This window comes from Streptomyces sp. NPDC042102 (assembly GCF_055582305.1).
On record NZ_JBVJDL010000021.1, the window covers coordinates 1 to 48950 of the forward strand.

At 69.2% G+C, this 48950-nt stretch carries 44 protein-coding genes and 3 pseudogenes; 27 read left to right on the forward strand and 20 right to left on the reverse strand.

The window, feature by feature from the left end; translation table 11 throughout:
- The 6 genes from ACZ6KO_RS34215 to ACZ6KO_RS34240 form a co-directional block, all read right to left on the reverse strand.
- The coding region (locus ACZ6KO_RS34215) for a tyrosine-type recombinase/integrase (RefSeq protein WP_469307878.1) at positions 1 to 1800 on the reverse strand (1800 nt) is incomplete at its 3' end.
- Complete coding sequence (locus ACZ6KO_RS34220) at positions 1797 to 2930, reverse strand: tyrosine-type recombinase/integrase (RefSeq protein WP_469307879.1); 1134 nt, start codon at positions 2928 to 2930, stop codon at positions 1797 to 1799. The genes ACZ6KO_RS34220 and ACZ6KO_RS34215, both read right to left, overlap by 4 nt.
- A 632-nt stretch (positions 2931 to 3562) precedes the next feature.
- Positions 3563 to 4087: a hypothetical protein gene (locus ACZ6KO_RS34225; protein ID WP_469307880.1), complete on the reverse strand. Its 525-nt coding sequence runs from the start codon at positions 4085 to 4087 to the stop codon at positions 3563 to 3565.
- A 96-nt stretch (positions 4088 to 4183) separates the two neighbouring features.
- The gene (locus ACZ6KO_RS34230; protein WP_469307881.1) at positions 4184 to 4351 is read right to left on the reverse strand and encodes a hypothetical protein; all 168 of its coding nucleotides are present in this window, start codon (positions 4349 to 4351) and stop codon (positions 4184 to 4186) included.
- Positions 4352 to 4784: 433 nt separating this feature from the next.
- Complete coding sequence (locus ACZ6KO_RS34235) at positions 4785 to 9506, reverse strand: SGNH/GDSL hydrolase family protein (RefSeq protein ID WP_469307882.1); 4722 nt, start codon at positions 9504 to 9506, stop codon at positions 4785 to 4787.
- Between the two features lie 85 nt (positions 9507 to 9591).
- Positions 9592 to 10488 (reverse strand): RICIN domain-containing protein, encoded by an 897-nt coding sequence (locus tag ACZ6KO_RS34240; RefSeq protein ID WP_469307883.1) that lies wholly within the window; start codon positions 10486 to 10488, stop codon positions 9592 to 9594.
- 231 nt (positions 10489 to 10719) lie between these two features.
- On the opposite strand from ACZ6KO_RS34240, the gene ACZ6KO_RS34245 reads away from it, so the two are divergent.
- The 5 genes from ACZ6KO_RS34245 (at position 10720) to ACZ6KO_RS34265 (ending at position 16008) form a co-directional block, all read left to right on the forward strand.
- Positions 10720 to 11403: a response regulator transcription factor gene (locus ACZ6KO_RS34245; RefSeq protein ID WP_469307884.1), complete on the forward strand. Its 684-nt coding sequence runs from the start codon at positions 10720 to 10722 to the stop codon at positions 11401 to 11403.
- Positions 11400 to 12797, forward strand: a complete 1398-nt coding sequence (locus ACZ6KO_RS34250; protein ID WP_469307885.1) for a sensor histidine kinase — start codon at positions 11400 to 11402, stop codon at positions 12795 to 12797. The genes ACZ6KO_RS34245 and ACZ6KO_RS34250 overlap by 4 nt, the downstream gene beginning before the upstream one ends.
- An 860-nt stretch (positions 12798 to 13657) precedes the next feature.
- Entirely contained in the window at positions 13658 to 14260 is a 603-nt protein-coding gene (locus tag ACZ6KO_RS34255) for a hypothetical protein (RefSeq protein WP_469307886.1), read from the forward strand.
- An 817-nt stretch (positions 14261 to 15077) separates the two neighbouring features.
- The gene (locus ACZ6KO_RS34260) at positions 15078 to 15488 is read left to right on the forward strand and encodes a PadR family transcriptional regulator (RefSeq protein ID WP_469307887.1); all 411 of its coding nucleotides are present in this window, start codon (positions 15078 to 15080) and stop codon (positions 15486 to 15488) included.
- A complete protein-coding gene (locus ACZ6KO_RS34265; RefSeq protein ID WP_469307888.1) occupies positions 15451 to 16008 on the forward strand; it encodes a hypothetical protein in 558 nt (185 codons plus the stop codon). The genes ACZ6KO_RS34260 and ACZ6KO_RS34265 overlap by 38 nt, the downstream gene beginning before the upstream one ends.
- Before the next feature lie 264 nt (positions 16009 to 16272).
- On the opposite strand, the gene ACZ6KO_RS34270 is transcribed toward ACZ6KO_RS34265, so the two are convergent.
- Entirely contained in the window at positions 16273 to 16656 is a 384-nt protein-coding gene (locus ACZ6KO_RS34270; RefSeq protein WP_469307889.1) for a hypothetical protein, read from the reverse strand.
- A 287-nt stretch (positions 16657 to 16943) separates the two neighbouring features.
- Here ACZ6KO_RS34270 and ACZ6KO_RS34275 point away from each other — a divergent pair, with 287 nt between their 5' ends.
- Complete coding sequence (locus ACZ6KO_RS34275; protein WP_469307890.1) at positions 16944 to 17357, forward strand: hypothetical protein; 414 nt, start codon at positions 16944 to 16946, stop codon at positions 17355 to 17357.
- 261 nt (positions 17358 to 17618) lie between these two features.
- Positions 17619 to 19598 carry an FG-GAP repeat domain-containing protein gene (locus ACZ6KO_RS34280; RefSeq protein ID WP_469307891.1) on the forward strand — a complete coding sequence of 660 codons (1980 nt, stop codon included), beginning with the start codon at positions 17619 to 17621 and terminating at the stop codon, positions 19596 to 19598.
- Positions 19599 to 19782: 184 nt separating this feature from the next.
- Here ACZ6KO_RS34280 and ACZ6KO_RS34285 read toward each other — a convergent pair whose 3' ends face one another.
- A complete protein-coding gene (locus ACZ6KO_RS34285; RefSeq protein WP_469307892.1) occupies positions 19783 to 20070 on the reverse strand; it encodes an antibiotic biosynthesis monooxygenase family protein in 288 nt (95 codons plus the stop codon).
- A gap of 793 nt (positions 20071 to 20863) precedes the next feature.
- Between ACZ6KO_RS34285 and ACZ6KO_RS34290 the strand changes: the two genes are divergently transcribed.
- The 3 genes from ACZ6KO_RS34290 to ACZ6KO_RS34300 all read left to right on the forward strand — a co-directional run bounded on the left by ACZ6KO_RS34290 (position 20864) and on the right by ACZ6KO_RS34300 (position 24651).
- Positions 20864 to 21496 (forward strand): hypothetical protein, encoded by a 633-nt coding sequence (locus ACZ6KO_RS34290; protein WP_469307893.1) that lies wholly within the window; start codon positions 20864 to 20866, stop codon positions 21494 to 21496.
- Between the two features lie 765 nt (positions 21497 to 22261).
- The gene (locus tag ACZ6KO_RS34295; RefSeq protein ID WP_469307919.1) at positions 22262 to 22945 is read left to right on the forward strand and encodes an HNH endonuclease family protein; all 684 of its coding nucleotides are present in this window, start codon (positions 22262 to 22264) and stop codon (positions 22943 to 22945) included.
- A 1262-nt stretch (positions 22946 to 24207) separates the two neighbouring features.
- Entirely contained in the window at positions 24208 to 24651 is a 444-nt protein-coding gene (locus tag ACZ6KO_RS34300) for a hypothetical protein (RefSeq protein ID WP_469307894.1), read from the forward strand.
- Here the strand turns inward: ACZ6KO_RS34300 and ACZ6KO_RS34305 are convergent, their stop codons facing one another.
- Positions 24652 to 25626 carry a hypothetical protein gene (locus ACZ6KO_RS34305; protein ID WP_469307895.1) on the reverse strand — a complete coding sequence of 325 codons (975 nt, stop codon included), beginning with the start codon at positions 25624 to 25626 and terminating at the stop codon, positions 24652 to 24654.
- Between the two features lie 62 nt (positions 25627 to 25688).
- Here ACZ6KO_RS34305 and ACZ6KO_RS34310 point away from each other — a divergent pair, with 62 nt between their 5' ends.
- The 3 genes and pseudogenes from ACZ6KO_RS34310 to ACZ6KO_RS34320 all read left to right on the forward strand — a co-directional run.
- Entirely contained in the window at positions 25689 to 26360 is a 672-nt protein-coding gene (locus ACZ6KO_RS34310) for a TetR/AcrR family transcriptional regulator (protein ID WP_469307896.1), read from the forward strand.
- A 54-nt stretch (positions 26361 to 26414) separates the two neighbouring features.
- Positions 26415 to 26960 carry a hypothetical protein gene (locus tag ACZ6KO_RS34315; protein ID WP_469307897.1) on the forward strand — a complete coding sequence of 182 codons (546 nt, stop codon included), beginning with the start codon at positions 26415 to 26417 and terminating at the stop codon, positions 26958 to 26960.
- A gap of 8 nt (positions 26961 to 26968) precedes the next feature.
- A pseudogene (locus tag ACZ6KO_RS34320) lies at positions 26969 to 27094 on the forward strand (hypothetical protein); the annotation flags it as partial.
- Between the two features lie 11 nt (positions 27095 to 27105).
- On the opposite strand, the gene ACZ6KO_RS34325 reads toward ACZ6KO_RS34320, so the two are convergent.
- Both ACZ6KO_RS34325 and ACZ6KO_RS34330 read right to left on the reverse strand, forming a co-directional pair.
- Complete coding sequence (locus tag ACZ6KO_RS34325) at positions 27106 to 27399, reverse strand: hypothetical protein (RefSeq protein WP_469307921.1); 294 nt, start codon at positions 27397 to 27399, stop codon at positions 27106 to 27108.
- Positions 27400 to 27634: 235 nt separating this feature from the next.
- Entirely contained in the window at positions 27635 to 28783 is a 1149-nt protein-coding gene (locus tag ACZ6KO_RS34330) for a M23 family metallopeptidase (protein ID WP_469307898.1), read from the reverse strand.
- A 761-nt stretch (positions 28784 to 29544) separates the two neighbouring features.
- Between ACZ6KO_RS34330 and ACZ6KO_RS34335 the strand changes: the two genes are divergently transcribed.
- Positions 29545 to 30374 (forward strand): IS5 family transposase gene (locus ACZ6KO_RS34335; RefSeq protein WP_469307899.1). Its coding sequence is split into 2 segments (ribosomal slippage): positions 29545 to 29866 and positions 29866 to 30374, totalling 831 coding nucleotides; the frame shifts between segments, so codons are not numbered across the junction.
- A 12-nt stretch (positions 30375 to 30386) separates the two neighbouring features.
- On the opposite strand, the gene ACZ6KO_RS34340 is transcribed toward ACZ6KO_RS34335, so the two are convergent.
- Positions 30387 to 30932 (reverse strand): AAA family ATPase, encoded by a 546-nt coding sequence (locus tag ACZ6KO_RS34340; RefSeq protein ID WP_469307900.1) that lies wholly within the window; start codon positions 30930 to 30932, stop codon positions 30387 to 30389.
- An 81-nt stretch (positions 30933 to 31013) separates the two neighbouring features.
- Here ACZ6KO_RS34340 and ACZ6KO_RS34345 point away from each other — a divergent pair, with 81 nt between their 5' ends.
- The gene (locus tag ACZ6KO_RS34345; protein WP_469307901.1) at positions 31014 to 31469 is read left to right on the forward strand and encodes a hypothetical protein; all 456 of its coding nucleotides are present in this window, start codon (positions 31014 to 31016) and stop codon (positions 31467 to 31469) included.
- Between the two features lie 138 nt (positions 31470 to 31607).
- On the opposite strand, the gene ACZ6KO_RS34350 is transcribed toward ACZ6KO_RS34345, so the two are convergent.
- Positions 31608 to 32069 (reverse strand): hypothetical protein, encoded by a 462-nt coding sequence (locus tag ACZ6KO_RS34350; RefSeq protein WP_469307902.1) that lies wholly within the window; start codon positions 32067 to 32069, stop codon positions 31608 to 31610.
- Between the two features lie 210 nt (positions 32070 to 32279).
- Between ACZ6KO_RS34350 and ACZ6KO_RS34355 the strand changes: the two genes are divergently transcribed.
- Both ACZ6KO_RS34355 and ACZ6KO_RS34360 read left to right on the forward strand, forming a co-directional pair.
- A complete protein-coding gene (locus ACZ6KO_RS34355; protein ID WP_469307903.1) occupies positions 32280 to 33485 on the forward strand; it encodes an IS110 family RNA-guided transposase in 1206 nt (401 codons plus the stop codon).
- 384 nt (positions 33486 to 33869) lie between these two features.
- A complete protein-coding gene (locus ACZ6KO_RS34360; protein ID WP_469307904.1) occupies positions 33870 to 34400 on the forward strand; it encodes a hypothetical protein in 531 nt (176 codons plus the stop codon).
- A gap of 116 nt (positions 34401 to 34516) precedes the next feature.
- Here ACZ6KO_RS34360 and ACZ6KO_RS34365 read toward each other — a convergent pair whose 3' ends face one another.
- A complete protein-coding gene (locus tag ACZ6KO_RS34365) occupies positions 34517 to 34855 on the reverse strand; it encodes a hypothetical protein (RefSeq protein ID WP_469307905.1) in 339 nt (112 codons plus the stop codon).
- On the reverse strand, positions 34852 to 35205 hold the full coding sequence (locus tag ACZ6KO_RS34370; RefSeq protein ID WP_469307906.1) for a hypothetical protein: 354 nt from the start codon (positions 35203 to 35205) through the stop codon (positions 34852 to 34854). Before ACZ6KO_RS34370 ends, ACZ6KO_RS34365 begins: the two co-directional genes overlap by 4 nt.
- Before the next feature lie 566 nt (positions 35206 to 35771).
- On the opposite strand from ACZ6KO_RS34370, the gene ACZ6KO_RS34375 reads away from it, so the two are divergent.
- The 6 genes and pseudogenes from ACZ6KO_RS34375 (at position 35772) to ACZ6KO_RS34400 (ending at position 40013) form a co-directional block, all read left to right on the forward strand.
- Positions 35772 to 36242, forward strand: a complete 471-nt coding sequence (locus ACZ6KO_RS34375; RefSeq protein ID WP_469307907.1) for a hypothetical protein — start codon at positions 35772 to 35774, stop codon at positions 36240 to 36242.
- 411 nt (positions 36243 to 36653) lie between these two features.
- Positions 36654 to 37354 (forward strand): annotated as a pseudogene (locus ACZ6KO_RS34380) (replication-relaxation family protein).
- 161 nt (positions 37355 to 37515) lie between these two features.
- Positions 37516 to 38877: an IS21/IS408/IS1162 family transposase gene (locus tag ACZ6KO_RS34385; protein WP_469307908.1), complete on the forward strand. Its 1362-nt coding sequence runs from the start codon at positions 37516 to 37518 to the stop codon at positions 38875 to 38877.
- Entirely contained in the window at positions 38870 to 39106 is a 237-nt protein-coding gene (locus tag ACZ6KO_RS34390; RefSeq protein ID WP_469307909.1) for a hypothetical protein, read from the forward strand. The genes ACZ6KO_RS34385 and ACZ6KO_RS34390 overlap by 8 nt, the downstream gene beginning before the upstream one ends.
- A gap of 12 nt (positions 39107 to 39118) precedes the next feature.
- Positions 39119 to 39676 (forward strand): annotated as a pseudogene (istB, locus tag ACZ6KO_RS34395) (IS21-like element helper ATPase IstB); the annotation flags it as partial.
- Positions 39666 to 40013, forward strand: coding sequence for a hypothetical protein (locus tag ACZ6KO_RS34400; RefSeq protein WP_469307910.1), 348 nt, complete (start codon positions 39666 to 39668; stop codon positions 40011 to 40013). The pseudogene istB and the gene ACZ6KO_RS34400, both read left to right, overlap by 11 nt.
- 27 nt (positions 40014 to 40040) lie before the next feature.
- On the opposite strand, the gene ACZ6KO_RS34405 is transcribed toward ACZ6KO_RS34400, so the two are convergent.
- The 4 genes from ACZ6KO_RS34405 to ACZ6KO_RS34420 form a co-directional block, all read right to left on the reverse strand.
- Entirely contained in the window at positions 40041 to 40382 is a 342-nt protein-coding gene (locus ACZ6KO_RS34405; RefSeq protein ID WP_469307911.1) for a hypothetical protein, read from the reverse strand.
- A gap of 748 nt (positions 40383 to 41130) precedes the next feature.
- A complete protein-coding gene (locus tag ACZ6KO_RS34410; protein WP_469307912.1) occupies positions 41131 to 41409 on the reverse strand; it encodes a hypothetical protein in 279 nt (92 codons plus the stop codon).
- A gap of 146 nt (positions 41410 to 41555) precedes the next feature.
- Entirely contained in the window at positions 41556 to 41771 is a 216-nt protein-coding gene (locus ACZ6KO_RS34415) for a DUF6207 family protein (protein WP_469307913.1), read from the reverse strand.
- Between the two features lie 276 nt (positions 41772 to 42047).
- Complete coding sequence (locus ACZ6KO_RS34420) at positions 42048 to 42914, reverse strand: AraC family transcriptional regulator (RefSeq protein WP_469307920.1); 867 nt, start codon at positions 42912 to 42914, stop codon at positions 42048 to 42050.
- A 119-nt stretch (positions 42915 to 43033) separates the two neighbouring features.
- Here ACZ6KO_RS34420 and ACZ6KO_RS34425 point away from each other — a divergent pair, with 119 nt between their 5' ends.
- Together ACZ6KO_RS34425 and ACZ6KO_RS34430 are read left to right on the forward strand one after the other, a co-directional pair.
- Positions 43034 to 43864, forward strand: coding sequence for a phytanoyl-CoA dioxygenase family protein (locus ACZ6KO_RS34425; RefSeq protein WP_469307914.1), 831 nt, complete (start codon positions 43034 to 43036; stop codon positions 43862 to 43864).
- Positions 43865 to 44148: 284 nt separating this feature from the next.
- Positions 44149 to 44439, forward strand: coding sequence for a hypothetical protein (locus tag ACZ6KO_RS34430; protein WP_469307915.1), 291 nt, complete (start codon positions 44149 to 44151; stop codon positions 44437 to 44439).
- Positions 44440 to 45292: 853 nt separating this feature from the next.
- Here the strand turns inward: ACZ6KO_RS34430 and ACZ6KO_RS34435 are convergent.
- Complete coding sequence (locus tag ACZ6KO_RS34435) at positions 45293 to 46618, reverse strand: Vps62-related protein (protein WP_469307916.1); 1326 nt, start codon at positions 46616 to 46618, stop codon at positions 45293 to 45295.
- A gap of 249 nt (positions 46619 to 46867) precedes the next feature.
- On the opposite strand from ACZ6KO_RS34435, the gene ACZ6KO_RS34440 reads away from it, so the two are divergent.
- Both ACZ6KO_RS34440 and ACZ6KO_RS34445 read left to right on the forward strand, forming a co-directional pair.
- On the forward strand, positions 46868 to 47704 hold the full coding sequence (locus ACZ6KO_RS34440) for a hypothetical protein (protein ID WP_469307917.1): 837 nt from the start codon (positions 46868 to 46870) through the stop codon (positions 47702 to 47704).
- A gap of 148 nt (positions 47705 to 47852) precedes the next feature.
- On the forward strand, positions 47853 to 48056 hold the full coding sequence (locus ACZ6KO_RS34445; RefSeq protein ID WP_469307918.1) for a cold-shock protein: 204 nt from the start codon (positions 47853 to 47855) through the stop codon (positions 48054 to 48056).
- Positions 48057 to 48950 lie beyond the last annotated feature (894 nt).

Genomic DNA, 48950 nt, shown 5'->3' on the forward strand with positions numbered 1-48950 from the left:
CAGCCAGTCCAGTGCGTCCTGATCGAGCTGGTCGGCGCGCAGGGTTTCGGCGAGCGGTCCGGCGATGACGGCGCCGGGTTGAAGGACGGACTGGTAGTCGGCCAGGACGCTGGGGTCCGAGATGTGGGTGTAGGTCATCGACATGCCCGGGCTTTTATGCCCGAGGACCTTCATGATGGTCTGCATGCGGGCGCCCTTCTCGGCGAGTTGGGTGCCCAGGGTGTGCCGGAAGCGGTGCGCGTGGATAGCGGGTTTGCCTTCGCCGTTGAGGATCCCCAGTTCTGTGCAGATCTGGCCCAGGGGGTCGGCGAACAGATAGTCGGGGTGGGCGAGGCAGCCGTTGCGCAGGAACAGGTAGCGCACTGGCTGCCCGAGGTCGGGATCGTAGATGCCCCGGTCGTGCTGGTTGTGCCGCAGCTGGGCAAGGGTGCGGATGGCATCTGCCGCCTCCTCGTGGACGGGGACGGTGCGTTCCTTGAGGGCCTTGCCGGCCGCGAGCCGCAGCCGGGGGGTGCCGTCGGGGTAGGCGTCCAGACAGTCCAGATGGAGCTTGCGGATCTCGGTCCGGCGGGCGCCGCTCCAGCGGGCCACCAGCAGCGCGCATCGCTGCAGCGGGCAGGTCAGGGCTCGGATGCGTTCCATGACCGGTTCGAGTTGGTGCTCGGGAATGAAGCGGGGAACCTTCTCGATGCGGCGGGGCATGTCCGCGGCCGTGATCAGCGGTCGGGTCGGGACGTCGTCCCATTCGCCAAGTGCGGCATGGCGGAAGAAGACCGCGAGGGTGGAGATGATGCCGGCCCGGTAGGCCGGGCTCAGCGGCTCGGCCGGGTGCTTCATCTTCCGCAGCCGGTTGACCTTCTCCATGAAGGCGACCGCGTCGGCCCGGTTCAGCTGGTCGAGACGGTCGATGTGCGGTCGCTCGGTGTCCAGCCACAGCCCGAAGCGCCGCAGGCCGCCGCGGGCGCTGCTCATACTCTCCGGCAGCAGCACCAGGGCTCGTTCTGCCAGGAAGCGTTCCATCACGGCGTTGATACGCGGCTTGCAACTCAGCAGCAGGCGCGGAGCGGCGGGCATCCGTGGGGGCGGATGCCCGATGACGCCTGTGTGGAACAGCGCCAGCCCGGCTCGGTAGGCGTTGGTGCCCCATGCCGACTGCACGGTGGGCAACCGGTGGGGATCGATGACCTGGTCCATGCCCGGGACGCGCTGAAGGTGCCGGACGGCCTGGCGCATCTCCTCGATGTCGTCGGCGTTGATCGCCGAGATGTCCGGATCACCGCGGTGCAGGACCAGCCGGATCAGGGCCCAGGGCAGGCGCCAGTCTTCTCGGGAGTGGGCGTGCCCCAGAGCGATCAACTGTTCCTGCAGATCGTTGACGTGTTCCCGGAAAGGCAGTCCCAGCTGATCGGCGACCTGGAACGGCTTGAGCACGCCGATGCCCAGCAGCCATCCCCAGTCCAGCCGCAGGCGGCCGGTCAAGCCCAGGTAGATCACGTAGTGGCGGGCGTGGAAGTTGATCCATCCGGTGGTCGCATCGAAGTCGGCGTCAGGGCGGGTGCGGCGGTTTTGGTCCTCACCGTTGCGCCAGCCCAGACGCTGCCGCAGCGGCTGGGCGAACCAGGTGGTCAGGTCAGGAAAGGTGTGCATGAACCGCTGGTGGGAGGAGGCGTGCCGACGCCTTCGGGGTTCGCTGACGTCGAGTTCGGCGATGAACGCGGCGTACTCCCGCATCGGGCAGTGACGCGGCGTGCGCGGATCGGGGGCCGGCGATGAGGCCGGCAGCGGGACGATCGAGCTCACGGCGTCACCTCTCCGATCACCTGGCGGTAGTCCTTGATGACCTCGGGGTCGCTGACCCGGGTGTAGATCTTCATGGAGTCCGGCGTCGCATGGCCCAGCCGAGTCATCAGCGTCAGCTCGCGCATCCCGCCCTCGAACATCCGGGTGGCATGGGTGTGGCGCAGGCTGTGCGGCGTCAGCCAGGCATCGCGGACATCGGCCCGCGTCGCGGCCCGGGCGAACATCCGCACCAGCCCGTCATAACTGAGCGCCTCGTCACGGCGCTTGCCCCGCCCTCCCACCAGGAAGACCCACGGGGTGTCGACATCGACGGGACGTTCGTGCATCACGTACGCGTTCAACGCCGGCAGCGCACGCCCTTCCAGCAGGTCCACGACCCGGTCCCGTCGGGACTTCTGCTGCACTCCCCGCGGGTGATCGGAACGCTTGCGCACCGTGACTCGGCGCCGGCCGTAGGAGATGTCCTCCAGCTGCAGCCCCAGCACCTCACCGGGACGAAGACCCCCTTCCCACATCACCTCCAGCAAGGCCCGGTCCCGGCTGGTACGCAGCTCAGCCAGCAGCGCGGCATAGACCTCCGCCGACATGGGCCGCGGCATCGCCTCGACGGTCTTGACCCGCAGCACCCGACGTACCGGTTGCTGCCGAGCGGCGTTGTCCAGCGCAGGCCGATGCCGTCCCGGCACTCGGGCAGCCGCCTGATCGACGACCTTGACGATCGGATTGTCCCGACCGGAGTAGCACTCGCTGGCGATCAGGAACTCGTAGAACGAGGACACAGCCGCCATGACCCGGTTGCACGTCTTCGCCGACAGCACCCGGCCCTCGTCGGTGGCGACGCCCAACTCCAGGCGCTGAGCCCGCCGCGCGGAGGAGACCAGCCGCAGCCACTGCAGGAAGTCCATCGCACGGGACGGCGTGAACTCCTGTGCACTCAGCCCCACTTCACTCAAGAACAGGAACAGCTTCTGCAGGTCATAGGCGTAGGCCCGCACTGTGTGCGGCGAGTACGCACGAACAGCCAGCAGTCGCAGGAACTCATCAACCTCGCGTACCGGCTCGCCGGACGCGTCGACCAGACGTACCTGCGGCTTGCCAGGCTCCGAATCCATCACCTTCACGACACGCACGGCCGGAACCATATGCCCAACTACCCATCCGCACAGTCACCGAGAAGAGGGAATCGTCCAGATAACACCGTCAGGCTCAGACTGAGGCCGACTCTGGTCTGTCTGGCCGGGTTGATTCTGTCCTGCCTAGTGCTGATTGGCTTCACCGGAGAGGCACGGGCGGCGCTGTGGGGCAAGTCCGGGACCGTGTCTGAAAGTAGATGCCGGACGTACAACAACCCCAGCACCTCACCGGGAAGCTCGTCGTACTGCTCGGCCTCCTTCACGCCGGACGGCAGCGGATCGTCGTTCGAGGTCGACGTCGAGGAGGAGGATGTCAGCGTCTATCCGTTACGTGCGCGGATGGCGGGCGGCACCGCGTACGTCTCACCGTCGGTGTGGACGGGGGTGATCTCGGTGGGTTTCGCCCTCCTCTTGGCCGGTGGACTCCCAGTAACGATGATGGTGGGGTACGTGAGCAAGGTCCGCGCACAGCGTGCCGGAAGACGCCGTCAAGAGACCCCACCCGGAGCAGGACTGAGGCGACGGTGACGAGCCCTCCTCGTGACGCCTGGAGCGGATCCCAGACCACTTGAGTCGCCCTCGTCCACGAACCGGACAGCAGCAGAGTGCCGTGCACCGCCCTCATAACCTTAGGAACTGGGCACATTCACCTGTACGTGGCTGAGCCCTTTCACCCGTACCCCGACAGCGGGGGAGCACTCGTCGATCACATGACTCGGGAGCACGAGTGGCGGTTCACCCCCGCGTCGGCGGGGAGCACCGGTGTACGGCGGAGGCGACGCCGACCACAGACACGCCGCGTCCCAGCCGACCGGCGCCTGTCCCCAGCTCTCCCAGTCCAGCAAGGTCAGCGGCGTACCGGTCAGGTTCGCCCACCCGACATCGCCATGGGCGCACGCCCACTGCGTGATCGTCGTGTCGACCTCGGCGCCGTACACCCCGCTGATCCTGCCGGACAGGTGCCCCTGGTCGAGAGCCACCCGGTTCGTGTCGTGCCCGGACAGGTTCCGGAGCGCGATGCGCAGGTCCGCCCACCAGGCGTCGGTGAGGCCCGGATCGCGGTCGAGGGTGCCGATAGGGGAGACCGCGGCGGCGGGCGCGTGCCCCATCTCGTCCGCGCGCCAGACGACCTCGCGGCCGCGGTCGTGCCACATCGCCCCCGCGATCCCCTCCGGCCGGGGCACCGCCTGGATCGCGACGGACGCTTCCAGCCCCGTCCACCCCTGGGCCGACAACGAGCCGGGCCGCGTTCACGCCAGACGCAGCCATGTGCCTGCGGACGTCGGGAACCCGGCGGTGCCGTTGTAGCGGAAGTAGTGGCCGCGGTCGCGGTCGAGAATGAGGCCGGTGCGCTTCTCGGCTTCAGCGAGGACGTCCTGGTGCTCGACGGTCGACAGGTCATCCATTGTGGGCTGCACGCGCAGGTTCCTTCCCGCGTCCGGCCCGCGCCGCCAGCAGGGCCCGGTAGGCACGGATCGTGTCCTTGCTGGCCTTTATGCTGGTGGCGGAGGCGAGCTCGGTGAGGTGGTCCGGGCTGGACGTGCCCACCGCGATCCGTGTGACGGCAGGGACAGCGAACGCTACGGCGAGTCTGGCCGCAACGCTCGACACGACAGGCTGGTCCTGTTCATGACGAGGACGTGCTGGATCCCGAACAGCAGGATCCGGCCGAGGGGTCGGGATTCGTCGACGGGGTGGGGTGTCGCGGGTGCGGTGGTCGGCTGCTCGGCAGCGGGGTGGGTCTGGCGGGAACTCGACACGTTCTGGCTCCATTCGAGCGCGCGATCCGGCCCTGGGCGGAGAGCCACAAGGAGAGGGGGGCCGATGGCCGGCCCCGGTCCCGTGAACGGTTCAGCAGACGTAGAAGGTCTGCGGCTCGGTCTGGTGGCCGTGCGTGTTGACGGGGACGGTCAGATAGGCGGAGCCGAGCGTCGCGGTGTCCCAGTAACCCGTGGTACCGACCTGTGCGTAGGTGCCGGAGGTCATCGAGCAGACCGAGGTCATGTTCCGGAGCACGGTGCCCTCGCGCCTGTTCTCGGTAGCGGGGATCATCTTCAACTGGCTCGAGCTCTCCGACGGATGGGTCGTTGCTCCCCGTACGACTTCGTAGTGGTCGATCCTGTCCCAGACCGCTCCGAGTTCGCTCGTGTAGAAGGGGAACTCATCACATTGGTGGCCGGCCGGGACCCGTGGTCTCACACATACGGCCTGCTGGTAGGCGGCGTTGTCCATCCACCGCCGGGTGGGGACGATCAGGCGCTTGTTGGCGCTCTTCACGTAGTTCTGCTGGACCCACAGGGGGTTCTTCGCCAGGGCCTCCGCGTCGTTGACGGCCGCGCCGGCAGCGTCGTGCACGCTGACGAACAGGATCCGGGTGGTCATGCAGGGATCGCCGACGACGCCGCCCCGGCGGGTGAGGTCCAGGCAGAACCGGGCGGCCGCGGCTGCCTGGTCCGCGGTCACGGTCCAGCGTTCGATGCCGGCCGGACGGCTGGCCACGTAGGCGAGGATCCGCTGCTGGACGGCCTCGGGGCTGCTCCGGCCCCGCAGCTGCGTGTTGACCAGGTCCGCGAGTTGGCTCTGCCCCAGGGCGGTGGGGTGGAAGCTGGCCGGGTCCACGGCGGTGCCGTCGAGCATGCCCGGGTTCGACCACCGGTAGGCCTGGGTCCAACTGGTGCAGGGCCACTTGCCGACTCCTTCCCGCCACCGCTGGGTGGAGTTGATGAAGGTGATGTCGATCCCCTGCCCGTGGAGCTCGTCCACGGCCTTGGCGATGGTGATGTTGAGCAGTTCGGCGAGGACGTTCAGGAAGTGCTGTTCGTCGAAGGTGGTTCCGACGCACGTCCCGGTCGGATCGCCGGGGCGGTCGGGGAAGAGCTGCGGGTAGCCGAGGACGATGATCCGGGCGTTGGGCGCCTTGTCGTGGACGGCTTGGTAGGTCGCCTTCAGGTGGGCCGGGAGGCGTTCGCGGATCAGCCACTTCTCGTACCAGCGCAGCAGCTCGGGGTCGACGACCCCGTTGTCCCGGGTCAGTTTGTGGTCGTCGCCGAAGCAGTGGTCGAGGGAGACGAGGCAGGTCCGCATGACCTCCGAGAACCGCACGTCGTTACCGCCCGCTGTCAGGGTCACCAGAGAGGTGTCCTCGTCCAGGTAGCCCTGGTCGACCTGGGGCAGCTCGCCGTAGAAGGACTTGGAGGAGTCGAGCCCGAGGTCCTCCCAGTCGGTGTGGCCGGCCGTGTCCCGGGGCGGCAGGTCGTAGGAGGTGATGGTCATGTTGGTCGTCTGCGCGCCCGAGCAGGCGATGAAGGCGAAGCTCGCGGTGCCTTCGGCGGCTTCCTGCGCGATCGTCTTCGTGTGCCCGGGCAGTGTCACCTGGGTGGGGTAGGCGCCGGTCCGGGATCGGTGGCACCGGTTCTCCTGGCCGTTGGAGCGCTCGTAGTCGCTCTCCGGCTGGTAGGGGGCCAGGCCCTCCCCCGAGGAGTACGAATCGCCCATCGCCACGTAGAAGGCGGAGGGTTTCGATGTGGGGATGAACAGGGCCGCGTCGAAGACGATGCTGTGGTCGCCGCGGCCGTCGGGGGTGTCGGTGCGCAGCGTCAGGGCGGCCGGGCCGGACAGCGGGAACACGCCGAGGTCCACCCAGCCGTTGCCCTGCTTGGCCTGGTTGACGACCCGGTGGCGGCTGCGACCGTTGCCCAGGTCGATGAGGTAGGTGGCCTGTCGCGTCCACGCGCCCGTCTCCGGGATGAAGACCTTGATCCGTGTCCAGCCGTGCATCGGCTGGGCGGGCTTCCAGACCGCGGTGACCTTGAGGCGTTCCTCGTAGCCCTCGGGCATGTAGTCGGGACCGCGGGTGTGGGCGGACCAGAAGTGGCCGCCGAACCCGGATCCGAACTGGTGGAAGTCGACCTTCGACGGGCGGAGCCCCGCCGGATCGCTGCCGAAGTCCAGTGTGAACGTTCCTCCGTTCGACCAGGTGCGGGGGCAGTCGGGTCTGATCGACGGCACGGTGTCGGCGACGTTGTCGATCAGGACGGCGTTCGGGGGAATGCCGGTGGTGGTGCAGTACGGCGGGTAGGAGGCGCCGTCGGTCTGATAGGCGTAGCCGGGATCGAACCGCAGGAGTTCACGGCCGCAGGTGGTGGGGCAGTCGGTCTTCCAGGTCTTGGGAGCGTGGTACCAGCAGCGCAGGTCGTACCGGCCCTGCGCGTTCTTGTGCGCGCAGGGACCGGCCGGCTCGCCGGCTACGTCCCCGGCATCGGGGGGATACGAGCCTCCGGGAACACAGTCGTTGCTCGCGTCGCAGAACGTGGTCGGCGGCGGCTGCACCCGGCTCCGGTTGACGGCGCTCGACGTCGCGTCGCCCGGCCACCAGGCGGGCCGGAAGGCGGCCACGTAGGTGTTGGGCGCCTCGGGGAGCTCCAAGGGGTGTCCGGCGAAGCCGAGCACCTTCTCCTGGTAGGGCCAGTCCTGGGGATGCGCGGCGTCGCCCATCGAAGTGTCCAGGAACGCGGAGCGGTTGGCCGGGTAGTGCGGATTGGCCGGATTGTTGAGCCAGCCGACGCCCCACGGGGAGCCGTCGCCCTTGTCGGGGTGGAAGCCCGAGTTGTAGGCCCATAGGGCGAAGTACCAGTTCTCCAGGTACTGCGGCTGCCCCTGGTTGATCACCAGGCCGGCCTGCCGCGTCTCGTTCCACTTCCGCTGGAGGATCTGCAGGCCGGCTGCGACGTTCGCGGCGAAGTCCAGGGCCACGGCGCGCTGGGTCTGGTACGGCAGCGCGACCTCGTCCGGCCGTTCCCGGCCGGCCAGCCGCATCCGGTCCGTGACCTGCATGATGCCGTAGCCGCAGTCCGCCTTGTCCCAGCGGATGTCCCAGTCGTCGACCTCGTTGAAGTTGTAGACGTCCCGGCCGTGGAAGTTGCCGATCAGCGGATTGCCGGTGACTCCGGGCATGGCCCGCCCGGTGGCCTGCCACAGGTTGGACTCCTGGCTGGCGATGCCGAGCAGGATCTGGGCCGGCACGAAGCCGCCGCCCGCCAGCTCCACGGGCGGGAAGAGGCCCTGGGGGGTGTAGGCGGGCATGCCGAGGCCCTTCCAGTTGTCCGGCCGCTGCACGGTGAGCACCTTGCGCACGGCCTGGTCGACGGCCCACTCCACCTGGCGCGGTTTCGGCTGGACGGCCTGGTTGCGGGGGTCGTTGCGGGGGACGGAGCAGGTCCGCTCCTCCTCGACGGGGTCGGTCGGCGATCCGGCCGCTTGCACCGGCCGGGGTGCGGCGCCCGGGGGCGCGAGGCGCGGGTGGGGTGCCTGCCCGGGCCGTGGTCCGCCGCCGGGCCCTTGTCCGGGCCGCAGCGTGAAGGCCTGCTTCTTCCCGGTGCCGGTCACGATGAGTTCTCCCGTGACCGGCTGCGCCCCGCCGGCATCGGGCTGCGGTGAACGCGGTCCCGCAGCTCCGGCGGGGTGGGTCAGTACGGCCACGTCGCCGTTGAGCGAGGGGGTGGATCCCTTGGGCGCCGCGAGCACCCGCACGGGTGCGGCGGACTTCGCCGGGTTCGCGGTGCCCGTGACGAACACCGCGCCGCGGGCACCCCGTACGAGGTCCAGTCCGGCGATCGGGCCCTCGGCGACGTCAACGGGCTCGGCCGCGGTGGCGCCGCGGCGCACTGCTTCGGCGGGGAGGTGCTTCACGCGGCCCGTGCCGCCGTCCCGCTCGATGAAGGCGACGCCGCCGTCGGCTGTCACCGCGAGTCGGAAGGGCACGGAGCCGGCGGCGGCCAGCGGTGAGCGGCGGCCGGTGTCGCCGATCCGGACGAGGCGGTTGACGTCGGCGGCCACGATGCCGCCGTCGGCGACCGGAACCGCCGAGGTGATCTGTCCTTCGAGGGTGACGGGGGGCCGGGCGGTGCCCGTGGCGCCGTCCACCCGGATGAGCCGGGTCCGGGAGGCGTCCGCGTCGTGGGACTGGGTGATGACGGCGGACTCCCCCGCTCCGCACCCGGGGCTGTAGTACGCCAGGGAGGACATGACCGGCAGCTTCCTGACCGTGCCGGTGTCCAGGTCGACGGCGGCCGTGAAGGCGCCGCGGGCGAACAGCGCCTCCCGGTTGGTGAACCCGCGGGGTGCGTACGCCACGATCAGCCGGCGGCCGGACTCGGTGAGGCAGGCGTTCCCGATCCACCGGTCGGTGTCGAAGCCCTCCTCGGACAGGGTGGCGACCGTGCGCCAGCCGTATCCGCTGCGGGCGTCGGCGGCCAGGACGTGCAGCCCGGAGGCGTCCCCTGCTGTGGTCCAGGCCCGGTCTGCGGAGGTCCGCCAGCCCCGGCCCAGCAGTTGGTCGCGTTCACGGTCGCGGATCTGCTCGGCCTCGCCGAATGTGCCGGTACCTGGGGCCTCCGGCGGGGCGGGGGCCGCGGTGGCCCGGTCCGGCGGGCCGAGTCCGGTGAGGAGCCCGGCCAGCAGGACGGCGATGACCGGCAGCGGGCGGCTGCCGCGGCGGCGGAGACGGCTGCGGGGACCGCTGCGGACACGGCTGTGGACACGGTTCGGGGCCGTCGTTCGGCTGGTGCGGTTCACGGGAGCCCCCGGCGGTGGGTGGTATCGCGGTCAGGGCCGTCGGGGCGGTTGCGCCCCGACGGCCCTGTTCCTGACTGCGTGGCGCTCAGAAGACCGTGGTGCACAGACGGTGGTCGGGGACCCCGTCCCGGTCGAGGCAGCCCTGGAAGGACCGGTCGCCGACCGACGTTCCGAACATGGCCGTGCTCACGAACCGGCCCGGCCGGGCCGTCCGGGTGATGATGTGCTCGTAGCCGGGGGTGAAGCGATGGAGGTCGACCGAGCCGGAGATCGAGGCCGCCGATGTCCGCTTGCCCGTGGCCCAGATGGCCTCACACCCCTGGGACCAGGTCAGATAGACCCGCTCATCGCCCTGGGAGATGTCCCTGACGATGCGGCTGCCCGCGGTGAGGCAGTCCTGTTCCGAGGCGCTCTGGCTTTCGCAGCCGTCGCCGTGGCAGCGGGCCACCGGCCAGATCTGCGCCCAGGAGCTGTTGCAGCCCCACATCTGCAGCTTCTGCCTCATCGCGAAGTTGCTGTTGGGCACGTCGACGCAGAAGCCGTTGTTGTCCCACGCCACGAGCATCTGGTACTGGCCGCCGTAGCGGACGACGCTCCACCGCTGCAGGGCCCCGCCGTTGCAGTTCTGGACCTCGACCGCGGCACCCCAGTCGGTGGCGGTGCGGCCGAGGCACAGCCACCGGTCGTACCCCGGGTGCAGGTACGCCTCGGCGCCGCCCTCCATGAACCACACCTGGTTGGAGTTGCCCGTCCGGCTGTACAGCTGCGCGGGACTGCCCTGGCCGCCGGACCGGTAGGCGTCGAACACCAAGTCGTAGTTTCCGCCCGCGTGGAAGGTCCACTGCGGCCAGTTGCCGTTCCTCGGGTCGATCGGAGGCGCGTCGGCGGCCTGTGCCGCCGCCGTGCCCGCCGGGTCGGCCCGGGCCGGTGCCGCCGTCAGGCCGGCCAGCAGGACCGCGGCCGCCATGGCCATGGCCAGCACCGCAAGGATTCTTCTCCAACGTCCCATACGACCCCCAACCCATCGGCGCCTGGGCCCGCGCGCTGCTGCGCGGCCGGGCTGTTGGCTGCGCTGTTGTACGGCTGCGCTGTCGTTCGTACGCGGTTGCTCGGTTGCGCGGTGACGAGGCTCGCACGGGGCGGCTGAGCGAATGCTGAAGGCTCCTGAGGGGACTTCAGGTTGCTCTCAGCCGCGCTGCGGAATGCTGGAGCCATGCGGATTCTGGTGGCGGAGGACGACCGGCGGCTGGCGGAGCTGCTCAGGCGGGGGCTGACCGGGGAGGGCTTCGCGGTGGACGTGGCTCACGACGGCTCCCGCGGTCTGGAGCTGGCCCTGGAGAACGAGTACGACGTGGTCGTCCTGGATGTGATGCTGCCCGGGATGAACGGATTCCGGGTCTGTGCGCGGCTGCGCGAGGCCGGGGTGTGGGTGCCGGTCCTGATGCTCACGGCGAAGGACGGCGAGCTGGACGAGGCGGAGGGGCTGGACACCGGTGCCGACGACTACGTCACCAAGCCCTTCTCCTACGTCGCGCTGGTCGCCCGGCTCCGCGCGCTGGTCCGCCGGGGCCAGCGGGAGCGGCCGGCCGTCATGGAGCTGGGGGACTTACAGGTGGACCCGGCGACCCGGAGCTGCTACCGCGGGGGCTCCCTGGTGCCGTTGACCGCCCGGGAGTTCTCGGTGCTCGAGTACCTGGTGCGGCGGCGCGGCGAGGTCGTCGCCAAGACCGAGGTGCTGGAGCACGTGTGGGACCGCAGCTTCGACGGGGACGTGAACGTCGTCGAGGTCTACGTCAGCGCACTGCGCCGCAAGATCGACGCGCCGTTCGGGCGGCGCACGATCCACACGGTGCGCGGTGCCGGCTACCGGGTGGACGACGAGCGGATCCGTGGATGACCCTGCAGGCTCTGCGGCGCCGGCCGCAGTCGCTGACCATCCGGGCCCGGGTGACGCTGTTCGCGGCCGTTCTGGTGGCCCTGCCCATGGGCGCGGGGGCCGCAGTGGCGGCCGTGTCGCTGCGGGACTCGCTGCTGCGCGAGGCGCGCGAGGCCACCGAGGCCGCCGCTGACCGGTCCGCCAACCAGGCGAAGGAACTCTCCACCTGCGAGGCGCGCGCCATGGAACCCGGTCCGCCGGAGGCGGCCCGGCAGGCCCTCCGGCAGTGGTGCGAGCCGTCCTCGGTACAGGGGTGGACGGAGTGGCTGGGGGCTGCGCGCGGCGGATCGCTCTCTCTGCGGCCGTGGACGGACCCCGCGCAGGGGCCGCAGCCGTTCCGCATGGCCACGATCGGCGACCCCCGGGTCCGGACCGTGGTGTTCACCGTCAGGCCGCTGGGGCCGGAGCAGGAGGAGCTGAACTCCTTCCTGTGGAGGCTCGGCGCGGGCGTGGCGGGGGTCACCACGCTCGTGGCGGCCAGCGCCTGGTTCGCGGTCGGGCGGGTGCTGCGGCCGATGGAGGCGATCAGGACGAGGTTCGCGGAGCTTAGTGCGCACCAGCTCGACCGACGGGTGCCCGTACCGCGCGGCGACAACGAGATCGCCCGGCTGGCCCAGACCATGAACGATACGTTGGACCGTCTCCAGGGGGCAGTGGAACAGCAGCGCCGTTTCACCGCGGACGCCTCCCACGAGCTCCGCACTCCACTCGCAGCGCTGCGCGCCGAGCTGGAGATCGCCCTCGCCCGGCCCGAGAACGCCGACTGGCCGCTCGTCGCCCGCGGAGCGCTGGGCGACACCATGCGGCTGCAGCACCTCACCACCGATCTGCTGCTGCTCGCGCGCCTCGACGGCGACGACACGCTCCGGCGCCCCGGCCTGCCGGTCGATCTCGCCCAGCTGGTCCGCGAGGAGACCGCCCGCCGCCATCCGCCCGCACCGCTCCGCCTGACCACGGCCGCGGGGCCCGGGGCCCTGCTGGTGGACGGCCACCCGGCGCTCCTCGCCCGGGTCCTCGCCAACCTCCTCGACAACGCCGTACGCCATGCCACGCGGAGCATCACCGTCAGCCTCGGCCACGACCCGGAGCGCCGCCAGGCCGTGCTCGAGGTGCTCGACGACGGCCCCGGCATCGCGCCGGAACACCGCACCCGCATCTTCGAACGCTTCACCCGTCTCGACGACTCCCGTACCGAGCAGACCGGCGGCACCGGCCTCGGGCTGGCCATCGCCCATCACATCACCGCCCTCCACCAGGGCACCCTGTCCGTCACCGACAGCCCCCGGGGCGCCCGCCTGACGGTCCGTCTGCCCGTGTCCGGCCGTCCTTGCACCCCGCCCTCCTCAGTGAGGTGACCTGCCGAACGGGCGGCGAACCGGAACATTCCCGCGGAGTGCCTCGTTGACCCCAGGTCCAGTGATCCACACCGCGAACCGAGGAGTGTCTCGCCGTCCACCCGGACCGCGTTCCCGCCGCCGCCCTCGCACCGCGTTTCAGGAGCTCTCCGCCGATGGTTCAGCGACTGGCGTCCAGGTACGTCTGCCGCGCGATGACCAGGCCGCGCCACCGGTCGCGGGTGCGCTGTTCGCTGTCGAGCCACCGGGCCCCGGAAGCCTGAACGAGGGGCATGTCGGCCATGAACTGGGCGATGTCGACGTAGTAGGCGTAGTCGCCGCCGCGGGTGAGGTCGCACAGCCGGGAGACCGCCGCGGTGACCTTCTCGGGGCCATCTTGGACGGCGTGGTGGAAGCACAGGGCCAGTTCCAGCGCGGCCTGTGCGGCGGTAGGCCGGCTTCGGTGATGTCGGCGCGGAGGAGGCGTACGGGGTCGAGGCTGCTGATGGCCCCGGCGTCCCGGACGACGGCGGGTGCTCGTGCTGGCGGCGGGCGAGGGTGGCCAGGAGCTCGACGAGCGCGTCGGCCACCGTCGCCATACCGCCGGCGCCGTCGTTCCGGGCGGGCGGGGCGATGGCTCCCACACCGAGTCGCTGACGTACGCCCAGGCGGCGTCGGCCAGCCAGTCCAGGTCAAGACGGAAGTCAGCGGCGATGCCTGGGACCGTGCGTCGCCGGGTGTGCTGCTGTGGGGAAGGAAGGGTGTGCGGCACCGGGTCGGGTCAGGTCTGCGGATTGTGGGGCGGGACCGCCGGTCGGTGAGGCAGGGTTGGTCGCGGAGTCCGCCGCTCCGGGTGGGCTGGAGGGATCGGGAGGTGTGCTGTGGCTGATGACGAGCTATGGCAGACGCAGGAGTTCGGCCGGTCTCACGAGGGTCGGGTGGGCGTGCTTCTGGAGGACGGGAGTGTTCCGCCGGCCGTGTACTTCGATGGGGCATCGGCGTATGGCCGGGACGTCGCGCACTGGAGTGTCTACGACGGCGGAGACTGGCCGGTGCGGCCCAGGGCATGGGCGCTGCGCGCGGCGTGCTCATGCGGCTGGACGGGCCAGGAGCGCCGCTTGGACTGGGAGGCGATGGGCGGGGAACGTTTCGGTGAGGCCGGCCTGCGGGATGCGGACCGGTGTCGGGAGGAATGGCGCGGGCATACTGTGCGGGTCGAGGAGACCACCGTGTCTCTGCCTGTCGGGCTTCAGGCCCTTCTGGAGCAGGTCGAAGCGGCCGTTGAGCAGTTGGTGGACTACGTGCCGGTGGTCGCGCCCAAGGCAGCCCGTGCCCTGGAAGTCCTGGCTGCCCGCCTTGGCCAGGAAGCGGCTGTCCGGGCCCAGGGTGTCGATCCCGGCGAAGTCGCTGCCGGGCTTGGGCTGGACCCAGGCGCGGCCCGCTCGCTCCTGGCCCGTCTCGGGGGCTGGCACTCCTACCACTGATCTCGATCTTGTCCGTCGGCTGGCGTCGTTCTGGCTGTCAGCTCGGGAAGGGGCTTGGCTGAACACCAGCGGATGCCTTCGGCATCACTCCCATACCTATTCCAATGCCAGCACCGACCAGTGAAAGGACGAGGGCTGCGGTCAGTCCTCTAGATGTACGCATCAAGCGCCGGGAACAGTCACCTGGTTGAGTGATTATGAGCCTTCCGGCTAATCGAATCCACGCGCGTAGCGCAGGCGCGTGAGGGCGGAGGCCGGCGAGGCTCGAGAGGTCGGCGCAGAGCCTCGATATGGGTCCATGGAGCACCGCGTGGTCGTCTGAGATCGCAGCCGGCGGCACCAGGCGGGAACGGTGAGGAGGACTGGGCCATGTCTCGGCAGCGACGTCCCTCGGGGAGGGGCGGTTCACCGGGCTGCCGCGTGGATACACCGGCGGCCGCCCCGATCACCTGGTACCGCCAGGGCGTTTCGGCCTGGTACTCCGGAAGCTGCGGCCAGGTGCCAATTGGCACCTGGCCGCAGCTGTCGACGGGCACAAGGTGACCCGTGGGCTTCACCTGGCGGATCCGCACTGTCAGTCAGCAGAGATGAGCGCCGCAGTAGGCGAGCGCACCTGGTCCCCAAGGCCGAAAGTCACACTTCCCGGGAGTCGCGCCCTTTCCCCTTCCAATCCCAGGCTCATGTGGCCAGAGCCTGTTCCGAGGAGAAGCGGAACATGGGCTACCGCTAATGGCTGCGGATCTGGTCCCCACTGCCCGGACCAGGCGCCCCTCTGGTCTCTTGCCGTGCAAGGTACTTGTTGATTATCTTGTACCGCATGACAAAGGAACTGTCCGCAGCCGGTGACCAGCGGCGCAGTCAGCTCCTGCGCGGCGTGCTCGACCTGTGCCTGCTCTCGCTGATCGCCGAACGGCCCAGGTACGGCTTCGAGTTCGCCGAGGCGCTCACCGCCGGCGGGCTGGAGCTGGTCAGTGACGGCAGCATCTACCCGCTGCTCGCACGGATGGAGCGGGCAGGGCTCATCTCCTCCTACCGCGCTCCGTCACCGAGCGGCGGTGCCCCGCGCAAGTACTACCGCCTGACCGAGGCAGGGCACGCCGAACTGAGTCGCGGCCGGGCCGAATGGCTCGCCTTCGCCGGGCAGGTGGGCCGCATCCTGACCGCCACGGAACCCACGGGGGAACCACACCATGACGAACGCGCAGATCCTCGCCGCCTGCCGCAGTAACTGGGAGTACCGGGGGATCGACGACGCGTCTGTGAGGGACATGCTCGACGAGCTCTCCGCGCACCTGGAGGACGCGCAGGCAGCCGGCCGTACGGCGCAGGACGTCATCGGGGGCGACGTCCGTACCTTCGCCGCCGCATGGGCGCGGGCAAGCGCCCCGCTCCCGCGCCGGGTGCTGCGCACCGCGTCCCTGGGGTGCTTCGTCACCGGCTGCGTCCTGCTGATCTCGTACGTGACCCGGTGGACCACCAGCCTGGACGTGACCCCCGGCTACCTCGCCTTCTGGGCGGTACTCGGCACTGCCACCGTCGTCTGGGAGTTGCGGCGCGGCAGCCTCGGCATACGCCGGAGCTGGGCCGTCGCCTTCGCCGCCGCCCTGCCCGCGGCGCTCCTCACCGACCGGCTGACCGGCGGCGGGGTGCTGTTCGAGCTGCCGCTGTGGGTGGCACTGACCCTGCTGCTGCCCGGGTTGCCGTTCGCCGCCGCCGACGTGCGGGCCAGGAAGAACGGCCGAGCCTGAGGGCCACGGTCGGCCAGGACCACATCGAAGATCTCCCGTGACAGAACCACCCACCAAACCGGCAACTGATTGGCAGGTTCGACCGGTCGAGGATGTGTCGGCTCCTGACATGCATCAACGCCTACCTGATGCGTTGGGTCCGTTCGAAGTACAAGCGGCTGCGGGCAAGGAAGAAGGCACAGCAGGCGTGGTTGAGGGTCACCAAGCAGTACCCGAGGCTGTTCGCGCACTGGAAGTGGATCACCACCATCGGGCGGGGAAGGGTCAGGTCGACAGGGAGCCGGAGAGGGCCGCGCCGCAGATGGCGAAGAGGCAGCCGGCGCGGACGGACCACGCGGGGGTGAGGCCGGTGAGCAGGTAGCAGAGTGCCGAGCCGCACATGGCGGCGGACAGGGCGCTGAAGGCGGTGGACCCGGCGCTCAGATGGCCCAGCGGCCAAGCCACGGCGAGGTGGCCGAGGGCCGCGAGGCCTGCTGCTTCCGGGAAGGGCTTGTGGAAGGGGCGCCAGCCCACGGGCGGGGCTTGGCGCCGCTCGGTCGCCCGGTTTCGGCGTGCGGATACGGTGATGGCGGCCACGACGCAGGACAGGCCGGTCAGGGTCCATACCAGCAGCAGGCCGCCGGGGCGGTACCGGCCTTGGGGGGCCACTGTCCGAGCGGTCGCTCCTGCAGGTGCGTGTGCCGGGCGTGCCAGTACATCCAGTGAGCCGAAGCACGATAGTTGTCACACAGGCAGGCTTGTTGACACAGGCGTAGTGGCGTACGGGCGGTTTGGCGGCAGGCCTGCACCCTTCCGGCGGTGTGTCGGTGTCGCGCGCGTGTGCTTGACGGTCCGGAAAGGCTGGCTCTGTCCCGTGTCGCACCATGCCGCAGGCTCTCTATCAGCGTGCAGGGCAGCTGATGTGTACTGGAGGCCTGCTGCATCGAGGGGGAAGCATGCCGAACACACCGGATCCGGGAACACCGGAGTCAGCGCACGAGGAGGAGCCCTGGCTCAGCAGTGACGAGGTCGCGAAGCTGTGGCCGGTGCGCAAGAACTGGCTGCCGGGTGTCGCCTATCGTGCGGATGTCCGCGTCCGCAGGGTCGGCGGGGAAAGCCGGGGCACATGGGGAGCGGAGCCGACCTTCCATTACTTCCACCCAGGGGACGTGCGCAGGGCCGCGCTGGCCATCGCCGAGGGAAGCGTCGACATCCCGTCGGACTGGCGCACCGACACTCCCGACGGTCGGCGGACAGAGTTCTGGGGCGTGTGGACTGCTCGTGTCGCAGTCACGCTCTTACTTGTGGCCGTAGCGTTCGGGCTCTTCCTCTGCTTGGCCACAGTGATCTTCTTGCTGACAGTGGAATGATCAACGGCGCCGTAGCCCGACGAGCAGCCCTTCTTGTGAACGGAGCCAGTCGCGTGCTGGTGGCAGAAATGCTGTCGAATGAGCACGTGTGACAAGCCGCGTGCCTCACTGGTGACAACCGCGCTGCTTCGTTCGGTCTCGTTCACCACGTCAGCCGGCTCTGCCGGGGACAACTACTGAGCTTCGGCTCAATTCGGCGGGCCGCCGAACACGCTCTGGCGGCGGCCCGCTCCCTGATACCGGGCCACGATTGCGAGGCCGATGATGACCACGCCCTGGCCGACCCGGCGCACTGCCCGCCGCCCGCTCCCCACGGCTGTCGCCGCGCCCCGCGAGCCGGTCGACCCGGCCCGCATCGGCCGCCGTGTCGTACGGCGCCGGGCGAAGGGCATGGACGCCGGCGCAGTCACGGCGGCCCTCGAGGACGCGCGGTTCGACACGCGGCAGGCGTCCCGGTACGAGGACCTGGCCGCCGGGGTCCGCGGCCCGGCGGAGCTCGCGGAGTGGGAGCGCATCGCCGCGCTGCTCGCCGCCGCCGGTCCGGGCACCGTCTACGACCCGGACGTCGACGACGTCGTCCCGCGGCCCGCGCCAACCAACGCCCCGGTGCTGGAGATCGTCTACAACAAGCCGCCCAACGTCCCGCGCGCGGCCGACATGAGCACCTCGCCGGGCGGCGCCTGCGTGACCAGTGGATCGGGCACCGGCATCGGCAAGACGGACCTCGAATTCCGCATCAAGGGCAGCGACCCCGACGGCACCGACCCCAACGGCCCCTCCTATCTCAAGCACATCCAGCTGGAGATCTGGGACGCCGCCAGTGGCCAGAAGGTCGTCACCGAGCTTCTTACCCCGACCACCGACGGCGTGGCGACCGAGAAACTCACCTGGGACAAGTTCACCTCCGGCCGCAAGTACTACTGGCTTGCCCGCACCATCGACACCGACGGCTGGTGGTCCAACGGCAGCGGACCGCTCGACTCCGGCAGCAGCGGCTGGTGCACCTTCACCGTCGAGCACACCATCCCCGCCAGCCCGGACGTCCGCTCCACGCACTTCCCCGAACCCGGCCCCGACGGCGAGCACTGGAGCCTGAACCCCGCCGGCACACCGGACCAGTGGATCGAGATCCTCGGCAACGGCGCCAAGGCCGAGGACATCGAAGAGTTCCAGTGGAGCCTGAACCGGCCCATGTTCGACCAGAAGACCAAGGTCTGGGACACCGCCAACGCGCTGGGATCGATCAATCTGAAGGTGGACACCGCCGGCCCCAACGTCCTCTACGTCCAAACCAGGAGCAAGGCCGGCAACCTCTCCCTCCCCAGCACCTACCTGTTCTACGTACGACCGCGCGAGGGCCTGGACAAACCCGGCGACGTCACCGGCGACGGCCTCCCCGACATCCTCGCCATAGACTCCGCCGGCGACCTGCGCACCTACGCAGGCGACTCCCTCGGCGACACCGACGCCTGGATGCCCGGCGCCATCAACGGCGACAAGCCGGTCGCGAAGGGCTACTGGAAGGACACCTCCGGCAAGTCCGCCCTGATCAGCCACTCCACGGACTGGTTCCCGGGCGACGGCCTGACCGACCTCATCGCCCGCATGCCCAACGGCAAACTGTACGTCTACCCAGGTGACGGAGCCGGACGCTTCGGCACCAGCCGACGCATGGAGATCCTGCTCCCCGACGGCGCCCCGGACCCCGCGACCCTTGATCAGATCATCACCACCGAGGACGTCACAGGTGACGGCCTGCCCGACGCCTTCGCCCGCATCGGCGACGCCTTCTGGGCCTTCACCGGCTACAGCGGCGGCACCTCCGCCGAGGCCCGCCGCCTGTCCGCGACCGGCTGGAACAAGCGCGACATCGTGGGCGTCCGCGACGTCTCCGGCGACGGCGTACCGGACCTGCTCTTCCGCGACGACGCCGACCCCAACCGCGGCCTGGCCCTGCGAAAGGGCAAGCCCGGCACAGGCGGCGGAGTCGACCTGACCTCGATCGGCACCGCTGGCGCCGCCCTCGACGCGAAGGACCACACCTACGCCACAACCGGCTGGGGCAAGGCCGCCCTCCCGAAGGTGATCGGGACCCCCGATGCCACGGGCGACGGGATCCCCGACATCTGGGCCGTCGGCACCGACGGTGTCCAGCGCCTCTACGCAGGCGAGCGGGACAGCGTCCGCTGGACCCCGGCCTCCGACGAGGATGGCTGGACCTCGTTCCTCACGATCGGCTGACACCCCCCTTGGCAACCCCGCTCTTTGCCGGAGCACCAGCACCTCCCCGACCCGGGGTGCGCTCGCGCTACGGAGTTGCTGGTGGCGCCTGTGAGGGGGGTGTGGTCGCAGCGGCTGGTGTGGACGGGATGCGGCAGCGCCGGGTGGCTGCGGCGAAGCCGAGTGCTGATCGGTCGCGGCGTTTCTACCGCGACACAAGGAAGTGGACCTCGCGGGGCCTGACCTCCAGGTCGCTCAGGCCGTCGGGCGTCGCGCCCATCTCGCGGGCGAGGCCGGCCGTCGCCCGGAAGGCCTCCTCGGACTCGAATGCGCCGGTGGTGACGACGGCGTCGCCGTCCGGGGTGGACCAGACCCCGACGGACAGGAAGCCGGGCTGCTGCCGCATCACCTCGGCGACCTGGTGGCACTCGGCGGTGAACTCTTCGACATGCTCGGGGGCCGGGTAGTGGAAGGCAACGAAACCGAATGACATGACGGTGTCCCCTCTCGAATTATACGATGCCGTATAACGCGAGACTAGACCTGCTATACGGCTCCGTACAACCGGTCTGACAAGGTGAGGCAGGCCACAGATGGGCGCGTTGTGCACACCGCGGGAGAAGTGGGTAGAGGAAGGACTGCGGGCGCTGGCCGCAGGCGGTGTGGACGCGGTGCGGTCGAGGCGCGCCAAGGCTTTGCGGGTGTCCAAGGGCGGCTTCTACGGGTACTTCGCCGACCGCGACGCACTGCTCGCCGAGATGCTCGACACCTGGGAGCACGAGAGCGTCGACGACGTGATCGACGCGACCACGCTGTCGCCGAGCGCCTGCACCGCGTGGAGAGCCAGCGCATGCAGTTGGCGCGCGACGCAATCGGCACCTGGCGGACACGCATCGCCCGTTGTAGCCGTGCTTGGGGCGTGGTCCGGGTCCCGGCCGCCGCTGCCTGGTGGACGGGACCCGGGCGGTTACTGCTGGCAGGCCACTGCTGGTGTCAGGTCGAAGGTGGCGGAGAAGAGCACCTCCGGGCTGTCGAGGAGTGGCGGGGTGAGGGGGCTGAAGGGGAGGGGGGTCACCTCCGCGTCTTCTTCTGCATCCCGTGAAGGCCGCGGTGCCGTCTGGTAGAAGGGTGGCGGCCGCGTTGAGGCTGAAGTGCGGGATTTTGACGGTTGAGCGTCAGGAATTTGGCAGGGTTGAGCGCTCGTGTCGGCGGGCCACGGGCGGCCGCGCGCACGATCGTCCGAGAATGCGATGACCTGCGACGACGGGCCGTGGCACAGTGCACGCATGTCCAGCGACATCGCCTACCCCGTCTTCCGGACCCCCGACCTCGCACTCGCCCTGAGCACCGCGCGCCGTCTCATGGAGTTCGGTCGGTGCGAGTACTCCGACGTCTCCGTGTACGCAGAGCTCCGTTCCGTGGCCGAGGTGCGGCGTGTGGCGAAGGAGCTGCCCGAGGCATGGTTCCAGGGGCAGGCGGAGTATGAGGAGTTCGGCGGGGTGCCGCGGGAGGAGCGGCTCCCGCTGGTGAAAGGCGTGCAGGGGCCGGGTCTGCCGGCCGACCCGGCCGCGTACGAAGGGCGGCTGCCGGTGGAGTGCGGGCTGAGTGAGTTGCCGGTCGGCAGCATCGAGGATGCCTTCACGGCGGCGATCGGCGTGAACGTGGGCCGGATCAACTGGGAGGTGCTGTGCTGGCCGGACGCGCCCGAGGCGGGTTTCCACGGAGAGTCCAAGCACGCTGAGGTGACGCTCCTCTTCAACACCCGCACCCGCGAACTCGACGAGCCCGCCGAGGACCACACCATCCTTGTCCATGTCCGCAGCGCCATCTTCGACGGCGTCCAGACGAGAGAGCCGTACGCGCACTGGCTCGCCAAGCAGGTGGGACTCACGGTCATCGGGCCTGGGCAGCGGCTCTGAAGCGGGCCGACCGCTCTCCAGCGGCTCTCGGCAGCCCGCCGTGCCGGCGGTATCCGAGGCGGTTGACGATCGCGAGTGGGTTCTGCCGTTCTGACGCTCACGGCGGCTGAGCGAGGACCAGCGTCCGCAGGCGAGCGAAGGACGTCCGCCCGTATGACCGGCGTTTGATCAGTTTGATGTGTGTGACGTGGCCTTCGACGGCGCGGGAGCTCCAGGGCAGTGTCAGGCCGACGACAGCGTCCCAGTCGTCAGGCTCTCTGGGCGCCGCATGGTCCAGGTGGTGATCCGGCGGGGGCTGGGGATCGGCCGCGGTGGTTCGGGGACGGCGGTGCCAGCGCGGAGGGCTGCGATGTACGTGGTGACCACGACGCGGCTGTCACGGTAGCCGCGTGCGCGGATCTCGCGGAACAGGGCTGCGGCGTTGGTCGCGCCGCCGCGTAGGCGGTGTTGCAGGTAGGGCTTGAAGCGGTTGATGTGGCCGTTTGGGCGGCGTTCGCGTGCCGAGGCGAGGATCGGGGGCGTGGTCTCGGTGTTCTGGTGCGCCGTACACGGGGACGTGGTCGGGCCGGTGGTGGAGTGGCATCCCGGTAGTGGGATCCGGTGCACGCAGTAGGCTCGGGGGAGTGTGCGCTGGCGGTGGGGCGGTTGGGGGCACGGGGTCGGGGTGCAGTGGCGTTTCGGCGGTGAATCGGTCGCGCCGTGTGGGTGAAGTACTGGGTGGGGGCCTGTTGCCGGTGTGGGGGTGGCCGGTACAACCGCCCCGTGATGATCATGATGATGTGGGCCGCCACCGCGGCCGCCGCTGCCCTCGCCCTGTCCCTCCCCGCGCATGCCGCGCACGCGGCGGACGCCGCGCCCGCGGTGCCGCAGGTCCTGCCGATGGGGGTTGCGGTGTCCGTGCTGTCGGTCGCGGCTGAGGACCGGACCGGCTATCAGCGGACTAGCTTCCGGCATTGGAATGGTGGCGTGAACCCGTCGGATGGCTGTAACACCCGTCAGGAGGTGCTGATCCAGGAGGCGATTGAGGCGCCCGAGGTCGGTCCGGGCTGCACGTTGATCGGGGGTGTCTGGTGGTCGTACTACGACGATCAGCGGGTGGCGTCGGCCGGGGCACTGGACATCGACCACATGGTCCCGTTGGCCGAGGCCTGGGATTCGGGTGCCAGTTCATGGACCGTACAAAGGCGTGAGGCGTATGCGAACGACCTGGGCCAGGAGTCCAGTCTGGTTGCGGTGACAGCCCGGTCGAAGCGGAGCAAGGCGGATCAGGATCCGTCTCAGTGGCTGCCGCCGTCGGGCTCGCGGGTGGTGCTGTGCGAGTACACCGCGGAGTGGACCGCGACCAAGCTCCGGTGGGGCCTGACGGTGGACGAGGCCGAACGCGACAGGCTCTTGGACATCGCGGCCGGCTGCGGCTCCACTGACGTGGTGTTCACCCCTGCTCCGTAGCGCCGAACAAAGCGTGTGAAGGGTCGTCACCCGGCAGGTGTGAATGGGTGCGGCGGTGGCATTGGATGGGTGTCAGCCAGGACGGGACGACTGTCACCGGCTCAAGTTGGGCGGCTGTTGTTGGCACGGCGACGGCCACGGCTACGGCCGCCACGACTACACCGGGTCCCCGACCGTCTGACCTGCTGCTCTGGTCGGTCCCCAGGGTCGTGCCCGTCGTCCTGGCCGTGGCGGAGGATCGGCAGCAGGGTCTCGGCGGCGTCGCACCCGGTGCACGCCGCCGTTCCGGGCCGTGCGAGGGCATCGAGGGCCGCCATGGCCCAGAGGCCGCGCCCGGTCGGTGGCCAGCCGGCACCCTCGGCGTGGACGGTCGCGGCGCGGCCGTGGGTGCGGCCGTCCAGCAGCCAGGCCCACTCGGGCGGCGGGCGCCGTGGTCGTGGCGGGCCTGCCGTGGCGGGGTACGACGCCCGGGTCCACGCCGGGGATCGGGCGCAGCTGCGCGGAGGTCACCCACGTCGTGTACTCCACTGGTTCGGTGCCGCCGCCGGCGGCGGTCTGCCAGAGGGGGATGCCGATGCGGTACATCCACAGGCCCGATTCGCGCTGCCGGCGTTCGTAGAGCCGTACGCGCTCGATCTCCTGCCCATCGGGCAGGAGCAGCGTGATCGATACGGGCGGTGGTGTGGGGGCGGTCACGGTCAGGGGCGGGCCGCGAACTGTTCCCGCCGGGCCCGGCGGCACGCCTCGCACGGCGAGTTCTCTGGGGGTGTGGCTCCGCGGCAGATCGTTGCGATCGGTACGTGGAGAGGAAGCGGCAGTGCGGGCACTTCTTGTGGCCCTGCCCTCAGGCAGTCGGTACTGGACGGTGGTCGACGAGGACTACAAGGTCGTCAAGGCAGCTGACCGGTTTTTGAAGGAGACCCGGTTGGCTAGGGGGCGGGCGGAGACGACGACGAAGGCGTACGCCGAGGGTGTCGCCTTGTTCCTCCGGTGGTGCGAGGCCACCTCGACCGGTGGCTCACCGACGACTCCGCCACCTACCGCCACACAGCCGGGCACTTCATCCGCTGGGCCCGCACCAACAAGCTCACCACCGTCCACGTCCTGCCATCCGCTGGAACGGCCCCACACAGCCGCTCGACGACGAACACCGCTGGAACACCGCACGCCGGCTCCTGCACGACGACACCCTCAAGCCCGAAGACCGCCTCGCCGGACTGTTTCTCCTCCTTTACGCCCAAGGGCCGTCGGCGATCCACCGGTTGACCACCGAGGACGTCGAGGCCGGCGTCCAGGAAGTACGTCTCCACCTCGGCGACGCCCCCGTCCAGTTGCCTGAGGCCGTCGCCCACCTCGCCCGCACCGTCGTGGCGAACCGCAAGGGCCACGCGACCATCGGCGCCCTGACACCGTCTCGATGGCTCTTCCCCGGCGGACAGCCTGGACGGCCGATCAGCACCACACAGCTGACGCAGCGGCTGAACCGGCTCGGGATCCGTCCCAATCAGGCCCGCAGCACGGCGCTCTTCCAACTCGCCACCGAGATCCCCGCCGTGATCCTCGCCCGCACCCTGGGCATCCACACAGATGTCGCCGTCGCCTGGCAGCGGCTTTCCGCAGGCGACTGGGCCAACTACGCCGCCGAGATCAGCCAGCGAACCCCCCGCTCGCTCCAGCAAGGAAAAGACGTACCTGGCCTCCGGTGATCAGTGCGGCGCGACCGGCGGACTGCCCAGCTCGTTGATGAGACGCCGGTATGTTTCGAAGGCTGCCTTGCGGGTGTAGTCGTCGCGCAGCAGGCCGAAGCGGTGGAAGAGCCCCTCGGCGGTGCTGTCGGCGTCTCGCAGGGCGAAGAACGAGTATCCGTCGATGTTCAAGTCGGCGGAGAGGCCGGCCACGGTCCGCACCACGGTTTCGAGGACCGCGGCCTGCTGCTGCTCGCTGCGGTCCGGGCCGGTGGGCCAGCCGTTCTCGCAGATGCGGATCGCGACGCTCCCGGGGATGCCGGCCCTCTGAAGGTCGGTGCGCCGGAATGCGGTGAGGACCGCAGTGACCGCTTCCGCCAACTGCTCAGCGGCGATGGGACGGAACACGTCCGGGAAGAAGTCCAGGCCGACGTAGTCCAGGCTCTGCCGGAAGCGGTCGTCGGCCAGGGCGCCGAGCTCGGACCAGAAGGTGTCGGCCGGGTTGAAGGTCGGCACGGCGTTGAAACCGACCGCCACACTGCGCACCAGGGCCCGGGCCTCCTGCTTGGCCGCGACAACCCCCTCAATGAGCGCATTCAGAACGTTGGGAATGCTGCCGTCGACCACGAGCAGGTCGGCGTTGGGCTCTTCGCAGATCTGGACGGATGCCAGGTTCGGCCCACCGGTGCGGACGGCCTCGCGGACGAACTCCCGCCACCCCTCCAACTCGCCGGTCGGCTCACGGAACTGCAGCACGAGGTCCAGCTTGCGGCCCCGTTGGAGATAGGTCGCGGGATCGGCGGGCGTGGGCGGTTCCAGCGGCGTCACGGTCGTGGCGAACGAGTGGTAGGCGCGCACCGACAGGCTGGCCGTGTCGCCTTGGAGCGTGTCAAGCGCCTCGATGATGCGGTCCGGCACATCCGGGCGGACCGGGTAGACGATGCCCTGGTCGTCGCCCAGGATCCCGCCGGGATAGATACCGAAGTGCAAAGTCATGCTTACCCCACCCCAGAAATCTTGGTGTCACTACAAATTTGTAGTGACACTATCATCTGGGCATGGGCCTTCGAGAGACCAAGAAGCAGCAGACCCGCACGGCGATCGCCGACGCAGCCCTGCCCCTCTTCCTGGAGCACGGCTTCGACCAGGTCACGGTCGCTGAGGTGGCACGACACGCAGGTGTCTCCACGAACACCGTGTTCAACTACTTCTCCACCAAGGAAGATCTCTTCTTCGATCGCCAGGCAGAAGTAGAGGGCCATCTCGCCACACTGGTACGCGACCGTGCACCCAGCGCCTGCCCAGTGGAGACCATCCGCGACGACCTGCTGACCGCCCTGCGGCACGAAGACCCCGCACTTGGGCTGCACCCCGACGCGCCCCGGTTCTGGCAGGTCATCCACGACAGCACCGCACTCCGCGCACGCGAACGCGAGATCAGCGAACGCGCCGAGGCCGTGCTGGCGACCGCCCTGGCCGAACACCCGCCGAAAACCTCCACCAGATGGAACCAGGGCAACCACTCGATGTTCAGGCTCCTCGCAGGGGCCATCGCCGGCACCCACCGGGCCGCCTTGCGTGAACTGCAACAACGCATCTTGTCCGGCGAGCCACCCACCAACGCCCGCGACAGCGTCGCCACAGCGGCAGTCCAGGCATTCAACCTGCTCTGCTCCGGACTCCACATCGACGCCGACCAGACGTCGCAGGAGCTACAGCTCCCTCAGTAACCCTGCAGCCCAGCCGAGGCATTCAGACAGTTCCAATACCCGACGTCACCATTAGTGAGCGAGAAACGAAAGCGCGAGGCCGTCGACCGGGTCACCACCATGCAGTTCGACCGGCACGGCAACCGCGTCTGGCGCCAGGCTCAGCTCGTCCTCGACTCCGAACACGCCCGGCGAGCCGTCGGAGAAGTCCAGGTCCCCTACGGCCTCTGCACCGAACCGACCAACGTCGCGGCCGGCGGGCACGACTGCCCGGTCAGGTTCCGCTGCCTCGGATGCCCCCACTTCCGCACCGACGTCTCCTACCTCCCCGACCTCGAGGCATACCTGGCCGACCGCCTACGAGGACGCGAACGGCTCGCCTCGTTCGCCGCGGACCCCTGGGCCAAGGCCGAGGCCATGCCCTCCGACGAGGAGATCACCCGGGTCCGTCGCCTGATCAAACGCGTCCGCGACGACCTCGAAGACCTCACTGACGAGGACAAGGTCCAGATCAAGGACGCAATCTCCGTCGTCCGCCGCACCCGCCGCGTCGTCTCCCTGGGCCTGCTCCGTGTCGGCCCTCCCGAAGATGATCTCCGTCCCGAAAGGCCAGCCGGATGACCAACCCCATGATCGACGGACGGCGAGCCGACTCCCCACGCCGCCGCCAACGCGTCCTCAAGGCCATCGACACCGCCGTCAAGTCCGGCGGAGAGATCACCGTCTCCGGCCTCGCCCGCATGGCCCGGGTCGACCGGACGTTCCTCTATCGTCGCCGCGACCTGCTGGAACGCATCCACGTCGCCGCCAGCACCCCCGCCGAGAACGGACGGATGGCCGCGGTCAGCCGGACCTCACTCCATACCGACTCGCGAACGCACTCGAAGCCGACAAACGTCTCACCGCACGGGTTCGGCAACTGGAGAAATGCCTGTCGTCTCAGCTCGGCGAGAGCGTCTGCGCGGAGGCCGGGCTCGGCGCCCCGGTCGATATCGACCAGCTGCAGCGACGCATCACGATGCTGGAGCAGGACCTTGTGACCATGCGAGATGAGCTGCATGAACGGACTGAAGAACTCGAGGCAGCGCGAGCTGCCAATCGCGAACTGACCCGCACCATCAACTCGGCGACCCACCCACACTCGTGACCACGAACAGTGAAGGGGCCCGTCGAAGAACGACGGGCCCCTTCGCCCACACGTCAAACGATCACTAGCTGTCACCGCCTTCGGTGAGCTCCCTCCACCATTGTCTAGCCGCCTGATCATCGAACAGTCCCAGAGGCCCAGCACGTCCTCACGTATCGGGGAAGTCGACGACCGCCAGCACGAGCGGCAGCTCATCGGTGCGGGACTGTGCCTCGGGCAGCCTGCCCTGCAGGAAGGTGCCGCTCAGGTAGTCGTCGGTGGTCACCCAGGTCGTGAAGGGGATCTGGCCCAGGTAGGTGAAGCGGTCGATGACGTAGGGGACGGCGTCGGCCTCCAGCAGCGACGGGTCGTCCATCAGCTGGAAGTGCAGGTGAGGGGCGTTGGAGTTGCCGGTGTTGCCCAGATCCGCGATCTTCTGGCCCTTCTTGATTTTGTCCCCCGGCTTGACCAGCAGACTGCCCTTGATCAGATGTGCGTACATGGCCCAGACGCCATCGCCGAGGTCCTGGATGATGTTGTTGCCGTCCACGTTCTGGACGGTGATCTTCGGACCGAGAACGGGGTCGTTGGCGGGCAGGATGCCGGGGGTGCCCGCCTCGACCGTGTCGAGCGTCGAACTCACGGTGCCGTCGGCGACCGCGTAGACCGCCTCGCCGTAGTCGGCGTAGCTCTCGTTCTTCGTCTTGTCGCCGCTGTAGAACTTTCCGTCGTCGGTGAGTTTCATCCAGTCGATGGCGAAGCGCTGGGAGTTGGCCAGTTTGCCGTTCAGAGAGTTGAGCGCGATGCGGTGCGACCCGCCGGTGCCGCAGCAGCTGTTCAGGGCGACCCAGTCGTCCCCCTTGAGCGGGGGTGCGATGATCCGCGGCTTGCCGGAGGAGATGTTGTACGGCGCGGCGTAGTAGTTGACCGGGCTCGGCTTGGTGGCCGGGGGCACGGCCTGCCCGGTGAGGAACAGCCGGTGCATGACCTCGGCGGGCGCCTGGTCCAGCGAGTCGAAGGTCAGATCCACCATCAGGGCTCGGGACTGGCCGGGAGGCATGACGGTGTCGGTCGCGTTCGACGAGGGCAACGTCCGCAGCAGATTGCAGGCTCCGTACTCACATCCGGGATCGACCAGTTGGCGACTGGAGAGGGTGGCGACGACAGTGTCAGGTCGTTTGGCGTCGACCACCTGCACCTTGGTGAGCGTGGCCGGCAGCCGCGAGGCGTTGGTCAACTGCAAGTCGTAAGAGACGTGGTACTTCTGGTCGCTGCCCAGCCAGGGAAACGTCGGATTGCTGATCGGTGTCACGACCACGGGGCTGAAGCTGTCCGGCACGGTCGCAGCGGCCCGAGCGCCGGCCGGGGCGGCCCGCCCACCAGGGTCCGAGGACGCGCCTTGTGCCGACGTACCCCCCGCGACGAGCAGCCCCGCGACCAGCGTCGCGGACAGCGCCATGGGGCTCGTCCGCCGCCGGCCCGGGTACGACCGCGTCCGTCGTCCTGAGCGGCGCGCTGCTCGCGACGCCAAATGCTCGGTGATCCCGTTCGAGTCTGGACGGGAGCGTTGGATCTTCATCACTCCACCTCGCATGGCCAGGTGAACGCCCGCGGGAGGACGCGAACGGTGAGCAAGGCCGAAGTGCCTACGCACAAGGCTGCTGAACATGCGCACAGGAACGGTGTGGGATTCGAGATTCGGGTTCGCTGCCTGGCCGTTTCACATGGGGAGCAGCGCCCCGATGGGCATATGGCACCGCCGCGCTGTTGAGGGCCTGGTCGATCTTCTCAATCCTGGCACGACCCCGATGGTGGTGCCAGCCGTGCGGTTCCCAGGCCGAAATCTGCTGTTTATGGCCGTGAAAAGGGAGCGTGTGTGATGGCTGCTGCGACGGAGTACCCGCCCGCGTTGCGTCGGCGTCCGTCCAGGCGTAGCCCGGGACGGACCCCAACGGTGATTCGCCGCAGCGACGAGAAGCTGAGCGTGGCCGAGGTTCGAAATCCTGCGAAGCCTCCACCTGTGTCGCTGGCGAGCTGTGCCCACCCCCGGGGAGGCCTAGAGCGTATCTCTTTGACGCGATGTGGGACCGGATCGAGCCGTTGATGCCGGCCGATCCGGTCCGTGGTCGGCGGTGGGCCGACCATCGCCGCACCCTGGAGGCCATCGCGTGGAAGTACCGCACCTGCTCGCCCTGGCGGGACCTGCCGGACGAGCTCGGCTCGTTCCAGACCGCTCACAAGCGGCTGATCAGGTGGGCCGTGGATGGGACCTGGGAACAGATCCTCGCTGCTCTCCTGGCCGCGGCCGACGCCGGTGACGACATCGGCTGGACCGTGTCAGTGGACTCCACTGTCTGCCGTGCCCACCGGCACGCCGCCGGAGCCAGAAAAAGGGGGCGCCGGGCAGGGTCGAACCCGGCGACCACGCACTCGGACGATCCCGCGGCGGCTTGAGCACGAAGGTCCATCTCGTCAGTGACAGCCGTGCACGGCCCATGGTCCTCCGCGTCACCGCAGGCCAGGCGGGCGACGCACCAGCCTTCGAAGCTGTCATGGCAGGCATCCGTGTTCCGCGAAGCGGACTCGGAAGACCGAGAACCCGGCCGGAGACCGTCCTGGCCGATCGGGCTTACTCGTCCCGAGCGATCCGGAGCCATCTCCGCCGACGCGGGATCGGCGCAGTCATTCCCCAGCCGTCCGACCAGGTCGGCCATCGCCTGCGGCGCGGCCGCGCCGGCCGCCGACCGCCCGGTTTCGACGCGGAGGCATACAAGCAGCGCAACGCGGTCGAACGATGCATCAACCGGCTCAAGCAATGGCGCGGCTTGGCCATGCGGACGGACAAGCTCGCCATCGCCTACCAGGCCGCACTCCACCTCGCTGCCATCCTCATCTGGACCCGACACTGAGCGACGAAGGACCTAATCGGAGGTGCTGGGCAGCCAGTTGGTAGCGCCCACCACTTCGCGCGCTATGTCGACCACTGAACGTCCGTCGGTCGCCACTCGCACCGTGTCCAGAGGCGTCTGCTCATCCAGAATCCGCGCCTTACGGGCGCTGCTCTCCAGCTCGTGATCCAGCTCCGAGCCCAGTTCCCGACCGGTCAGTCGCTCGCGGGCGGTGGCGTCGGAGGCGGTGAGCACAACCCGTACGATCCTGACATTCGCACCCATGGCGCGCTGGAACATGCCCTCATTCTCAGCCAGCACGCTCACAGTGTGCGTATAGATCAAGCGGCGGTACCCGAGCTCGGCGTAGTTCGACCAGAGCGCCGTCAGATTGCGCTCCGCGATCTTCCTGCGCCGGGGGTCCCCCTCTGGAGCAGGATGCGCCTGCCCCATGAAGTCACCTTCGACTACGCAATGAGCAACCATCGCTGCGCGCAGACGCGCTGAGACCTCCCACCCCACCGTCGTCTTGCCGACGCCCGCGCGCCCGCCGATGAGCAATACCTCTGCTTGATCCATAACTGCACCCTGCCACCGAGTAGTCGAACTACGCGAACCAAATGCGCGCGGATCAAGGAGACAGGCCCTAGCCGGCGGATGATGACCGCCGACCTGCGCGCCCTGTACCCGCACGACACCGAGGACCAGGCCGTACTGCGCGCGCTGACCCGCAAGCGGTCCGCCGCCCCGTACGAGCGGGCCCGTCTCGCCGCCGGGGCATTGACCGCCCGCGTCCACGCACTACGCCGCGCGGACCGCCTGAACTCCCGGCCCCGACCGCCCATCGTCACCGTGGCGACCACCCTGAGCCCCCGCCCCGGGCGGAGGGCCGGCCGGGACCTGGAGCCGACGACGGACGTCGCCGCGGTGGAGCTGACCAGCCGGACGCTGGAGGCCGCAGCCGCCGAGATGGCCGCCCGGCTCCAGGCCGGCATCCGGGAACGAGCCGCCGCCCGCCGCCCCTCTCCCAAGTCCGCGACGGCCCCGCCGCCGAGCGCCCAACAGCCTGTCCAGCCCGCGCCGGGCCGGACCCCACCCACCGGAGGAATCGGATGACCACCACGCCGCCCGCGGACCCGAGGATCGAAGCCGTCGCCGCCCGCCTGAAGGAGGCCGCGCAGAAGCGCGCCGAGGCGTACGCGCCGCCGACGGACTGGCAGCCGATCTGGAAGCGGCCCCGGAAGCCGAAGTCCATCAAGGCGAGGAAGGCGGAGCTGGCCAAGCAGCGCAGGGGTGGGTATCGAGGGCCTGGCCCGCTCCCACCGCCTCCAGCTGGCGCAGGACATCGGCGACGTCCTCGTGATCGTCGGTGAGGAACTGCACGACGAAGTCGATGACGGCGCAGGCGATGCCCTCCGCCGCGTCCGGCCCGGCCTGCGCCCAGGTTCGCAGGGTGGCCACCAGGACCCGCCCGAGGGCCTCCAGGGCGAACATCTCCGTGGTCGGCTCGCCGGCATCCGGGCCGGGCAGGGCGGTGACGGGGACGACGATCCGCTCGACGACGCCGACGACCAGCTCGGCCATCCGCGGCTCGGCGCCGGCGAACTCGCGGGCGGCTTCGACGTCCCCGGCCTGGACGGCGCGGAGGTAGCTGAACGCGCTGATCGCCGCGTGGGGGGTCATCGGGGCGAGCGGCAGGGTAGTGGTCTCGGGCATGACGGCTCCCTAAGAATGGTTGGCGGTCCGGGAGGACCGGGTGTGGCTGATGTCGGCTTGCCATTGATGGCTCGTGAGGAATGGCCGCCCGGTTCTCCGGGATGCTCCGGCCACTGATTGAGAACTGCGGTCATCGCTGGTTAGGGACCTGTCGGCGGAGTGTTCTTCGGGCCACGAAGTGCTGGTCACGAGAGACACGGAGCGACGGGCGTGAGCACACGGCAGACGCGGATGTGGGTCGGCATCGACGCCGGCAAGGGACATCACTGGGCCGTGGCCCTTGACACCGACGGCGAGACGCTGTTCTCGACAAAGGTGATCAACGACGAGGCCCAGATCCTCACCCTCATCGAGACCGCCCGCGAGCGGGCCGACGAGGTGCGGTGGGCGGTGGACATCTCGGGCAGGGCCTCCACCTTGCTGCTGGCCCTGCTGGTCGCCCACGGCCAGCACGTGGTCTACATGCCCGGACGCACGGTGAACCGCATGTCCGCGGCCTACAAGGGTGAAGGCAAGACCGACGCCCGAGACGCCCGCGTCATCGCCGACCAAGCACGCATGCGCCCAAAGGACTTCACCCCGCTCGACACACCCCCAGAGCTCGTCACCACACTCCGGATCCTGACGAACTACCGGGCCGACCTCATCGCTGACCGCGTCAGGCTGATCAACCGGCTCCGCGACCTGCTGGTCGGCATCTGCCCCGCACTGGAACGGGCCTTCGACTACTCCGCGGCCAAGGGCCCGGTCATGATGCTGACCGAGTACCAGACCCCGGCCGCACTGCGCCGGATCGGCGTCAAGCGCCTCACGACCTGGCTGGAACGACGCAAGGTCCGCGGCGCCGGCGATGTGGCGGCCAAGGCCGTGCAAGCGGCACAGTCCCAGCAGATCGCGTTGCCCGGGGAGAAGCGAGCCGCCGACCTGGTCTGCGACCTCGCCCACCAGCTGCTGGCCCTGGACGAGCGGATCAAGGACAACGACAGGGAGATCCGCGAGACCTTCCGCACCGACGAACGCGCCGAGATCATCGAGTCGATGCCCGGCATGGGGCCCATCCTCGGCGCCGAGTTCGTCGCCATCGTCGGTGACCTGTCCGGATACCGCGACGCAGGCCGCCTCGCCTCCCACGCCGGCCTCGCCCCGGTCGCCCGCGACTCCGGCCGCCGCACCGGCAACTACCACCGGCCCAAACGCTACAACCGGCGCCTGCGCTGGCTGTTCTACATGGCGGCGCAATCCGCGATGATGCGGCCAGGACCGTCGAGGGACTACTACCTCAAGAAGAGGGCCGAAGGGTTGCTGCACACCCAGGCCCTGCTCGCGCTCGCCCGCCGACGGGTCGACGTCCTCTGGGCGATGCTGCGTGACAAGAGGCTCTTCACCTCCGCCCCGCCCCTCATACAGACGGCTTGACACGGTCATTGAGATTCCTCACGTACGGGCCACCGCGCGGATCGCGACGGCCCCAGGCCCCGAGACTGGGGGAGCGGCCCTTGGACAAAGTCCGCGCACCGACGGTGACCACCCGCCCCCTTGTCCTTGTGACGACGCACTTCAGTTGGCAAATCGGCACGCTTGTTGGCAAAGGGGACGCACCGTAGGAACCGAAGCGGACACCGCTGTCGGGACCCAGAGCCGTGTTGCCCTCCGAGCAGCTGCGCGCCGACAGCCCACCCGTAGCGGCGCAGCTCGCGTTGTTTGGTGTACTGGTCGGCGTTCTGACACAGAGGGGGATCAATGAGCACGGGTCGGTTCGAGCTGGCGTACGCGGGTGGAGTCCATGGGTACGCCGGGAGGATGGCCACGCACATATGGGCCGGGATGGTGGACGGGTTCGATCCGGTGGAACTGCGCTACCCGGTGGAGTCCCTGTACGACGACACGTACTATGCCGCCGACATCGCGGGCCAGGGCATACCGTCCATGATCTTCCGAGGGAACGCCTTCCGCGGCCGGCCGCGCCTGGCCGACATGGACCTGCACACCGACGGCTGGCTGGCCAAGGTGAAGCGGCGGAGCCTGGCCGTCACCACGAACGGACGTGCACTGCGGATCGAGGTCGACGGACGGTCGTACCGGTACCGGCCCGTGGGCGGCCGGCTGAGGCACGAGCTGCGCCGTGACGGCGCCACCGTCACGGTGACCCGCTCGGAGTGGCACCTCCCCCGCCACATCACGGGCACGTGGCAGGGCCAGGCAGACGGTATGGACATCGGTCTGGCGATCCTGCTGGAAGCCGCCTACAGCCGGAACCTGACGTTCTGCGGCGCGCTCTTCTCGTGGCCGGGCCGGTTCCTGAGCCGGCTCGCCCAGATGCCGCTCCTCTAGCGGATTGGCAGCCCAGCGGCCTGGTCGCCGTGCTCATCGGCCTTCACTCTCCGGGCACGCGGCCGTCGGTTGAGCTCGCCTGGAAGCCCTACCCCGTGACCGTCCCGGTCACGCCGCTAGGAAAGTTCCAGCAGGGCCCCGAGTCCGCCGAAGACGACGAGGACGACGGTGGTGAGCACCGCGCAGGTGACGAGCACAAGCCAGCCGCCGGCAATGCCCAGCAACGCCAAGCCTCGCCCGTCCCGTCGTCGACGCAGGCGTCCGGCGTGGCCGGCGACGACGGCGAGCAGCCCGCACACCACTGCCCCGGCGAAGGTGAGTTGCGGAAACACCCAGCCGGAGATGGTGAGGAAACTCATCAGGAGCGCGACGCCGGAAAGGGCGGAGTATGCGCTGAGCCGGGCCGGTCGGTTCACGAGCTGTGCGGTCGCGTCCTTGCCTGCTTTGTCGTTCACGCCGTCACCTGCAGGCGCCCGCTGCGGCGGGCCGCGAACAGTCCCGCACATGCCAGCAGTGCCACGGCGAACAGCGTCCCTGCCGTGAGGAACGGCCAAACGGGCCACGCGGGCGCGGTGTAACCCGCCTCGTACGGGGACGCGGCGCAGCTCGTGGTCGAGTCGCACACGATGTGCTTGCCCGCCTTCGCGGCCAGGCCCCACAGGACGCCGTAGAGAGCGATCAGCAGCGCGCCGAGGGTCATTACGGCCGGTACGGCGTACCACCCGCCGTGGGGGCGCCGCCGCCGGGGCGCCGGCGGACGGTACGGATACGCGGGCACCACACGAGCCGGGTGCGTCAAACGCATCAAGGGCCTCCTGCGAAGCGGGGTCAGGGATCCACACATCCTTGCCCGTCAACCGGCCGTCAGCATGAGTGCGGATACTCAGACGCCCCGGCCGAAGACGGGACGATGGAACCGTCGCGTAGGTCCCAGAGGCAGACGACGGGCAGTGGCTCCCTGAGGTCTGGACGCGAGCCATCGCTTCCGCCCCTGGCGGACGACGCATCGGCGCCGGGCTCCCACGCCTGCCTCTCCGCTGCGGTCTGGTCTCGCCACACGGGCAGCGAGTGGCGACTGGCCTTGCCCGGAAATGACGGCCAGTGACCACGGTTTGCCAACTGATCGGCGCTGCCCTTGCCAACTACGTAGCGTCAAAATCTACTTACCAGCGGCAACCCACGCCGCCCCTGCCAACAAGCCTGCTTCGTCACAGTCCTGGTTCGGACGGCAGCGCGTTTCTCCTCGACCTGGTCCGCCAGGAGCGACAAACCGTTCATCCTGAGAGGGGAGAAATCTCCGTCCCGGCACGCTGAGCGACGGCCGGGGAAAAGCCGCTGCCGGACTCGGCACGTCGCTGGGAGACTCCGGAGATGACCACGCAGCGCCTCCCGTTCCCGGTGCCCGACGAACGCGCCCACTACTTCGTCGGCCAGTACGCCGACATGCACGACCTCGTTGAGGACCTGGTCGTGCCCGACGGCGTCCCCGAGGCCGCGGCGACCGTCCTGCACACGGCCCGGGAGCTGCTGCGCCAGTCCTACTACTGCTACGAGTTCTCCACCGTGGCGGTCATGCACTCCCTGATCGCGGTGGAGATCGTGCTGCGCGACCGCATCCCGGGCGCGGGCAAGAAGCCGTTGCAGCAGCTCATCAAGCAGGGCGCCGACACAGGCGTCCTGACTGCCCGGCAGGCGGAGTACCTCGACTACGGGCGGAAGATCCGCAACGGCATGGCGCACGGCAAGACCACGCACGCGGCGATGCCGCCGGCCATGGCGGTGCCGATGGTGACGACCTCGTTCACGATCGTTTCCGAGCTCTGCGCCGCCCCCTCCGAATGATCACGGCTCGATAACGGGCGTCACACCGTCGGCTTCGGCGCCACCTGTAGCAGGTGAATGCGGGACTCTGCCCGGAGTCCCGCGCCACCCGCGTGAGGAGCCTCGACCATGACGTACGCCAGCAGCGCCCGGCAGCCCGAGCCGGAGCCTCGACCGACCTGGTCAAGGGGTGCTGAGAGCCCCGCAGCCGGCCCGGATTCCAGTGCCGTGTCCAGTGCCGTGAACGACTCGAACGTCGTGCCCATCGCCGCAGCTCACATCACCCGCAAGGGGTCTGCCCGGCACGCTGACACCTCTCTCCCTTGCCTTGAGGCAGCAGCGAAGAGAAGGAAGTCCACTCCCACGGCCGGGAAGGTACGGGCCGATGCCCTGCGGATGCTGGGGTGCGTACGGATAGCCACGGTCCGGCAGATGGCTCAGGTGATCACGGAAGCAGGGTCAGACGGCCGGTCGTACGTGCGCAGGGCCATGGTGGAACTGGCGGAGCTCGGGCTGGCGGAGACGAACGGCAAGCACGGCAAGCACCAGATCTGGAACCTCACCCCGGCCGGGCAGAAGGCGCTGGCCGACGGCAACGAGCTGCCGCCCCGACCGAAGGCCGGCACCGGCGCGAAGGCTGTGAGAGCCGGGTTCGGCCCGCACGCCGTCGCGGTGACCGACACGATCCTCGTCTACACCAACACGGTCCTCTCCGGCCGTCGGGAGTACCTGACCGACTGGCAGGTGGAGGTCAACCACGCCATCAAGGAGACCGGCGCCTGTCCTTCAACACCGACGCCGTCCTCGCCGTGCCGACCAAGACCAGCGAAGTCCGCCTCTTCGAACTCGACAACGGCACCATGTCCCAGGCCCGCCTCGCGAAGGAGGTCTGGGACTACGAGCGCTACGCCGGACACCGCGTCTGGGAGGGAACCCGCGGCACCATCGGCACCACGTACCCGTTCTGGCAGCGCCACCGCTACACCCGCTCCCAGACCTTCCCGAGGCTGCACGTCGTCCTGGCCGGCAAGGCCGAGCACCTCCTCGACAACCGCCTCCAGGCGCTCACCGCCGCCATGCAGGGCATTACCATCGCGGTGTGGGCCAACACCCTTCCCCGGCTCCAGCGCTGATGGCGCTCTTTGAATCTCCCCAGGTGTCGCTCTTCAGGTGGCCAAACCTGCTCAGGTGATCTCCCCACCCATTGCGTGATCTTCCCGGCGTGTCGAACTGGTGTCGGCGTGTCGTGGAGAGCCTGCGTGAGCACGGAGTTCGGGCTGTTGAAGGGCCCTGGATGCTCACCTGGGAGGAAGACGTGGATGCCCACGCGCTGCGTCGCCAGGGCTGGTCGATCTCGGCGATCGCACGGCACCTGGGGCATGACCGCAAGACGATCCGCGCGTATCTGAATGGCGAGCGAGTCTCCGGATACCGACGTCAGCCGCCGGACGCGTTCATGCCCTTCATGGAGTACTGCCGCCAACGACTCAGCGACGACCCACACTTGTGGGCCTCGACGCTCTTCGACGAAGTGGTGGAACTCGGCTATTCGCGCGGCTACTCAACCTTCACCCGGGCCCTTCGGCGATACAAAGCGCGACCTCACTGCGAACCCTGCCGGGCGTCAAGCGGCCGCGACGTGGCGATCATCGCGCATCCTCCGGGCGAGGAGATCCAGTTCGACTGGGTCGAGCTCCCGGACCCGCCCGCGGAGTGGGGCGTCGGCGCCAACGCGCATCTCCTCGTCGGCGCCCTGGCCCACTCGGGCCGGTGGCGGGCCGTGCTCGCGGAGGCAGAGACCTTCCCGCACCTGGTCCAGGCCATCGACGCGGTGCTGCGGCGGCTGGGCGGAACCGCCCGGAGGTGGCGGTTCGACCGGATGGCCACCGTCTGCCACCCGCCGACCGGACGGATCCTTCCGACCTTCGCCGCCGTCGCAAAGTACTACGGAGCCGGCATCGACATCTGCCCGCCCCGGCGGGGCAACCGCAAGGGCGTCGTCGAGAAGGCCAACCACTCAGCGGCCCAACGCTGGTGGCGAACCGTCCCGGACGGCATCAGCATCGAGGCAGGCCAGAACGGCGTTGACAAGCTGGCCGTCCAGATGGACAGCCGCAAACGCAAGCTCGACGGAGCCTCGACCACGGTCGCCGCGCTCGCCGAAGCCGAGCCGCTGCTGGACCTGCCGACCCGCCCCTTCTCCGCTGAGCTGGAGCAGACCCGAGTCGTCAGCCCGCAAGGACTCGTCTCCTTCGCCGGCAACCACTACTCCGTCCCGCCCGGGCTGACCGGCGCCCACGTGACGGTCCGGATCCGCCTCGGCGAGGACGACCTGCATGTGGTCACCGCCGGCCGCGCGGTCATCGCCCACCACCGCCGGGCTCCGGACGGAGCCGGCCAGACCATCCGGGACGCCGGGCACGTCATCGCCCTCGAACGAGCCGTTCTCGCCTCGTTCTCCGACAAGGCTCCCTGCCGCACCAAGGTCCGCCGGCCCCCGTCGGCCGCGGCCCAGGCGGAAGCCGAGAAGCTTCGCGGCCGACCTGAATCGGACGTCGCGAACCGGGTCGTCATCGACCTGTCTCACTACGCCGCCGTCGCCGACCGGCTGCGGCAGGCCCCCACCCACGAAGACCAGGAGCGTGAGAGTGAGTGACACCATGCCGATGAGCGAGGCCCGCCGCTACCAGCAGCTGCGAGGCCACCTGTCCTATCTGAAACTCAACGACGCCGCCGAAGCCCTTCCCCGCGTCCTGGACCAAGCCCGCGCCGAGCGGATGACCCTCACCACCGCCCTGGAGAAACTCCTCGAGATCGAAGTCGAGGCGACCGAAGCACGCAAACTCTCCTCCCGACTGAGGTTCGCCTGCCTGCCAGAACCATGAACCCTCAACGACTTCGACTTCGCCGCCCAGCTCGGCGTCGACGAGAAACTCATCCGCGACCTGGCCACCCTGCGATTCCTCGACAACGCCTCCAACGTCCTGCTGGTCGGCCCGCCCGGCGTCGGCAAGACGATGCTGGCCGTCGCACTCGCCCGCTCAGCGGTCGACGCTGGCCACCGCGTCTACTTCACCACCGCCGCCGAACTCGCCGCCAAGTGCCACAAGGCCGCACTCGAAGGCCGCTGGTCGAGCATCATGCGGTTCTTCGCCGGCCCCCGCCTGCTCGTGATCGACGAACTCGGATACCTCCCGCTGCCAGGCGACGGCGCCTCGGCCCTCTTCCAGGTGATCAACCAGAGGTATCTGAAGTCGAGCACGATCCTCACGACAAATGTCGGTATTGCCGACTGGGCAGGTGCCTTCGGCGATGCAACCGTCGCCGCCGCGATGCTCGACCGGCTCCTTCACCGAGCCGCCGTAGTCGGCATCGACGGACCTTCCTACCGCCTCCGCTCGCACCAGTCCCACTCCGACAACCTCCGCAAAGGGGTGACCGGACGTGCTGGTTGAACTCCGGGCCTGCCCCATCTGCTGGACCCAATTCCAGGTCAACCCCCAGGCAACCCGCCACACTTACTGCACCCCCCGCTGCAAAGCCGAAGCAGCCAGGCGACGACGCCGTGAACGCGACGAAGCCATCAACGCAGCAGAAACCGACGTGGTCACGCGGCAGTCGCCGGCACCCACACCCCTGACGCCCACAGCTATCCGCAACTGCCCGCACTGCGACAAACCCGTCACCATCGTCGCGCTTCTCGCCACCCCCGAGGCCGCGCGGCCCACCATCCCCGCAGCAAGTCCCGACGTCATCCCCCATGCGTCGCAGCTGAGCGAACGCACTCACTGACCCTGTCGGCCCCAGGCGGCGGCAGGGTCAGTCGGCGTTTTCGAACGAGGCACCGATGTTGTTCCACATGAAGGCGTCCTTCCAGCCCGGGCCCCCCTTGGCCCAGCCGCTCAGGGCGACGATCACCTTTTCCTGGGAGATCGTCCGTGTCTGGTAGTGCTCTGCCGCCGTCCCGTCACGGAACTCCAGCTGATAGGTGTTGTCATCCCTCAGCCACACCTGCACATACCAATCGCCGGCCGCCTCATCGTCGACTCGCTCGACGATCACGAAGGCGTTGCCCCGGCTGAGGTTCGCCACCATCCGGCTCAAGGCCGTGGGCCCCGGATTCCTCACCTGACGACCGTGCTCGTCTCTCGCTTGCAGCATGGCCCGATCATCCCCCACGGCTCTGACACCAGTCGAAGAGCAGCAGCGTCACGCCGGCTCTCGCTCCCCACGTTCCCCAGTTGGTTCACTCCGTGAACCAACTGGGGCGAAGAGTAGCTCTGAGGACAATTCGGGATCGGCATCAGCGCGGCGAGCCCTGGTACGAGATCGGCGTCGACGACCCGCACCGACGTCGCGACCGCTACCCCGAAGCCGTCGGCCGCTGACCGTCACACGGGTGCTGGGCAAGCCCAAGGCGAGCCTGGGCAAGCCACCCCGAGCACCGGGTTGTCTACACCTGCCGGAGTGGGCTGGGAGGCGTCATCGGTCACGGCCGGCCCCGGCTCCGCGGCGAGGCTGCTGCTGGCCGGTGACCGATGACCGGTCACCGGCCCGGCGGGAGTTGCACGGACCGGTCACGGCGCTGACGTGCTCGTTGACCGATCGCGGGAGCCGGATCGGTAACGCTCAGCCGCGCTAACCGGTCACGAGACCCGCTGGGCAAGCCCTCGGCACGGAGGGCTTGCCCAGTATCCGGGCCGCAGGACGGGACGCCTTCCAAGGTCGTGGCCTCACCGTCTGGGACGCGGCGGCCCGGAGCCGGCCGAAGCCTGCTCGGGGGCCGTAGGACGGAGTCACGAGACGACACCATCACGACAACGCCAGGCTCGTGCCGACCCTCCCGGGAGACATGTGGCACGCCCTCGCCTCCCTCCATGGAGCCCACGTCGATCCCGTCGGCCACCTCCTACCCCTCGACAGCCCCGACGCGTTCCTTTCGCTCACCCGGCCCGGCGACATCGGCTTCACCGCGCGAGTGGAGCTGTCCGGAGGGGAGACGATGGGCCACCTCCACAAACTGATCACCACCCTCACCCGCGGCATCACCTACGAACTGGGCGCTGCCGCGCCCGGGACCGCGCTGGAGATCCTGGTCGGCAAGCGCCACCAGATCGCCCTTCACACCGGCCACGTCGACGGCCTCACCCGGCTCCTGCGCGATGCCGTCGACACCATCGACGCGCACAGCACCTCCGGCGACGGGACCGTGCTTCCACTGCTACGGCTCCGGGCGTGCGAATCCCCTGTGGGGGCCGGAGACCGAAGAAGCCTGAGAGCCTGGGCAAGCCTTAGGCGACCTGGGCAAGGTCCTCGTGAAGGGCTTGCCCAGGCTCACGGGCCGTCCCGTCCCGGGCGCAGGACGTCGGAGTAGATCCGGGCGCGGACGCCGGACTCGCCGTGATCCCGGCGCACCGGCCCAACGCCTGATGTGGCCCACCGGTCCTCTAGCGCGGTCATGACGGCCCGGACGGTGTCCTCGTCCCCACCGGTGATGTCCAGCACCACTAGGCCGGGCTCTGCGATGTGCTGCTCGTCGATCGGCTTCATTACCGCTGCGACAGCACGACAGAGCCCGGCGGTTCGCCGGCGGCGACGGCTCCACCCGTACGAGCGAGCGAGTACGCCGCTACCGCCTGGTCGTCCCGGGCTGGGTGACGGCCCAGCCGCAGGCGCTCTGAGGGTGTGACTGAGCACGAGAGTTAGCGGATGAGCGCTGTACCTGGCGGAGCTGAGCGCTCTGCTCGGCGGGCCGGGTGGCTGTCCGCCTTCTCACCGGGACCAGCACGCCGGAGCCGACGAGCGGGCCAGGGAGAGATTCCGGAATCAGTCGGCCTCCCGTTCCACCGGCAGCCACAGCTCGGCATCCGCCTCGCTGCCGTCCGCCGACATCCGTGTGCGAAGGATCTCCGGCCCGGGGCGGCTCCGGTACGGGGTCGATGGGAACCACTCGGTGAACACATCCCGCCACAGCGCCTGGATCGCCTCCGGCGCCGGCCCCGAGGTGGTGAAGACCGCCCATGTCCCGGCCGGCACGGGCAGTCTGGCCATGCCGTCCGGCGCGGACGCCGAGGTGACGACCCCGTGGTAGTAGTCGAGGTCGGTGCCCTCCGCCCGGCTGGGATCGAGGTCTTCGCAGACCGCGAGGATACCGTGCGGCTCCTGGTCGGACAGCTTCTCCAGCAGCTCCTTTGCCTGGTCGCCGATCCCGCGGACGAAATCGATGATCGCCTGGTTCGGCCCCGAGTACACGAGCGGCACCCGGGCCTTCGCCCCGACGACACTGAACTCCGGCTTGTTCACGACGCGGTAGCGCATGCTACTGCTCCCGTCGATGATGAGGCGGAAGGCCATCCGGGGCTGGCAGCTGAGCGCCGCGCCCGTGCGCCGCGCCTCGCCGGGCCCGACGCTGTGCACCGCGCGGAACGCCCGCGCGAATGCCTCGCCCGAGCCGTATCCGTACCGCACCGCGATCTCCAGAAGCGTCCGCTCGCCGGCCAGTACCTCCGCGCCCGCGACTGTCAGCCGCCGGCGCCTGATGTACTCCGACAACGGCATCCCTGCGAGCGCCGAGAACATCCGCCGCAGGTGGTACTCCGAGGTGGCCGCGACCCGCGCCAGCTCGCCTATGTCGACGGAACTGTCGAGCTGCCCCTCGATGTGCTCCATGGCCTGATTGAGCCGCTCCAGCACGCTCGCCTCCAAGATCCAGACCATCGATTCAATCACGCACGGCCCTGCACGCCGCACCCGAGAAAAGCGGTGCGGCAAGTGTCGGGTGACCGGGACGGGCGGCGCCGCACGATGGAGGCATGGACGACATGACTTTGGTATCCCGCTTCCTCCGCGACGGCTTCGTCAAGCTGGAAGGCGCCGTCGCGCCCCGCGTGGCCGCGAGCTGCGCACGGCTGCTCTGGCAGGAGACGGGCTGCGACCCGGACACCCCGGAGACATGGACGCAGCCCGTGCACTGGGTCGACGGAATGGCACAGGGACCGTTCGCCGCCGCACCCAACTCCCCGGCCCTGCACCGAGCGTACGACCTGCTGGTCGGCGCTGGGCGGTGGGAGCCACGCTACTCGCTCGGCACCTTCCCGCTGCGCTTCCCGCACGAGGAGGAGCCCGACGACGCGGGCTGGCACATCGAGGGCAGCTATGCGGTGGAGGGCGAGACCTGGCCCTTCACCAATCTCCGCTCGCACGGCCGGGCCCTGCTGATGCTGTTTCTGTTCAGCGAGGTCGGGGAAGAGGACGCCCCGACCCGGATCCGGGTCGGCTCCCACCTCGACGTGCCGAAGGTGCTGGAGCCGTACGGGGAAGAGGGCGCGAGCGGCCTGGCCATCGCGCCAGATCTAGTATCGGCATCCGCCCACCGGCCGCTCGCCCTCGCCACCGGTTCCCCAGGTGACGTCTTCCTGTGCCATCCGTTCCTGGTGCACGCGGCACAGCCGCACCACGGGGTGCGGCCACGCTTCATGGCCCAGCCGCCGCTGATGCCGGCCGCGCCGTACGAACTGGAGCGGGCCGACGGCGCGTACTCACCCGTGGAGATCGCGATCCGCCGGGGCCTGGGACAGGCCACCTCCGGTCCCGACGGGCAGGACGCGACCCCGCCAACCAGAATGCTCGGCTCCGCCAAGTAGAGCGGGGCAGCCGGCGCAACCTCCGCTCGACCCGCCACTGCCTGGCACGACATGCCGCCGAGCAGAAAACCGCGTCCGGCCGGGCACCCGACCGAAGCCGGTCACCGCATAGTCCCTGAGGGCCTGGGGCGGTGGTTGGTTTCCGTGGTACGTGAGGTATGCGGATGGGGCGGGGCGGACTGACCTCCGTGGGACGGCAGCGTCGTGAAGAAGTGCGGATGCAAGCGGCCTAGCAGGCTGGCGGCGTTGCTAGCCAGGCGGGTCTTGCCGCTTAAGATTCCGGAATGGAATTCGAACTGTCTGACTATATGGACGAACTGCTCGACCTGCAGGAAGCGAACGACGCAGCCCATGCCGTGGTGAAGCGCCTTCAGGAGGAACTCGGCGGCGTGCAGAAGTGGACCGACGAGCAGCACGTGACCTGGCGGGACGCGTGGGAAGACTGGCGTGAGGTCTGGGAGCCGCTGCAGGACACCCTGACCCACTACGCGGAGACGCTGGGTCTGGACCGCGGCGAGCTGGAGGCCGCGGTGCAGAAGGCGGCAGGCCACGCCCTGCTGCCAGTCGAGGACTGACGGGCCCGCCAGCGGTCGAGGCCTGACGCGCGTCGCCCCGTAGGCCGCCACCGCTGGACGGTCCGCTGGGACACGCCCAGGACGACGGCTACCCGCCGGGTGGAGCCTCGCTCCCACCGCAGCAGAGCCTTCAGCTGATCAGCCGTCGTCGCAGGCACCGGCCGCGTGTACAGGAGCCGCTCCAGCCCATCACCTATGGCCCGCACGATCCCAGCATCCCTCTCTACGACACCGCACTGTGAATGGGCGTGGTGGTGGCGCGGGATGGGCGTCAGCCAGAGCGGGGCGACTGTCCCTGCCCACACTGCGTTGAGGTAGTGATCATGGCTGTCATGGAGTGACCGAGCTGCTGCTGTCGGGTGCCGATCGGGTGATGGCTGGCTGTCATGGGCTTGCCTGTTCACACCGTCCTCAGCGTGTGCCTGACGGGCGCTCTTGTGGGGGGATTTGCTCTTCTGGCCGAATGGCAACGCAGGGCCACGCTGCTGGCTTTGGTGCGCAACGCGCCGTCGGGCACGGTGGTTGTGCAGGAACGGGGTAGGGGCGGGCCGGCCATGCGAGTCCACATTGGTGCCTCGGCACCGGACGAGGGGGCATGAGTGACGAACCGGCGAATTCCACGCGACGTCGCGGACCAAGTCGCAAGGCTCTGGGATCGCGAAGGTGCATCCTTGAAAACTCCCAGCTCGTCAGGAAGATCCGAGGGGCCAAGGACGCCCTGACTTCGGCCAGGGTCGCGGCGTGCTCGGCCGTGTGAAAGAGCCCGCCAGTGCTGGCGGGCTCTTGGCTGGTGCTGCCGGCCGTTGACCGGTGGTGCTTCTGTCGGTCGGTGGTCTGTCGGCCGGGTGTGGGGTCAGGTTGTGGTGTATCCGGGGATGTGTGACTCGGGTTCCCCGAAGGGCTGGGGGTTGCCGGCGATGATGCTGTCGGACAGGGTCTGGACTTCGTCGGACGGGGGCGGGGGGAATTGGGTGTAGACCCGTGACTCGACGTCGAACGACAGGGTGGACTGGACGATGGGGTCGCCGTCCTCGCGGCGGGCGACGATCTCGTGGCGGGGTGACCACAGGACGGCCGAGTGGCCGGCCGGTACCTTCATCGTCCAGGTCTGGGTGGTTTCGGTGAACTGAGTGTTGTCGTAGCGCCTGGAGTAGCCGAGTTCGTGGGCGACGCTCACTTCCATGGAGGCGGAGAAGCCCTTGGTCTCGATGCCGGCGGAGGTGGTGACGGTGATGCCGGTCTTTTCGCTGTACTCCTCGCTCGCCGTCTCGCTGACCCCGGTGGTCACTGTCTGGCTCGGCTCCTGCTCCACGGTGCCCTGCGAGTTGTCGTAGTGGAGCTGGGCGTAGTAGTTCACCCGCCGTTCCAGGGTGTAGAACGGTGAGTTGAGGACTTGCCACTCGGCTGTCTTGGACCGGTCGGTCACCAGCGTGGCGGGCACCAGCACGGACCGGTCGGTGACCTTCAAGGTCTCCCTCGGCGCGGGCATGTCGTGCGAGGTCAGCACTGGCGCTGCGGGCGGGTACTGCTTGGTGACGATCGCCGGCAGGTCGAGCACGTACACGGTACGGGTCGGCTTGGTGTAGTTGCCGGCTGTAACGAAGCCGTTCACGCCCAGCAGCAGCCGCTCGATGTTGTCCGTCGGGGACTCCGGAGTCTTGATCAGCCATGCCGACATGTCTGTCGACGAGCCACTGCCACGGTCGTCCCAGACTGGCTCCGCCTCGATCACGGCTTCCCGGACGTAGCTGCGCCCGCCGACCGCGCCCTTGCGGACACAGAAGGGAGTCAACTGGCCCATGCCCGGAAACTGGCCACTGGGCAGGATCATGTCGCCGAGCGAGACGTAGCCCTCCGGCGGTACCGGCCGCCAGGCAGTAGCGACGGTCAGCCCGGGGAACGGAGTGAGCGTCGCGACCGCCTGGTAGCCAGCGGGCGGCGCGAGAAGGCGGTTGGACGTGTCGACCTCTCGGGCGATGATCGACGTCGTCTGGCGGTGGATGTTGTCGTGGCTCGGGCGAATGACATGAGCCAGTGTCCTCCAGCCACCCCCCGCGCCTGGGTTCGGGCTGAAGCACGCGCCGTCCTTGTCGGCCCCTGAGCCCCTGTCGCTCCACACCTGCTCAAAGTTGTGCGTCACGCAGATTTCGAGCGCTCCGAACTGCACTGTTGTGACCAAGGCCATCTCCTCCCGCTGCACAGCTGCTTTGCCGCGCGGCGGATAGAGGCTAGGCAACCCACAGAGCACTTCGGTGCACTTTAGGAAACTTTGTCCGGATGTTGCTGCTGACGGCCGCAATGACTCTGTCTATACAGGTGATCACATCGGTATGTGCCCGCTGCCTCTGTGGGCTGGTCACGCCGGGCGGCGCGTGGTGGTGTGCGTGGTGTCGGTGGTCGCCGTGGTGGGGGCGGGAGACTCTTGGGTATGGATGTGGAGTCGGTGGCGGCTGAGTTGGCGGGGCTGCTGCCGTCGCGGTTCACCGCGGCCTGTGACGAGTACGTGGTGAAGGTCCGGAAGGCGGGGGACAGGGAGCTTGCGGCGCGGATTGCTGCGTTGCGGAAGCCGACGCTCGCGGTGTGGACGGCCGGGCTGCTGGCGCGTCGCCGGCCTGAGGAGGCGGAGGGGCTCCTGGTGCTGGGCGAGGCGCTGCGTACGGCGCACCGGACGTTGGACGCGGCGCAGCTGCGTCGGCTGTCGCGTGATCAGTATGTGGTGATCGGCTGGCTCGCGCGGACGGCGCGGGCTCTGGCCGCCGAGGCCGGGCAGACGGTGAGCGAGCCGGTGCTGCACGAGGTGGAGCAGATCTTGCAAGCGGTGCTCGCCGACGCCGACGTTGCCGCGCAGTGGGAGGCCGGCCGCCTGGTGAAAGCCTCGGACGCGGTGAGGGGGTTCACCGGCCTTGAACCGCTGCCCGGCGCTGCTCCGCCCCGGCGCACGCAGTCCCGGTCCGCCGGGCCTTCAACGGAACGCGTCCAGGCCCCAGCGCCGGATGTGTGGGCAGGACAGGCGCGCCGGAAGCGTTTGGAGGCGGTCCGGACGGAGGCGGTCGAGGCTCTGGCCGAGGCCGGGCGTCTGGAGGCCGGGCAGGCCGCCGCGAAGGAGCTGGCGGACCGCAGCGCGAAACGAGCCAACATGGCGCCCGGGTCAGCCCGGGTTCGTGCGTCGTCAAGGACCGGGCCCGCTCCGGCCGGTCGTCCCATGGGTCGTGTCGCGATCGTGGTTCCTTGCGGCCGAACGTCACCGCCGGCTGTAACGTCGTGATCAGCAGTCGTGGTTCCGAAGTTCCGTTCTCTCGTGATCGCAATCGCGAGCGTTTTTGCTGTTCAACGCCTCGCCGGACCAGGGCGATCACCCACGGATCCCATAGGGTGCGGGACGCGATACGAGTCCCGTCGAAGGAGACAGGCACATGGCTACAGGCACTGTGAAGTGGTTCAACTCGGAAAAAGGCTTCGGCTTCATCGAGCAGGACGGCGGTGGCCCGGACGTCTTCGCCCACTACTCGAACATCGCCAGCCACGGCTTCCGCGAGCTGCTCGAGGGCCAGAAGGTCGAGTTCGACGTCGCCCAGGGCCAGAAGGGCCTGCAGGCGGAGAACATCCGCCCCGCGTGAGAATCCGTCTTCTCGGGCTCGGTAATCCGGAGGTCCGAAGACGGGTTCTTAGGGCAACGAGGATGAGAGCCACTTTGCTCCGTTCTGGCCTGTCCTGTTTGGGACGGTCGAGGTCTGTCTTGATGAGGTGGCGGTCTGGCGTTCGGCGAGGGATGTCAGTGTCGTTGACTTTCTGGGGGGTTGGTACGTCAGTGCTTTCAGTGGGTGGTGTCACTTGGGTGACACTGGGCATACCGGTAAAGCCGCAGTTCATGAGGGTGTGAGGGAGTGTCGGGGACTGTGCGGGGGAGTGCTGCGCAGTTTCACTGGTCCGTGACAACCTGTCGGCAGGGGTTGCGGGCTATGCCATGTCTTCCAGTGTCAGTCTGGCTCGTATTTTGAAGCAGAATCTTGTGGCCGCATGGTCTGGGTTCTGGGAGACTGGGTGCATGGCGCCTCCTGTAGGCCGGCCGGGTCAAGAAGTGGTGTAGGTGCCGGCCGCACGCGTGGCATGCGAACGGTGTCTTCGCCAACCCGCTGGATCCATATGCCCCTCTTGGTGAACACAGGGCCTCTGCTCCGAAGGCGAGTCCGGAGAGATCGGAGAGCGGGAGCGGAGACCGCTGTCATCGAAACGGTGAGCCCTTGTGTGCTGCTGGCTGCCCGCGGAGCGGGCTGGTCCTGGAGGCGGAGCCGGAAGGATCCGGGTGGGGGAGCGGAGCGGACCCGCCCAACGGGCCGAAGGCCCGGACCCCGTGAAACGGGGTCACCCAGGCCTGCGGAGCAGGCAGTTCAGGGTGGAGCGCAGCGGAACCCTGAACAGTCCGGAGCGCAGCGCAGGACTCCGGCCCGAAGGGCCGGCCATAGGCCTGCGAAGCAGGCCGCCGCCGAGCGAAGCGAGGCGGTTCTCTCCTG

Bases quoted from the DNA above. Each gene is read 5' to 3' on its own strand.
- ACZ6KO_RS34430 (WP_469307915.1), top strand. From the start codon at position 44,149: ATGGAATTCGAACTGTCTGACTATATGGACGAACTGCTCGACCTGCAG.
- ACZ6KO_RS34340 (WP_469307900.1), bottom strand. From the start codon at position 30,932: ATGGATCAAGCAGAGGTATTGCTCATCGGCGGGCGCGCGGGCGTCGGC.
- ACZ6KO_RS34265 (WP_469307888.1), top strand. From the start codon at position 15,451: ATGACGAACGCGCAGATCCTCGCCGCCTGCCGCAGTAACTGGGAGTAC.
- ACZ6KO_RS34405 (WP_469307911.1), bottom strand. From the start codon at position 40,382: ATGCTGCAAGCGAGAGACGAGCACGGTCGTCAGGTGAGGAATCCGGGG.
- ACZ6KO_RS34280 (WP_469307891.1), top strand. From the start codon at position 17,619: ATGATGACCACGCCCTGGCCGACCCGGCGCACTGCCCGCCGCCCGCTC.
- ACZ6KO_RS34225 (WP_469307880.1), bottom strand. From the start codon at position 4,087: ATGTGGCACGACCGCGGCCGCGAGGTCGTCTGGCGCGCGGACGAGATG.
- ACZ6KO_RS34360 (WP_469307904.1), top strand. From the start codon at position 33,870: ATGGCCACGCACATATGGGCCGGGATGGTGGACGGGTTCGATCCGGTG.
- ACZ6KO_RS34305 (WP_469307895.1), bottom strand. From the start codon at position 25,626: ATGACTTTGCACTTCGGTATCTATCCCGGCGGGATCCTGGGCGACGAC.
- ACZ6KO_RS34415 (WP_469307913.1), bottom strand. From the start codon at position 41,771: ATGAAGCCGATCGACGAGCAGCACATCGCAGAGCCCGGCCTAGTGGTG.
- ACZ6KO_RS34440 (WP_469307917.1), top strand. From the start codon at position 46,868: ATGGATGTGGAGTCGGTGGCGGCTGAGTTGGCGGGGCTGCTGCCGTCG.
- ACZ6KO_RS34285 (WP_469307892.1), bottom strand. From the start codon at position 20,070: ATGTCATTCGGTTTCGTTGCCTTCCACTACCCGGCCCCCGAGCATGTC.
- ACZ6KO_RS34375 (WP_469307907.1), top strand. From the start codon at position 35,772: ATGACCACGCAGCGCCTCCCGTTCCCGGTGCCCGACGAACGCGCCCAC.
- ACZ6KO_RS34325 (WP_469307921.1), bottom strand. From the start codon at position 27,399: ATGCAGCTCATCTCGCATGGTCACAAGGTCCTGCTCCAGCATCGTGAT.
- ACZ6KO_RS34350 (WP_469307902.1), bottom strand. From the start codon at position 32,069: ATGCCCGAGACCACTACCCTGCCGCTCGCCCCGATGACCCCCCACGCG.
- ACZ6KO_RS34310 (WP_469307896.1), top strand. From the start codon at position 25,689: ATGGGCCTTCGAGAGACCAAGAAGCAGCAGACCCGCACGGCGATCGCC.
- ACZ6KO_RS34260 (WP_469307887.1), top strand. From the start codon at position 15,078: ATGACAAAGGAACTGTCCGCAGCCGGTGACCAGCGGCGCAGTCAGCTC.
- ACZ6KO_RS34445 (WP_469307918.1), top strand. From the start codon at position 47,853: ATGGCTACAGGCACTGTGAAGTGGTTCAACTCGGAAAAAGGCTTCGGC.
- ACZ6KO_RS34370 (WP_469307906.1), bottom strand. From the start codon at position 35,205: ATGCGTTTGACGCACCCGGCTCGTGTGGTGCCCGCGTATCCGTACCGT.
- ACZ6KO_RS34245 (WP_469307884.1), top strand. From the start codon at position 10,720: ATGCGGATTCTGGTGGCGGAGGACGACCGGCGGCTGGCGGAGCTGCTC.
- ACZ6KO_RS34425 (WP_469307914.1), top strand. From the start codon at position 43,034: ATGGACGACATGACTTTGGTATCCCGCTTCCTCCGCGACGGCTTCGTC.
- ACZ6KO_RS34290 (WP_469307893.1), top strand. From the start codon at position 20,864: ATGTCCAGCGACATCGCCTACCCCGTCTTCCGGACCCCCGACCTCGCA.
- ACZ6KO_RS34385 (WP_469307908.1), top strand. From the start codon at position 37,516: ATGCTCACCTGGGAGGAAGACGTGGATGCCCACGCGCTGCGTCGCCAG.
- ACZ6KO_RS34250 (WP_469307885.1), top strand. From the start codon at position 11,400: ATGACCCTGCAGGCTCTGCGGCGCCGGCCGCAGTCGCTGACCATCCGG.
- ACZ6KO_RS34295 (WP_469307919.1), top strand. From the start codon at position 22,262: ATGATCATGATGATGTGGGCCGCCACCGCGGCCGCCGCTGCCCTCGCC.
- ACZ6KO_RS34345 (WP_469307901.1), top strand. From the start codon at position 31,014: ATGACCGCCGACCTGCGCGCCCTGTACCCGCACGACACCGAGGACCAG.
- ACZ6KO_RS34275 (WP_469307890.1), top strand. From the start codon at position 16,944: ATGCCGAACACACCGGATCCGGGAACACCGGAGTCAGCGCACGAGGAG.